Here is a 57,671-nt window from a genome sequence, read left to right as displayed (position 1 = left end):
ACGTCAAGATCGACAGCCAGGTGCAGATCGCGCATAACGTGCAGATCGGCGATCATAGCGCGCTGGCAGGCTGTGTGGGGATCGCCGGCTCGACCAGGGTGGGTCGCCATTGCATGCTCGGCGGCGGCGTGGGGCTTGCCGGGCACCTTACCCTGTGCGATGGCGTGCAGGTGACCGGCATGAGCCTGGTGACCAACTCCATCACCCAGCCGGGCGTCTATTCGTCCGGCACCGGAGCCATGAACAACGCGCTGTGGCGCAAGAATGCCGTGCGCTTCAAGCAGCTCGACGACATCGCCAAGCGGGTGGCACGACTCGAGCGCGACAATCGGAGCTAGTAAATGGCTGTCAGATATCACACATGACGCTATAATCCACCGCCGACCCCGGCCGGCAGAAGCCTGCCACTCGATGCCTACCCTGCGCGGGTAGGCATTACGCACTTTCAGAGGTTGCACCGATGGTAATGGACATCAACGAGATTCGTGAGTATCTGCCCCACCGCTATCCATTCCTGCTGGTGGATCGTGTGGTGGAGCTCGGGGTGGGCGAATTCATCGTCGCGTACAAGAACGTCAGCATCAACGAGCCGTTCTTCAATGGCCACTTTCCTCACCATCCGATCATGCCGGGGGTATTGATCATCGAGGCCCTGGCACAGGCGTGTGGCATTCTCGGGTTCAAGACCGTCAACAAGCTGCCTGCCGACGGCTATGTCTACTACCTGGTCGGCAGCGACAACGCACGTTTCAAGCGCCCCGTCATGCCCGGCGACCAGCTTCGCCTGGAGGCCCGGGTGATTCGTGGCAAGCGTGGTATCTGGAAGTTTGCCTGCCGTGCTACCGTCGATGGTGAACTGGCTTGCGAGGCCGACATCATCTGTGCCGAGAGGAAGGTAGCTTGATTCATCCCACCGCCATCGTCGATCCTGCCGCTCTTCTGGCCGATGACGTCGAGGTCGGCCCGTTCAGTGTCATCGGTCCGGATGTCGAGATCGGTGCAGGGAGTCGCATCGGGCCTCACGTCGTCATCCAGGGGCCGACGCGCCTGGGCCGTCGCACCCGTGTCTTCCAGTTCGCGTCGGTCGGCGAGGAGTGCCAGGACAAGAAGTATGCCGGCGAACCCACCCGCCTGGAGATGGGCGACGACAACATCATTCGCGAAGGCGTGACCCTGCACCGCGGCACCGTCCAGGATCGTGGCGTGACCACCATCGGCAGCCGCAACCTGCTGATGGCCTATGCCCACGTCGGCCACGATTGCGTGATCGGTGACGACTGCATCCTCGCCAACCAGGTGACCCTCGGCGGCCATGTCACGGTGGGCGATCACGTCATCCTGGGCGGGCTGGTCGCCGTTCACCAGTTCTGCCATATCGGGGTCCACGCCATGTGTGGCGGGGGGTCCATCGTCACCAAGGACGTTCCTGCCTACCTGATGATCAACGGCCACCCGGCCCAGGCCCACGGCCTGAACCTGGTGGGATTGAAACGCCGGGGCTTCTCCCGGGAAGCGCTGCACGCCCTGACCGACGCCTATCGCATCGTCTATCGCCAGGGGCTGACCCTGGAGCAGGCGCTGGAGCGGCTCGAGGCCCAGGACTCCAGGCCTGCGGAAGTGGATACCTTCATGGCTTCCCTGCGGGCCTCCACCCGGGGCATCACGCGCTAGCGATGCGGGTGTTCCTGGTCGCGGGCGAACTTTCCGGCGATATCCTCGGGGCCGGATTGATGCAGGCCCTCAAGACGCGCCACCCGGACGTCGAGTTTCGCGGCATCGGCGGGCCACGCATGATCGGCGAAGGGCTCGAAAGTCTCTACCCGCTGGAAACCCTGTCGGTGATGGGCCTGGTCGAAGTGCTCAAGCATCTACCCGAACTGCTGAAGGTGCGCCGTGCGCTCCGGCGCGAGGCCCTGGCCTGGCGACCGGACGTGATGGTCGGCATCGATGCGCCGGACTTCAATCTGGGGCTCGAGAAGCAGCTGCGTGCGGCGGGCATTCCCACCGCTCATTACGTCAGCCCCTCGGTATGGGCCTGGCGCCAGGGCCGGGTCAGGAAGATCGCCCGGGCCGTGGACGCCATCCTGACCTTCCTGCCCTTCGAGGCAGCGTTCTACGAGCGTCACCGGGTGCCGGTCGCCTTTGTCGGCCACCCCCTGGCCGACGACATGCCCCTGGTCAACGATCGTGATGCCGCTCGCCAGGCGCTGGGCCTGAAGGCAGATGTCCCCTTGCTGGCCCTGCTGCCCGGGTCCCGGGCCAACGAGATCCGCTTTCTGGGTGCCACCTTCCTCGAGGCCGCCGAGCGCCTTTGCGAGCGCATCCCGGACCTGGAACTGGTGGTCCCCGCCGCTTCGGCCCTGCGCCATCAGGAGCTGGAGGCGCTGCTCGTGAACCATCCGACATTGACGGAACGCGTGCATCTGTTGGATGGACGCTCAAGAGAAGCCATGACCGCCAGCGATGCCGTGCTTCTGGCCTCGGGTACCGCGGCCCTGGAGGCCATGCTGTGCCATCGGCCGATGGTGGTCGCCTACAGGATGGCACCGACGACCCACTGGCTGGCGCGCCATCTGGTCAAGACCGATTGGATATCGCTACCCAACCTGATCGCCAGGGAGACCCTGGTGCCGGAACTGATACAGCACGCGGCGACTCCCGAGGCGATCGCCGAGCAGCTGGCGGTCTGGTTCGCCGATCCCGGGGCGCGTCAGGACATGGAGCGACGTTTCACGACGCTGCATGCGGCCCTGCAACGCGGTGCCAGCCAGCGGGCCGCCGAGGCGGTGACGGCGGTCGCCGAGAGGCGTCCGCTGCCGGCCCGGGTGCTGCCCGAGAAGATCGAGGAAGTCTCATGATCGCCAGGACACGCCAGATCGCCAACGGCACGTCGGCCGAAGGCACGGACGACTGCGCCGAGGGCTTTCCTCCCCTGGTCGTCGACTATACCGGGGAGTGCCTGGCCGGCGTCGACGAGGTCGGTCGCGGGCCCCTGGTCGGGGCGGTGGTGGCCGCGGCGGTGATTCTCGATCCGTGCCGCCCCATTCCGGGGCTTGGCGATTCCAAGGTGCTTACCGAGAAACGTCGTCAGGCCCTGGCCGTCGAGATTCGCAGCCAGGCCCTGGCCTGGGCGGTGGCCGAGGCGTCACCCGCCGAAATCGATGAACTCAACATCCATCATGCGACGCACCTGGCCATGCGCCGGGCCATCGATGCGCTGACGGTGGCCGCCGAGTTCCTGCTGGTGGACGGCAACTGCCTGCCCGGGCATCATGTCCCGGGGCAGGCGGTGGTCAAGGGCGATGCTCGCCATCCGGCGATCGGTGCTGCCTCGATTCTGGCCAAGGTGGCCCGGGATGCGCAGATGGTGGCGCTCGACGAACGCTTCCCCGGCTACGGATTCGCGCGCCACAAGGGCTATTCGACGCCCGAGCATCTCGAGGCCCTGGCGCGACTCGGCCCGCTGCCCGAACATCGCCGCTCCTTTGCACCGGTGAGGAAGCTGCTCACGCCTTGTCAGGCGTTCTAGGTGCTGCCCCGGCCCGTGCCTATTCATCTCAGTGTTCAACGAGCCCGATCATGACTACGCCCTTCGTTCACCTTCGTGTGCACAGCGAATACTCCCTCGTCGATGGCCTGGTGCGCCTGAAACCCCTGGTCAAGGCCACCGCGGCGGCCGGCATGCCGGCGATCGCCGTGACCGACGAGGCCAACCTGTTCGGACTGGTCAAGGTCTACAAGGCGGCCCAGGGCGAGGGGCTCAAGCCGATCATCGGGGCCGATCTGTGGCTCGAGAACCCTCACGATGCGTCGCACCCCTATCGCCTGACCCTGCTGGCGATGAATGGCGATGGCTATCGCAACCTGACCGAGCTGATCTCCCGCGGCTGGGTCGAGGGACAGCATCAGGGCCTGGCGATTCTCAGAAAGGCGTGGGTATTCGACCAGAGCGAGGGGCTGATCGCGCTCTCCGGTGCCCGGGAGGGGGAGATCGGCCGTTTCCTGCTGGCCGGTCACGAGCGCGACGCCGAAGCGCTGCTCGGCGAATGGCAGTACCATTTCCCGGATCGCTTCTACCTCGAGCTGCAGCGTACCGGCCGTCGTTACGACGAGGAGTGCGTGCATCACTCGGTGGCGCTGGCGGCCCGTACCGGCACGCCCGTGGTCGCCACCAACGACGTGCGCTTCATCGCCCGGGAAGAGTACTGGGCCCATGAGACCCGGGTCGCCATCGGCGAGGGCAAGGCCCTGGACGATCCGCGGCGCGAGCAGCGCTACAGCGAGGAGCAGTACCTCAAGAGCCCCGAGGAAATGGCGGAACTGTTCGCCGACATTCCCGAGGCACTGGAAAACAGCGTGATGATCGCCGCACGCTGCAACGTCGACGTGCGTCTCGGCGAGATCTTCCTTCCGGAGTTTCCCATCCCGGAAGGCATGTCCCTGGAGGAGTATTTCCGCCAGGTGTCCCACGACGGCCTCACCGAGCGCCTCGACCAGCTCTTCGACGGCCCCGATGCGATCTACGCCGGACGCGACCGCACCGAGCACGAACCGGCCTATCGCCAGCGCCTGGATTTCGAGCTGGACATCATCATCAAGATGGGCTTCCCGGGCTACTTCCTGATCGTCATGGACTTCATCCAGTGGGCCAAGGACAACGACGTGCCGGTGGGGCCCGGACGAGGCTCCGGGGCCGGGTCGCTGGTGGCCTACGCCCAGAAGATCACCGATCTCGACCCTCTGGAGTACGACCTGCTGTTCGAGCGTTTCCTCAACCCGGAACGTGTCTCGATGCCCGACTTCGACGTCGACTTCTGCATGGAGAAGCGCGACAGCGTCATCGAGTACGTGGCCAGCCGTTACGGGCGCGATGCGGTCTCCCAGATCGTCACCTTCGGCACCATGGCCGCCAAGGCGGTGGTGCGCGACGTGGCGCGTGCCCAGGGCAAGCCCTACTCCCTGGGGGACAAGCTCTCCAAGCTGATCCCCTTCGAGGTCGGCATGACCCTGGCCAAGGCCCACGAGCAGGAAGAGGCCTTGCGCGACTATCTGGCCGGCGACGAGGAAGCCCAGGAAATCTGGGACATGGCGCTCAAGCTCGAGGGCATCACCCGGGGCACGGGCAAGCACGCCGGCGGGGTGGTGATCGCGCCGACCAGGCTCACCGACTTCTCGCCGCTCTTGTGCGACGAGGAGGGCAACGGCCTGGTGGTGCAGTTCGACAAGAACGACGTCGAGGAGGCGGGGCTGGTCAAGTTCGACTTCCTTGGCCTGCGCACCCTGACCATCATCGACTGGGCCCTGGAGATGGTCGACGAGATGCGGTCCCGGGACGGTCTCGGTCCCCTGGACATCGCCAGCATCCCGCTGGATGACGGACCGACCTTCGAGATGCTCAAGAAGGCCGAGACGACGGCGGTCTTCCAGCTCGAGTCCCGCGGCATGAAGGAGCTGATCAAGCGACTGCTGCCGGATTCCCTGGAGGACATGATCGCCCTGGTGGCGCTGTTCCGCCCCGGCCCCCTGCAGTCGGGCATGGTCGACGACTTCATCAACCGCAAGCACGGTCGCGCCGAGCTCTCCTATCCGCACCCGGACTACCAGCACGACTGGCTCAAGCCGGTGCTCGAGCCGACCTACGGCGTCATCCTCTACCAGGAGCAGGTGATGCAGATCGCCCAGGTGCTGGCCGGCTACAGCCTGGGCCAGGCCGACATGCTGCGCCGGGCGATGGGCAAGAAGAAGCCCGAGGAGATGGCCAAGCAGCGCGCCGGCTTCCTCGAAGGCTGTGCCGCCAACGGCATCGAGGAGGATCTTGCCGGCAACATCTTCGATCTGGTGGAAAAGTTCGCCGGTTACGGCTTCAACAAGTCGCATTCGGCAGCCTACGGCCTGGTCTCCTACCAGACCGCCTGGCTCAAGACCCACTATCCGGGGCCGTTCATGGCCGCGGTGCTCTCCACCGAGATGGACAACCTCGACAAGGTGGTGCCGCTGATCGAGGAGTGTCGCAATCTCGGCCTGACGGTGACCCCGCCGGACGTCAATGTCGGGGGCTACAAGTTCACCGTCGACAGCGAGGGACGGGTAGTCTACGGCCTGGGAGCGATTCGCGGGGTCGGCGAGGGGCCGATCGGCGCGATCGTCGAGGCCCGGGGCACGGGCGGCGAGTTCCTCGACCTGTTCGATTTCTGCCGGCGTGTCGATGCCCGGCGCCTGAACAAGCGCACCCTGGAAGCGCTGATTCGCTCCGGCGCACTGGACAACCTGGGGCCATCCCGGGCGGTGCTGAGTGCGGCCCTGGAGGATGCCCTCAAGGCGGCCGCCCAGAGCTCCACCAACGCCAGCCTGGGGATGATCGACATGTTCGGCGAGGCCTTCGCCGAACCCGAGGCCGGCGACGCCTACCGGGACTACCGAAACGTGCGCGACTGGAGCGACAAGCAGCGCCTGGCCGGCGAGAAGGAGACCCTGGGGCTCTATCTGACCGGCCATCCCATCGACGAATACGAGAAGGAGCTCTCGCGCTTCGTCTCGACCCGCATCGTCGACCTCAAGCCCTCTCGGGAGCCGCAGCGGGTCGCCGGGCTGGTGGTGGCGATGCGCACCATGAAGTCCAAGCGTGGCGACACCATGGCCTTCGTCACCCTGGATGACCGTACCGGGCGCATCGAGGCCTCGCTGTTCGGCGAGCTGTTCGATCAGGTTCGCCATTCCCTGGCCCCGGATCAGGTGCTGATCGTCGAGGGCGAGGTGCAAAGCGACGATTTCTCCGGCGGACTGCGCCTGAGAGGCAAGGAGCTCACCCTGATGGTCGATGCGCGCACCCGCTACGGCGAAGCGCTGGAACTGTCGGTGGACGGGCGTCGCCTCAACGGGCGCTTCGTCTCCAGCCTGCGGGAGAGTCTCGACCCCTGGCGCGACGCTTCCGGGCTGCCGGTGCGCGTCAAGTATCGCAATGCCGAGGCCAGTGGCTGGCTGGAACTGGGCAGCGACTGGCGGGTGTCGCCCGCCGACGATCTGATCGTCGCCCTGCGTGAGGTCGAGGGCCAGGACGGGGTGCGCCTGAAGTATCGCGGTTGATGCCCGTCTCTTTCCCGCGTCTTGCGTGAGCGAGTCAAGGTGCGATAATGCGCTGCAGATCAGGAGCAGGTTCTTAGGGCCGACAGCTTCAAGCTGCCTATTTCAACAAGCAGATACGCCATGAATCCCAATTATCTCGATTTCGAACAGCCGATCGCCGAGTTGCAGGCAAAGATAGAGGAACTGCGGCTGGTCGGTAACGACAGCAAGATCAACATCAGTGACGAAATCGACAGGCTCGAGGAGAAGAGCAAGAAGCTCACCGAGTCGATCTTTCGTGACTTGACGGCCTGGCAGGTGTCGCAGCTGTCGCGCCACCCCCAGCGCCCCTACACCCTCGACTATCTGGAAACCATCTTCAACGACTTCGACGAGTTGCACGGTGACCGTCATTTCGCCGACGATGCCGCCATCGTCGGCGGCGTCGCCCGTCTGGACGACCGGCCGGTGATGGTCATCGGCCACCAGAAGGGGCGCGACGTCCGCGACAAGGTGCGGCGCAACTTCGGCATGCCGCGCCCCGAAGGGTATCGCAAGGCCTGTCGCCTCATGGAGATGGCCGAGCGTTTCAAGATGCCGGTGCTCACCTTCATCGATACCCCCGGGGCCTATCCCGGGATCGACGCCGAGGAACGCGGCCAGTCCGAGGCTATCGCCTACAATCTTGCGGTCATGTCGCGGCTGAAGACCCCCATCGTTTCCACCGTGGTCGGCGAGGGCGGTTCCGGCGGGGCGCTCGCCATCGGCGTGTGCGACGAGCTGATGATGCTGCAGTACTCGACCTATTCGGTGATCTCGCCGGAAGGCTGCGCCTCGATCCTCTGGAAGAGCGCCGAGAAGGCCTCCGAGGCGGCTCATGCCATGGGTATCACCGCCGAGCGCCTCAAGGAGCTGGGCTTCGTCGATACCCTTGTCGAGGAGCCGCTGGGCGGCGCCCATCGTTTCCCGCAGATCACCGCCGATCGAATCAAGGAAGGGCTCCTGGCGAGTCTGGAGCGGTTGCAGGGAATGGCGACCGAGGAACTGCTTGAACGGCGTTACGAACGTCTGATGAGCTATGGCGCGCCAGCCTGATCGTATGGCGCCTGCTGCGATCGCCAAATCCAGCGTTGAAAAAGACCTCTAGATGCTCATTTATGCGCATATAAACTCCGCTCTGTCGGTCTTTTTCGCCTTGTCTTGGCCGCGCTCGCGACGCCGCTATTTCGATCAGGCCATTTGCTCGGGGATCCGATAGCTCAGGAGAGCCCAGCCATGTCGCTCCAGACGCTGATCGATGATGCCTTGGCAACGAAGCCCCCTGATAGGCCCGTATGGATCGCTCTATCCGGCGGGCTGGATTCCTGCCTGCTGCTGACCCTGGCGGTGTGTGCCGCTCGCCGGCGTGCCCGCCCCCTCTATGCCCTTCACGTGAATCATGCCTTGCAACCCGCCGCCGCGGATTTCGAGAATCACTGTCGTGTCCTCTGTTCGCGACTCGGGGTGCCGTTCTACGTCGAGCAGGTACGGGTCGAGCCTAGGGGGCAGGGACTCGAGGCGGCGGCCCGGGAGGCGCGCTACGCGGCGTTCCTGCGGCGGGTGAGGCGCGGCGAGACGCTCTGGCTGGCACAGCATGCCGACGACCAGGCCGAGACACTGCTGCTGGCGGGCTTGCGGGGCAGCGGCGTGCGCGGGCTGGCGGGCATGCCGCCGCGCCGGGAGTGGCGAGGCAGGCATCTGGTGCGCCCACTGCTTGCCTGCACACGTCGCGATCTCGAGCATGAGGCTAGCAGACAGGGTGTCGACTGGATCGAGGATCCGAGCAATGCGGATACCGCGCTCGACCGCAACTTCCTGCGCCAGGAGGTCATGCCGCTGCTGGCCGAACGCTGGCCCGAGGCTGCACGCTCGCTTGCCCGAAGCGCCCGTCTCGCCGGAGAGGCCGACCAGTTGCTCGACGAGCTGGCGGCCCTCGATCTCGTGGCGGCAGGGGGGGAGCCGGGCCGTCTGCGCCTGGTCTCGCTCCGGCAGCTCTGCGAATCCCGTCAACGGCTGCTGATTCGCCATGCCTGCCAGTGTCTGGGGTTGCCACCGCCACCGCTGGCGCGCCTGCAGGCCCTGCTATCGCAGCTCGACGCCCGGGGCGATGCCCGGGTGGCGGTCGTCTGGTCCGGCGCCGAGGCGCGGTGCTGGCGCGGCGGGCTGTATCTGCAATCGCCGGAGGTCGAGCCACCGACGGAGTGGCAATGCGAATGGGACGGCCGGCCTGGCCTGATGACGCCGGCGGGGCGCATCGAACACGGCCTGATGCCCGGCGACGGCAGGAGCGGGATCGCCTTGCGGCTGACCCTGCGTCGCGGCGGCGAGCGGATGCACGTGGCCGGACGCGGGCGCCGGGACGTCAAGCGACTGCTTCAGGAAGCGGGAATCCCGCCCTGGCGGCGTTCCCGGCAACTGCTGGCCTGGCAGGAAAACGAGCTCGTGGCGGTGCTGGGCGTCGCCGTGGCCCCGGGGTGGGTACAGAGCGATCAGGTCTCGGCCATGGCCTGATCGACACGCAGGGTGAACCCCGCAGCCTGCTGGTAGCGGCTCTCCTGCCGGAGGTCGTTGAGCAGCAGCGCCCGCTCCGCCAGCGTATCGGAAAGCACGAGGTCCAATGTGTCCCCCTCGGCGCTCAGGGTGAAATCCTGGATGGGCCCTTCAGGCCGTGAATGGTTGAGGATCACGGCCAGGCGCAGCAGTCGTGCCAGCCGGCCGTAGCGCAGTCTCGCCCCACGCGGCTGCGCCTCGAGGGCTGCCAGGGGAAACTTGCGCCGGTGGGCCAGCACCAAAAAGGCCAGCGCCTGCTGCTCGGGACGCGAGAAGCCCGGCAGGTCGGAGTTCTCCAGCAGGTAGGCGCCGTGGCGATGAAACTTGCTGTGCGAGACGGCCAGCCCCAGTTCATGGAGCTTGGCGGCCCAGATCAGGAACTGGCGCTGTTCGCTGCCAAGCTGCCAGGCCTCGCGTACCTGGTCGAAGGCGGCCGCGGCGCTGCCGGCAACGTTGTCGGCCTGGCGCATCTCGATGCCGTAGCGACGGCACAGGCCGTTCAAGGTCTTCAGGCGAGAGTCCTCGGCGGTATTGCGCCCCGCCAGGTCGTAGAGGACCCCCTCGCGCAGGGCGCCATCCGAGTAGCGCATGTGCGTCAGGTCGAAGGCCTCGAAGACCGCACAGAGGATCGCGAGCCCGGCCGGGAAGACCTTGGCGCGATCCTCCTTCAGCCCCTCCATGGCCACCTTGTCGAGCCGCTTGAAGCCGATGACCCGGTCGCGCAGGGCGTGCAACCCTTCCAGTCGAATCAGCCCTTCGGGGCCGTCGCCGCTGGCGGCAAGGATCGATGCGACCGCCTTGATGGTGCCGCTCGAGCCGACCGGGTCGGCCCAGCCCAGCTCCCGATAAGGACGGCGAATGTTGGCCAGTTCGGAAAGGGCGGCCAGTTCGGCCCGACGAAAGCGCTTTTCCGAGAGTTCGCCGTCGGCGAAGAAGCGCCTCGTGTAGGCGACACAGCCCATGTGCAGGCTTTCCAGGGCCAGGGGTTCGAAACGCTCGCCGATGATGAACTCCGTCGAGCCGCCGCCGATATCCACGATCAGGCGCTTGCCGTGCACGTCGGCCAGGGCGTGGGCCGCTCCCAGATAGATGAGGCGCGCCTCTTCGCGGCCGGCAATGATCTCGATCTCGTGGCCCAGCAGCGCCTCGGCCCGCTCGATCAGTTCACGGCTATTGCAGGCGTCGCGCAGGGCGTTGGTACCCACGATGCGCAGATGGGGCGAGGGTATGCCCTCGATGAAGGAGGCGAATTGCGCGAGGCAAGCCAGGGCCCGCTGCATGGCAGCTTCGTTCAGGACGCCATCGTCATCGAGGCCGGCGGCCAATTGCACCTTCTCGCCGAGCTTGGCGACCACCTGCAGCTGGTCATGCTGATAGTTGGCGACCAGCAGATGAAAGCTGTTGGAGCCCAGGTCGATGGCCGCGAGGCGGCGGGGTTCCGGTGCATCGGCATGCGGCATCCTGCTCATGCGCTGTCCCTGTGTTGATGATGCTGCAAGGGTGCTGGGCCCCGCAGAGCTTGTCAATCGCGCCCGGGCATCGTCCAATGGACGCTGCAATGGATGTGTCAAGCCGAGGAAGACGATGGCCGAAAAAGCCGTGAAATGGCTCTCCGATACCGCCCTGGAAGAGGTGCTCGCACTGCCCGGTGCTGTCCTGGTGGTCTTCACCGCCGCCTGGTGCGTGCCCTGCCAGACGTTGATGTCACGCCTGGAGCGGGTTCTGGAACGCCCCGGGATGCAGTGTCGTGGTTATCTCGTCGATACCGACCGCTATCCCGAGGCGGCCTTGAAATACAACGTACGCGGCATGCCCACGCTGCTGCTGTTCGTCGACGGGGACCTCGAAGCCTCGCGGGTCGGCGCCATCGACGAGGTGCAGCTCGAGACCTTCCTCCTCGCTGCCCCCTGATCCACCCTGCAATTCGAGTCATGTCGCGTTGACGACAGGGCTTGCGTTTGACGGCGGGCTTCACTAACATCGAGTCGTTCGCCTGTTCCGAATACTTTCCGATCGTTACGCGATCAATTTCCAAGTCGTCAGTAGCCCACTGATTCACCCTGCGATCGATCGCCTCGATCGACAACGGTTGAATGACATCAGGCAACAAGAACAGCACCTCCCTCGATGCCGATAGCGATCATGGTCTCCGCTGGAGCCGCCATCAGATGAGCCTATCCGGCGAGCGGAAACCCTCGGGCCTCTGAACGCATTGCGCGGCGCATCGACACCGCCTCCTGTCCTATTCCGGCGCACGCCGCCACGCTGACAAGAGCAACTTCTGAACAAACCGATGAATCTTACCGAACTCAAGCAAAAGACCGTGCCGGAACTGCTGGAAATCACCCAGCAGATGGGTATCGACAATCTGGCCCGTTCCCGCAAGCAGGACATCATCTTTGCCATCTTGAAGAAGCATGCCAAGAGCGGCGAGGACATCTATGGCGATGGTGTGCTGGAAATCCTCCAGGATGGCTTCGGCTTCCTGCGCAGCGCCGACAGTTCCTATCTTGCGGGGCCAGACGATATCTATGTCTCGCCGTCGCAGATTCGTCGCTTCAACCTGCGCAAGGGCGATTCCATCTCCGGCAAGATTCGCCCGCCCAAGGAAGGGGAGCGCTACTTCGCGCTGTTGAAGGTCAACCAGATCAACTTCGACAAGCCCGAAAACGCCAAGCACAAGATCCTCTTCGAGAACCTCACCCCGCTGTTCCCCCAGGAACGTCTGGTCATGGAGATCGGCAACGGCTCCACCGAGGATCTCACCGCCCGCATCATCGATCTCACCGCCCCCATCGGCAAGGGCCAGCGTGGCCTGATCGTCTCGCCCCCCAAGGCGGGCAAGACGCTGATGCTGCAGAACATCGCCACCTCGATCACCCGCAACAACCCCGAGTGCCATCTGATCGTGCTGCTGATCGACGAGCGCCCCGAAGAGGTGACCGAGATGTCGCGCACCGTGCGCGGCGAGGTGGTGGCCTCGACCTTCGACGAGCCACCGGCCCGACACGTGCAGGTCGCCGAGATGGTGATCGAGAAGGCCAAGCGCCTGGTCGAGCACAAGAAGGACGTGGTCATCCTGCTCGACTCCATCACGCGCCTGGCGCGGGCCTACAATACCGTGGTGCCGTCCTCCGGGAAGGTGCTCACCGGGGGTGTCGATGCCCATGCCCTGGAGAAGCCCAAGCGCTTCTTCGGTGCCGCACGCAACATCGAGGAGGGCGGCAGCCTGACCATTCTCGCCACCGCGCTGGTCGACACCGGTTCGAAGATGGACGAGGTGATCTTCGAGGAGTTCAAGGGCACCGGCAACATGGAAGCCCACCTCGACCGCAAGCTGGCCGAGAAGCGCGTCTACCCGGCGCTCAACATCCGCCGTTCCGGCACTCGCCGCGAGGATCTGATCGCCTCGGAAGACGAGATGCAGCGCATGTGGATCCTGCGCAAGCTGCTTCACCCGATGGATGATACCGCGGCGACCGAGTTCCTGATCGATCGCCTCAAGGATACCAAGACCAACCTGGAATTCTTCGAGGCCATGAAGAGACGTTGATTCTGCCCTGCTGCGCTCGACGATACGGCGTTGGAAAACGGCTTAAGCTACTCATTTACTAAAGTAAACTCCGTGCTCGCGCCGTTTTCCGCCTTGTCTCGTCTTCGCTCGCAACGGCCAGCTCTCAACGTCTTCTCTGAAGAACTCCAGCGCGAGCGGCGCCGAGGCCAGGTCGGCGCGAAGGTCCTTTTCCATGGATGGAAAAGGTAGCGCCCAGGGAGGGGTTTACAGCGCCTTCGCAAAGACCTGGCCTCGGAAAAGCCGCGTAGCTATAGCACCAGGCCAGGCATTGAAAGAAGGGGCGGCATGCTATGCTGCCCCTTCTGTCGTTCGGGAGATGGTAATCGCATGAAATACAAGGATTTACGCGAATTCATCGCGGGGCTGGAAAAGAACGGCGAGCTCACGCGCGTGACCGCCGAGGTGGATCCCTACCTGGAAATCACCGAGATCTGCGATCGTACCCTGCGTGCCGGCGGTCCGGCGCTGCTGTTCGAGAACGTCAAGGGCCATGCCATGCCGGTGCTCGGCAACCTGTTCGGCACGCCGAAGCGGGTCGCGCTGGGCATGGGCCAGGAGTCGGTGACGGCCCTGCGCGAGGTGGGGGAGTTGCTGGCCTTCCTCAAGGAGCCGGAACCCCCCAAGGGCTTCCGTGACGCCCTCGACAAGTTGCCGGTCTTTCGCCAGGTGATGAGCATGGGGCCCAAGACGCTCAAACGTGCCCCGGTACAGGAGGTGGTGCTCGAGGGCGACGCGGTCGATCTCGATCGCATCCCCATCCAGCACTGCTGGCCCGGCGACGTGGCCCCGCTGGTGACCTGGGCCCTGGTGGTGACCAAGGGGCCCCACAAGGAGCGCCAGAACCTGGGGATCTACCGGCAGCAGAAGCTGACCAAGAATCGCCTGATCATGCGCTGGCTGTCGCATCGCGGTGGCGCGCTGGACTTCAAGGAGTGGGGCGAGGCCCATCCCGGCGAACCCTTCCCGGTGGCGGTGGCACTGGGCGCCGATCCGGCGACCATCCTCGGTGCGGTCACCCCGGTGCCGGACACCCTGTCGGAATACGCCTTTGCCGGGTTGCTGCGCGGGTCGCGCACCGAACTGGTCAAGTGCGGGCACGCGGACCTCGAGGTGCCGGCCTCCAGCGAGATCGTCCTCGAGGGCTTCATCCATCCCGACGACACCGCGCCAGAGGGGCCGTTTGGCGACCATACCGGCTACTACAATGAAGTCGAGACCTTCCCGGTATTCACCGTCGAGCGCATCACCCATCGGCGCGATCCGATCTATCATTCGACCTATACCGGCCGCCCGCCGGACGAGCCGGCCATCCTCGGGCTCGCACTCAACGAGGTCTTCGTGCCGATCCTGCGCAAGCAGTTTCCCGAGATCGTCGACTTCTACCTTCCCCCGGAGGGCTGCTCCTACCGCATGGCGGTGGTCACCATGAAGAAGCAGTACCCAGGCCATGCCAAGCGGGTGATGATGGGCGTATGGAGTTTCCTGCGCCAGTTCATGTACACCAAGTTCGTGATCGTGCTCGATGACGATGTCGATGCGCGCCACTGGGAGGATGTGATCTGGGCCATTACCACGCGCATGGACCCGGCACGGGATACGGTGATGGTGGAGAACACGCCGATCGATTATCTCGATTTCGCCTCGCCGGTGGCGGGGCTGGGCTCGAAGATGGGACTGGATGCCACCGCCAAGTGGCCTGGCGAGACCGATCGCGAATGGGGAGTGCCGATCGGCATGGATGCCGAGATCAAGGCACGCGTCGATGCGCGCTGGGAAGAGCTGGGCATCGTCCTGCCCGGCGCGATGGATCGATGAATCGCTTCGACAACACAATGAGGACAGCATGACGGCAAGGACTCTGACCTGTCACGTGAGCGCGGTGGAGGATCTGACACCCGATGTCTTTCGCGTGCATCTCGAGGGCCGCGCGGAAGCGATGGCCCATGCCCCCGGGCAGTACCTGGAACTCAAGCTCGAGGAGGATATCTGGGTGCCCTTTTCCATCGCCAACGCCCATCGTGGCGATGGGACCATCGAGCTGCACATCCAGCATTGGCCGGAGCACGAGAATTCCCAGCGGCTGCGGGAGCTGATTCTCGATTCTGGAGTACTGACGGTGCGCTTGCCCGGTGGCGAATGCCGTCTGGACCCCGACAGCTCGCGCCCGCTGCTGCTGATCGCCGCGGGCACGGGCTTCGCGCAGATGAAGGCCTTGCTGGAAGCCGCCCTCGCCGCTGACCAGGCGCTGCCCGTGTCGTTCTGGTGGGCGGTGCGCGAGCGCCGGGACTTCTATCTCGAGAGCCTTGCACGAACCTGGGCCGAGACCCATGCGAACTTCAGCTTCCATGCGGTGGCCGAGACGCCGCTCGAGCCGGGGTTCGACAGCGAGCGGGTGACAGGGCATCAGGGACGCATCGACGAGGTCCTGGCGGCGAATCTCGAGAACGTCTCGGCGTACGATGTCTATCTGTCCGGCTCCCCGGGCATGGTCTATGCCTGTATCGATACCCTGAAGCCCTTGGGGTTGAATCCCGAGCGGGTATTTTCCGATGTCTTCACCTACGCACCCCGGGAGTCGTCACCCCACCCGTGACGCGCTAAGATGAGTGTCCCCTGATTTGATTCGAAGGAGACGAATGCATGGCGGAATACGATCCCAACTTCAAGGATAAAAGCGGCTTCATGGCACTCTTCCTGGGACTGGTGGTAGTGGTGGGCATGAGCGCACTGCCCGCGACCATTGTCTGGGTACAATATTTCGAGTGACGGTTGCCAACGCACGCTGGCCGTGTAGGATAGTAGTCAACCAAGGAGACACCCATGCAGCCTGCCCTTCATAGCCGACCCGTATCCGACGCCCAGCATGCGCTGGCGATGGTGCGTGAGTGCTACCGGGGCGGCTACTGGCGCTGGTTTAGCCGTGGTGCGCCCGGCGGTTCGGCCCAGACGAACTGAACCGAGAGGCGCATCCTGAACCAGCAGGGTTGCCTCCGTCCCCAAGCATCAACCCCCCGGTGGCAACCCACCGGGGGGTTTTTGTTGAAGGCAAGCACCACGCGATCCATCAAGGAGACTGGACCATGACCACCGCACTCTTCGCCTGCCGAGCTGAAGCAACCGGCTATCGTGACGAGGGGTATTGGCGATTTAACAGCGCCCGGTCGGTACAGTCTGCCGCCTCTGGCCGGGAACACATCGGTGGCCCACGACATTCCCGATGTAGCCCGCTGGGCTCATGAATCTCGCCCAGGCGAGCCGGCCAGGAAACAGGATGATGAACGCACAAGTGCCCAAGGTTGAAGCCGCTATCGAATCACGTCACCCCTCGAGTCGCGAGCGGGTGCTGCCGACCCCCGCCGAGCTGCGTCAGCAGCTACCCCTCGATGCCGAACTTCGCGCCCGGATCACCGCTCAGCGCCAGGCGGTGCGCGCCATTCTCGACGGTCGTGACGACCGCCTGCTGGTGGTGTTGGGGCCCTGCTCGATACACGATCCCGAGGCGGCGCTCGAATACGCCGAACGTCTTGCCGGACTGGCCGAGCAGGTGGCCGACCGCGTCCAGCTCGTCATGCGGGTCTATGTCGAGAAGCCCCGCACCACCGTAGGCTGGAAGGGGCTGGCCTACGATCCGCACCTGGACGGCAGCGACGACATGGCCCATGGCCTGGCGTTGTCACGTCGACTGATGCGCGATATCGCCGCCCTGGGGCTACCGGTCGCTACCGAGCTGTTGCAGCCCATGGCGGCTCCCTATTTCGAGGATCTGCTGAGCTGGGCGGCCGTCGGCGCGCGCACCACCGAGTCCCAGGTGCATCGCGAACTGGCCAGCGGGCTCGAGGCGGCGGTAGGCTTCAAGAACGCCACCGATGGCGGGGTAGGGGTGGCCATCGACGCCATGCATGCCGCGGCCCATCCCCAGAGCCATTTTGCCATGGATGCCCAGGGCCGGCCGATCATGCGCGAGACCCAGGGCAACCCGCACACCCACCTGGTGCTGCGCGGTGGCCACGACCAACCCAATCACGACACCGTCAGCGTCGCGGCCTGTCGCCGGGCGATGCGGGAGGCAGGGCTCGAGCCGCGGATCATGGTCGACTGCAGCCATGCCAATTCGCGCAAGGACCATCGACGCCAGAGCGAGGTGCTGCTGGACGTGCTCGCCCAGCGCCTGCGTGGCGATACCAGCCTGGTAGGCGTGATGCTGGAGGGGCACCTGCATGAAGGCAGACAGCCCCTGCACCCGGGAGCGCTGCGTTACGGCGTCTCGATCACCGATGCCTGCCTGGGATGGGAGGCGACCGACGATCTGCTGCGGCGCGCGGCAGAGCGCTTGCGCAACGGGTCGAATGAGTGACGGCAGGCATGGGTTTTCGCTTCGAGCATCACGACCCCGGGCAGTTTCGTCGCAAGTCACGCCTCATGGCGGTCGTCGTGACCGGGCAATTCATCGTCCTGGGAGTGTTGTTTTCGCAGGTGCTGACCGCCCGGTTCGGTTCGAGCCTGGGCATGAATGCGCTGGGGGTCCTGCTGGGTTTGCTGACGACCAGCGTGGTGGTGGCGGTGCTTCGCGAACGGCCCTGGCTGGCGGACCAGCGTTATGCCTGGGAGCTCAAGCATCACCTGGCCCGGGTCAGTGCGCATCTGTCGACACTTCGAGACGCCGGCCTGGAGCGCCACGATCCCCGCGCCCTGGACCTGCTGGCGTTCTATCACCAAGGCATGCAGCAATTGGCCGAACTCAATGGGCGCACCCCGGACGACGACAGCGAGCGTCTTGCCGAGCGCCTGCGGGTACGTCGGGTTCGCGAATCGCTGAACATGCCGGTAGAGGTCGACGGCCTCGATCCCGGGACATTGAAGGCCTTTCGCGAGGCGTAACTAAGGCTTGGCGGCATAGGCGTACAACAGTGTCTCCTGGGCGCTGATCGGCGCGGCATCGCCGGCCTCCTGCTTCTGATAGCTGCCGTCCTCAAGCAGCAGCCAGCTCTGGCAGTTGTCCACCAGGTAGGTCTCCAGGTCCTTGCGTACCCGCTGGGCGAGTTTCTTGTCGAGGATCGGGAAGCAGGTCTCCACCCGGTGAAACATGTTGCGCTCCATGAAGTCCGCGCTGGAGGCCCACGCCTCCGGTTTGCCATCGTTGTGAAAATAGAACACCCGGGTATGTTCGAGGAAGCGGCCAATGATCGAGCGCACGGTAATGTTGTCCGAGATGCCGGGCACGCCCGGGCGCAGACAACACATGCCACGGATGATCAGGTCGCACTTCACGCCGACCCGGGAGGCACGGTAGAGGGCGCGAATCAGGCGAGGCTCGGTGAGGGAGTTGCACTTGATGATCAGGTGACTCTTCTTGCCTTTCTCGGCAAGTCTGGCTTCACGATTGATCATCTCGACCAGGCGCTCATGAAGCACGAAGGGCGCATGCAGGAGGGTGGCGATGTTGCGGGGCTTGCCCATGCCCGAGAGCTGCTGAAAGACCCTGTGGACATCCTCGCAGAGCGTCTCGTTGGCGGTGAGCAGGCTGTAGTCGGTATACAGCTTGGCCGTCTTGGAGTGGTAGTTCCCCGTGCCGAGGTGAACGTAGTAGCGCAGTTCGCCCTTCTCCCGGCGCACGATATGCACCATCTTGGCGTGGGTCTTGTAGGCCATGACACCATAGATGACGATGGCACCGGCTTCCTGCAGTCGCGAGGCCAGGGCCAGGTTGTCGGCTTCGTCGAAGCGTGCGCGAAGCTCGATGACCACCGTCACTTCCTTGCCGTTGCGTGCCGCATCGACCAGGGCGCCGACGATCGGCGAGTCGGCGCCGGTGCGGTACAGCGTCTGCTTGATCGCCAGCACGTCGCTGTCCCGAGCCGCTTCCCGGAGCAGATCCTCGATCGGGGCGAAAGACTGGAAGGGGTGATGGAGCAGGATGTCGCCCTGGCGAATGGTGTCGAACAGGCTGCCCTCGGCGCGGAGTTCCTTGGGGAGCCCGGCGGTGAAGGGGCGGTAGAGCAGGTCGGGGCGATCCATGCTGCCGATCAAGGCCATCATGCGTATCAGGTTGACCGGTCCGTTGACACGGTAGAGATCCTGTTCCTCGAGCTCGAACTGCTTGAGCAGGAAGGCCGCCAGGTCATCGGGGCAGTTGTCCGCCACTTCCAGCCGCACGCCATCGCCGTAGCGCCTGGCCAGCAGTTCGCCACGCAGCGCCGAGGCCAGGTCGGAGACCTCTTCGGGATCGACGGCCATGTCGGCGTTGCGAGTCAGGCGGAACTGGTAGCAGCCATGCACCTTCATGCCGGGGAAGACTTCCTGGGCATGGGCATGGATCATCGAGGAGAGGAACAGGTAGTCGGCATAGCCTTCCCCGGCCAGCGCCTCGGGCAGGCGAATCAGGCGAGGCAGCGAGCGTGGCGCGGGCAGGATCGCCAGGCCCCCTTCCCGGCCGAAGGCATCCTGGCCTTCCAGCTCGACGATGAAGTTGAGGCTCTTGTTGACCAGCCGGGGGAAGGGATGCGACGGATCGAGCCCGATGGGGCTGATCACCGGCATGACCTCTTCCTCGAAGTAGTCACGGACCCACTCGCGCTGGGCATCGGTCCACTGGTTACGGCGCCGGAAGCGAATCCTTTGCGCTTCCAGGGCGGGCAACAGCACCTCGTTGAGGATCTGGTACTGACGCTCGATCTGGTCGTGGGTGATGCGTGCGATTTCCTTCAGCACCTGTTTCGGCGTCAGGCCATCGGCGCCGGTGTCGTCGCGCCCCAGCTCCAGCTGATGCTTGAGGCCCGCGACCCGAATCTCGAAGAATTCGTCGAGGTTCGAGGAGAAGATCAGCAGGAACATCAGGCGGTTGAGCAGCGGATGAGAGGCGTCAAGGGCCTGCTCGAGGACCCGGATGTTGAACTGCAGGTGCGACAGCTCGCGATTGAAGTAGAGCTCGGGTTCATCCAGCTCCGCCTCCGGCGAGGGGGTCGGCTTGGCATGAATGCCGGTGCGGGTACGGTTGACCCTCAGCGGTGGCGGAGAGGCGCCGGACTGCATGGGCGAGGCTCCCTGCTCCTCTCCGGCGGATGACTTCCTGGGATCGCGCGACTCTTCCATCACATGACTTCCCGAGTTGGACGAGGAGTGCCGCGCCTCGACGGGTTATTGATCGAGCAACTGGGCGGCGCGTTTGGCGAAATAGGTCAGTATTCCGTCGGCGCCGGCCCGCTTGAAGCACATGAGCGATTCGAGAATCACGCTGTCGGCATCGAGCCAGCCCTTCTCGAAGGCGGCCATGTGCATGGCGTACTCGCCGCTGACCTGGTAGGCGAAGGTCGGCACCGCCAGTTCCTGCTTGATGCGCCGGACCACGTCCAGATAGGGCATGCCCGGCTTGACCATCACCATGTCGGCGCCCTCGGCCAGGTCCAGGGCCACTTCATGCACGGCCTCGTCGCTGTTGGCCGGGTCCATCTGATAGGTGGTCTTGTCGGCTTTGCCGAGATTGCCTGCCGAGCCCACCGCGTCGCGGAAGGGGCCATAGTAGCGCGAGGCATACTTGGCGGAGTAGGCCATGATGCGCGTGTTGTGCAGCTGCTCCTGCTCGAGGATCCGGCGAATGGCGCCGATGCGACCGTCCATCATGTCCGAGGGGGCCACCACGTCGGCACCGGCTTCGGCGTGAGAGAGCGCCTGCTTGAGCAGGGTCTCGACGGTGCGATCGTTCTGCACGTAGCCCTGGGCGTCGAGGATGCCGTCCTGGCCGTGCACGGTGTAGGGGTCCAGGGCCACGTCGGTGATCACACCCAGTTCCGGGAGGCTCTCCTTCAGGGCCCGCACGCTACGCTGCACGAGCCCGCCGGCATTGTAGGCCTCTTCGGCCAGTTCACTCTTGTGTTGGGCATCGATGACCGGGAACAGCGCCAGGGCGGGGATACCCAGGGCGGCTACTTCCCGCGCCTCCTCGATCAGGAGGTCCAGGGACAGTCGTTCGACACCGGGCATCGAGGCGACCGCCTCGCGTCGCTGCTCGCCCTCCAGCACGAACACCGGCAGGATCAGGTCGTCCGGGCTCAGCGACGATTCGCGCATCAGGCGTCGGGAAAAGTCGTCCTTGCGCATGCGCCGCAGACGGGTGGCGGGGTACTGGCGTGAGATCAGCAGGCTCAAGTTCGTGTCTCCGGTCCGAGGGTCGCCGTCGCAAGCCTTGCCACTCTGCTTGGAGAATGTGGCAGCGCGATGACAGCGACGAGATGGTATTGGCTAGTATATCAAGCATGAGAGTGGCGAAAACGCCGGTGCCTTGTCGCACCCCGAAAGACGCTCTAGAGTGAAATTTCCATCATGTGGGCCCCTCCGGGGCCCGATGCGAGGAGAAAGGCATGAGCAAACAGGTGGCGGTTGTCCTGTCCGGCTGCGGGTTTCGAGACGGTTCGGAGATCTACGAGACGACGCTCACCCTGCTGCGTCTCGACCAGCTGGGGATCGTCTATCGCTGTTTCGCGCCGGATCTGGCCCAGCCCCAGGTCATCGATCATGTCAGCGGCGAGGCCCGCGAGGATGAAACGCGCAACATGCTGGTCGAATCGGCGCGGCTGGCCCGGGGTGAGATCGAGCCCCTCGAGGCACTGGATGTCGGGGGCTTCGATGGCGTGATTCTGCCCGGGGGCCAGGGAGTGGCGAAGAACCTGTCGAATTTCGCCGAAGCCGGCGCCGACATGACGGTTCTGCCGCTGTTGCGCGACAAGGTCGTGGCCTTCTTCGAGGCCGGCAAGCCGATCGGCTTGATGTGCTACTCCTCGCTGTTGGCGCCGCGCCTTCTGGACGTCACCATCCCGGTGACGGTCGGTCACCATGCCCAGATCGCGGGGGCCATCAGCAGCATGGGCGGTCTGCACAAGAGCTGCCGTGCCGACGAGGTGGTGGTGGATCGCGAGCATCGCGTGGTGACGACCCCGGCCTTCATGACCGCCAAGGGCCTCGCCGAGGCGGCGACGGGCATCTTCAAGCTGGTCGACAAGCTCGATGAAATGATGAAGTGAGCGCCGGCCAGGCGCTCAGTCGGCGTCCTCTTCTTCCTGCTGTCTTCGGCGTCGTACGATGCGACCGAACAGGATGCCGATCTCGTAGAGCAGCCACATGGGCACGGCCAGCAGGCTCTGGGAGATGACGTCCGGCGGGGTCATCAGCATGCCCACCACGAAACAGCCCAGGATGATATACGGACGTTTCCTCGACAGGCTCTCGACGGTGGTCGCCCCGGTCCAGATCATCAGGAAGGTGGCGATGGGGATCTCGAAGGCGACCCCGAAGGCGAAGAACAGCTTGAGAACGAAGTTGAGGTACTGGTTGATGTCCGTCATCACCGCAACGTTTTCCGGCCCGGTGTGCACGAAGAAGTCGAACAGCAACGGGAACACCGCGTAGTAGGCGAAGGCTGCCCCCCCGTAGAAGAGCAGCACGCTCGATACCAGCAGGGGCACCGCGAGAACCTTCTCGTTCTCGTAGAGGCCCGGCGCGATGAAGGCCCAGAGCTGGTGCAGCACGAACGGCACGGCGACGAATACCGCGACCACCAGGGTCAGCTTGAAGGGGGCCAGGAAGGGGGAGGCGACCTCGGTGGCGATCATCTGCGAGCCTTCCGGCAGCAGGGCCATCAACGGGTCGGCGACGAAGGTGTAGATGTCGTTCGAAAACGCATAGAGGCCGAGGAAGATCACCAGCACCGCGACCACCGCCCGCATCAGGCGCGAGCGCAGCTCGATCAGGTGCTCGATCAACGGTGCCTGGGGGGGATCTTCCGGTGTCTTGTCGCGCGGGGAGGGGGCGTCACTCATCGCGGTGTGGCATCCTTGTCGTCGGCAGAGGGGGTGCCGGAGACCGAGGTCGAGGGGGTGACGGGCTCATGCTCGGCCGCCTCGGCACTGGCGCTAGAGGCGGCTTCGGCGTTTGGCTGCCGATCCGCCTGCGCCGGCGGGCTGGTGTCATCCCGCGCCTGAGGCGTCTTCTGGGGGTCGGCTTCGGCGCCCGAGGACTCGATATAGCTCTCGACGTTCTTGCGGGTCCTGTCGAGACCGCTGTTGATGCTTTTCTGGTGTTCCTCGAGCTTCTGGCGCAGCTCCTCCGCCTCCAGCTGGGCGTTGATTTCACGCTGCATGCCGGAAACGGTGCGCTTGATCTTGCCGATCCACAGTCCGGCGGTACGCGCCGCCTTGGGCAGCCGCTCGGGACCGAGCACCAGCAAGGCGACCACGCCGATGATCAGCAGTTCGAGAAAGCCGATGTCGAACATGCGGGATTATTTCCGCTCTTCCTTGTCTTCGACGCGCTCGCCGCTGCGTTGTTCGGGTTTGACGTCGTAGGTCTCGCCCTGCTCATCGTGGCGGACTTGGCGCTGGGTGGTGTCGTCCTTTTCCTTGTCGCCCTTGTCGTCTTCGCTCATGGCCTTCTTGAAGCCCTTCACGGCGCCTCCCAGATCGCCACCCACGTTGCGCAGCTTCTTGGTGCCGAAGATCAGGATAATGATGCCGAGCACGATCAGCAGTTGCCAGATACTGATACCACCTAACATGTAACGCTCTCCCAGGGGCGGGCCCCATTCATTCAGACGTGCGGGCGGCCTTTTCGTCCAACCCGGAAATACCGAAACGGCGTGCCAGCTCCTCGAGCACCGGTCGATGATCGATGCCGAGATGCGACAACATCACCAGGCTATGAAACCACAGGTCGGCGGTTTCGGCGACCACTGCCTGATGATTCTCGTCAAGGTCGGCGGCACTATCCTTCGCGGCGAGTATGGTTTCGGTCGCTTCCTCGCCGACCTTCTCGAGGATCTTGTTGAGCCCCTTGGCGTGCAGTGACGCCACGTAGGAGGAGTCGGGGTCGGCGTGGCGTCGCTGTTCGAGTACCTCGCCGAGTCGATCGAGTATATCGCTCACCTGCAAACGCTCCCGTGAGATCGAAAGTGTAGGACATGGGAGGCGCTGGATAAATCGACGTGCGGCACAAGCAAGAGGCGCAGGCCTTCATCCAGTGTTCCCTAGCGCGAGGCCAGCAGCAGTGCCCCCAGCCCGGCGGCGATCACTACCGGCCAGGGTTGCTGCACGGCCCATTGGACAAGCGGCTGCCAGGCGAGTGCCAGGGCCAGGAGCAACACCCCCAGGCGCAGGCGGCGATCGCGTCGCGCCTTGTGCGCCAGCTGGCGGCGCATGCCGACGATGGCCTCGGCCTGCAGGTGGCGCTGGCGCTGCTCGCGTTCCACGTGGGACAGCGCATGATGCGCCAGTACCGGCAGTTCCGGCAACTGGCGACTGAGTTCCGGCGCCTGCTTCTTCAGCGATTCCCACAATCCGCGGGGGCCGGCACGCTCCTTCATCCAGCGTTCCAGATAGGGTCGGGCGGTGCTCCACAGGTCCAGATCGGGATAGAGTTGCCGACCCAGGCCCTCGATGTTGAGCAGCGTCTTCTGCAATAGCACCAGTTGCGGCTGGACCTCCATGTTGAAGCGACGGGCCGTCTGGAAGAGCCCCAGCAGCACCTGACCGAAGGATATCTCCTTGAGGGGGCGTTCGAGGATCGGCTCGCAGACCGTGCGAATCGCCGCGGCGAACTCGTTGGCTCGGGTGCCCTCGCCGACCCAGCCCGACTCGATGTGCAACGCCGCGACCTCGTAGTAGTCCTGGTGGAAGAAGGCCAGCAGGTTGCGGGCCAGGTAGTCCTGGTCCTCCCGGGTCAGGCTGCCGACGATGCCGCAGTCGATGGCGATGTACTGCGGGTCCTCGGGATGATCGCAATTGACGAAGATGTTGCCCGGGTGCATGTCGGCGTGGAAGAAATTGTCGCGAAACACCTGGGTGAAGAAGATCTCCACGCCTCGCTCGGCGAGCCGGCGCAAGTCGGTGCCCTGGGCTTGCAGTGCCTGCATGTCGGCCACCGGGACACCATAGATGCGCTCCTGGACCATTACCCGCTGGCGGGTCAGGGGCCAGTGGATGCCCGGGACGTAGAGCAGGGGGGAGTGCTTGAAGTTGCGCTTGAGCTGGGAGGTGTTGGCGGCCTCCTTGCGCAGGTCGAGCTCGTCGAAGAGGGTGGACTCGTAGTCGGCCACCACCTCGACGGGGCGCAGCCGGCGTGCCTCGGGAACCCTCCTGAGGAGCCGGGCGAAGCTGTAGAGCAGGCCGATGTCCTTGCGCATCACGTGTTCGATACGCGGGCGAATCACCTTGACCACCACCTCTTCGCCGCTGTGCAGGCGTGCCGCATGCACCTGGGCGATCGAGGCCGAGGCCATGGGGTCGGTGTCGAACCGGGCGAAGTGGGTCTCGATCGTGCATTCGAGCTCCTCTTCGACGAGGGCGCGTGCCTGCCGGCCGGGGAAGGGAGGGACCTGGTCCTGCAGGCGCCTGAGTTCGTCGGCGATATCCGGTGGCAGCAGGTCGCGGCGGGTGGAGAGCATCTGGCCAAACTTGACGAAGACCGGCCCCAGGGCCTCCAGGGCCAGGCGCAGCCGCTTGCCTCGGGAATGCGGGCCGGTGGGTACGAGACGCAGGGGCGAGAAGCGAAAGACCAGGCGCAGGAAGAGGGGGAGGCGCTCCAGGGGCAGCAGGGTATCCAGACGAAAGCGGGTCACCACCCAGAAAATGCGTAGCAGTCGCAGATTCACGCGATGTCCTTCTGACGAGAGGCAAGCTTGCGCTGCAATCGGTTCACGCGGGCCTCGAGACGGTCGGTAGCGATTTCGAGCTCGGTCAGATAGTCGCGCAGTGCCTCGCGTTGCCCCTGGCCGGGGAGCAGGCGCGCCTCTTCGAAGACGAAGTCGGCGATGTCGGCACGCAGCTCGCGCTGACTGCGCAGGCCGAAGCGAGCAAAGCGCCGCATGCCCTCCGCCAGGCTGTGACCGGGCTGGTCGCCGAACCACTCCGCCAGCGCCCCTTCCCAGTCGAGGTCGATGTCCATCAACAGGGTGCGCGCGCCTTCCAGCAAGGCGATCTCGCCGCGCACCGCCAGGCGCCCGGAGAACATCAGATGTTCCAGTGATTCGCCGCCCAGCAGCGCGCTCAGGGCATCGCTGTCGATTTCGACGATGGCGTCGGCGTCGCTCTCCTCGGCCTGATCCGGACGCAACAGGGTCAGGCCGCGCTCGTCGAAGCCCATCAGCAGATCGAAGCGCGGTCTTTCCAGGCGCAGCAGCAGCCGCTTGCCGGCCAGCCGGCGCAGACGCGAGGGGGCGGCGGGGTCCCGGGCGAGCAGGGCGTTCAGCGTGCTTTCGGCGCAGCCGAGCAGTAGTGTGGACGTCAGCGACATCGGATCCTCACAGCTTGATGCCGCGGTGGAGGGCGACGATGCCTCCGGTCATGTTGGTGTACTCGACGCGCTCGAGCCCCGCGGCTTCCATCATCCCCTTGAGCGTTTCCTGATCAGGGTGCATGCGGATGGATTCGGCCAGATAGCGATAGCTGTCGGCATCGTTGGCGACCCATTCGCCCATCCTGGGCAGCACGTTGAAGGAGTAGTTGTCGTAGACCCTGGAGAGCAGGGCATTCGGCGGTTTGGAGAACTCCAGGATCAGCAGGCGGCCGGCGGGCTTGAGCACCCGGGTCATCGAGCGCAGCGCAGCCTCCTTGTCGGTGACGTTGCGCAGCCCGAAGGCGATGGTGATGCAGTCGAAGCTGTTGTCGGGAAACGGCAGGCGCTCGGCATTGGCCTGGACGTATTCGACATTGTCGCCGACCCCGTGATCGAGAAGCTTGTCACGGCCCACCTCGAGCATCGAGCGGTTGATGTCGGCCAGTACCACGCGACCCTTGGGGCCGACCAGGCGGGAGAACTTGAGGGTCAGATCGCCGGTGCCGCCGGCGATGTCGAGCACCTGGTGGCCGCGGCGAACCCCGGCCCGTTCCAGGGTCACGCGCTTCCACAGGCGGTGAATGCCCAGCGACATGAGGTCATTCATGACGTCGTAGCGGGCAGCCACCGAATGAAAGACATCCGCCACTCGGGCGGCCTTCTCTTCGACCGCTACCTCCTGGTAGCCGAAGTGGGTCGTGCGTTTGTCCATGTCGGTCCTTGCTGGGGCGCGAGCCAAAAAACGAAAGTGGCGATATTGTAGCCTCGCGTGAGCGTATTTGTCTTTCGTTCGCTCTCGTGGTGGCGAGAGACACTTCGTCACTTTCACAGCTGCTTGAGGGGGATGCCCAGCGGTTCCCGGGAGGCCTTGGCCTCTTCCAGGCGGCGCAGGTAGTCGGCCCAGTTGGCTTGCTGGTGGGTGGCCAGATCGTAGAGGTAGTCCCAGCTGTAGAGGCCCGTGTCGTGACCGTCGTCGAAGTGCAGCTTGAGGGCATAGCGGCCGGCCTGGGTGATGTTCTTCAGGCCGACGTATTTCATGCCCGTCTGCAGGGTCGCGGTATCGGGGCCGTGGCCGCGCACCTCGGCGGAAGGCGAGAAGACCCGCAGGTACTCGGCGCTCAAGCGGTAGTTCTCGCCGTTGGGGTAGCCCAGCTCGAGCTCGCGGGCCTGCTGGTGGTAGTGCACGCGGGTGGGGATGGGAGCGCTCATCTTGGTCTCCTGAAGGAGCGGCGAACAGACGATGCTCGCCGCACGATGCATCAGAGAATATACCGCGACAGGTCTTCGTCCATCGCCAGCTCGCCGAGCTGGGAGTTGACGTAGTCCGTGTCGATGACCAGCGGGCCGGTCATGTCGCCGCCCTGGAACGAGGCCTCCTCGAGCAGGCGCTCCATCACCGTGTGCAGGCGCCGGGCGCCGATGTTCTCGGTGCCTTCGTTGACCTGATAGGCGATCTCGGCGATGCGTTCGATGCCGTCGTCGGTGAACTCGATCGTCAGCCCCTCCGTGGCCATCAGCGCCTGATACTGCTTGGTCAGTGACGCGGAGGGTTCGGTGAGGATGCGCCGGAAGTCTTCCGGGGTCAGTGCCTCGAGCTCGACGCGAATCGGCAGGCGGCCCTGGAGCTCGGGAATCAGGTCCGACGGCTTGGAGAGGTGGAAGGCCCCCGAGGCGATGAACAGGATGTGGTCGGTCTTGATCATGCCGTGCTTGGTCGACACCGTCGAACCCTCGATCAGCGGCAGCAGGTCGCGCTGCACGCCTTCCCGGGAGACATCGGTGCCGCCGGATTCACCCCGCTTGGCGACCTTGTCGAGCTCGTCGAGGAAGACGATGCCGTTCTCTTCCACCGCTGCGATGGCGCGACGCTTGATCTCCTCGTCGTTGACCAGCTTGGCGGCTTCCTCGTCGCGCAAGAGCTGCCAGGCGTCCTTGACCGCCACTCGCTTGGTCTCGGTCTTCTGTCGCCCCAGGTTGGAGAACATGCTCTGCAGCTGGCTGGTCATCTCCTCCATGCCCGGCGGGGTCATGATATCGATGCCGGCGGACTGGGGGGTGATCTCGATGTCGATCTCCTTGTCGTCGAGCTGACCCTCGCGAAGCTTCTTGCGGAAGAGCTGACGGGTCGAGGAGTCGTCCCGGCCGCTGTCGTATTCGCTGCCCCTCGGGCGCGGCAGCAGGGCATCGAGGATACGATCCTCCGCGGCATCGTCGGCCTTGTGGCGTACCTCTTCCTTGGCCTGTTCGCGGACCATCTTGATCGCCATCTCCATCAGATCGCGCACGATGGACTCGACGTCGCGCCCCACGTAGCCGACCTCGGTGAACTTGGTGGCCTCGATCTTGATGAACGGTGCCCGGGCGAGCTTGGCCAGGCGGCGGGCGATCTCGGTCTTGCCCACCCCGGTGGGACCGATCATCAGGATGTTCTTGGGGGTCACCTCGGGGCGCAGGGTGTCGTCGAGCTGCATGCGCCGCCAGCGGTTGCGCAATGCGATGGCCACGGCGCGCTTGGCGTCGTGCTGGCCGATGATGTACTGGTCCAGCGCATGGACGATTTCACGGGGCGTCATCTGGGATTGGGACATGATGGGCCTAGAGCTCTTCGAGCGTGATGTGGTGATTGGTGTAGACACAGATGTCGGCGGCGATGTTCAGCGCCTTCTCGGTGATTTCCCGGGCGCCGATCTCGGTGTTCTCCAGCAGTGCCCGGGCCGCGGCCAGGGCGTAGTTGCCGCCGGAACCGATGGCGATGATGCCGCGCTCGGGCTCGACCACGTCGCCATTGCCGGTGATGATCAGCGAGGCATGCTTGTCGGCCACCACCAGCATCGCCTCGAGGCGGCGCAGGGCACGGTCGGTGCGCCAGTCCTTGGCCAGTTCGACGGCGGCCTTGACCAGGTGCCCCTGGTGCTTCTCCAGTTGAGCCTCGAAACGCTCGAACAGCGTGAAGGCGTCGGCGGTGCCGCCGGCGAAACCGGCCAGCACCTGGCCACGGTAGAGGCGGCGCACCTTGCTCGCATTGCCCTTCATCACCGTATCGCCGAGTGACACCTGGCCATCGCCGGCCAGGGCCACCTGATCGCCGCGGCGCACGGACACGATCGTCGTCATGTTTGGAAAACTCCCTCGAGGCGGGATCGCTCCCACCCGGTGACTTTGGGCGCCCGTTCGTGAAACACACGCCCGTTACGCAATCACCCTAGGAAGTGCGGGTGGCGGGCAGGAAAATCAAGCATTGCCAGGACTAAGGGGGCTAGAACTTCAGTCCTGCAACCTGATCATCAACGGCTCGATCCCCTGGGTCACCATCAGGTCCTGGGCACGGTTGAGCTCCCGGGTGTCCTGGTAGGGGCCGACCTGAACGCGATGCCAGGTCTGGTTGCCCTGGGCCTTGACCTCGGTGATCTTGGCCAGCAGGCCGAAGTCCTTGAGCCGACCTGCCAGACGCTTGGCATCGGCGGCGTTCTTGAACGAGGCCGCCTGCAGCATGTAGCTGCCACCTTGGTCCGCAGCGACCCTGGGCTCCTTGACGGCCGAGTCGCTTTCGACCACGTCGGCGACCGCCGCGGTCGCCGGGGTGCCCTGCACGTCGTCGACCTTGGGGGCGATGACCTCGGATTCCGGCAGCAGGGTGTAGAACTCGAAGGTCGGCATGCGAGCCTCTTCCTCGGCGGCCGCCCGGTCGTCGTCGGATGCGGCCTGTCGCGAGGCGCCCTGAGTGCTGGTGGGCTTGGGCACCACGGTGGCCATGGGCGGGGCGGTCTCCTGGAAGTACTGCGACAACGCAAAGCCGGCGATGAGCCCGCCGAGCCCCCACAACCAGCCGGGTATGCTCACGCCACCGCCCTGCTTCTTGCGTGGGGAGCGTCGCGTGGTCGCGCCCTTGGGACGTGGGCGCTGGCTCGACCTGCGGGTCGTCGTGCGGCTGGCCATGGCTTACATTTCCTCCGGGGCACCGACACCCAGCAGGTCCAGGCCGTTGCGGATCACCTGACGGGTCGCCAGGCCCAGCGCCAGGCGTGCATTGCGCAAGGCGTCGTCGTCGACCATGACCTTGACGGCGTTGTAGCAGGTATGGAAATCCGCAGCGAGCTCCTGCAGGTACTGGGCGATCTGCTGGGGTTCGCGACTGGCCGCGGCATGCGCCACCACCTCCGGAAAGCGGGCGAGGCGATTCATCAGTGCCTTTTCCTGCTCTTCCTCGAGCAGCGCCAGGTGCTGCCTGGCCAGTTCGAGGTCGAAGGGTCGTCCATCGACGTCTGCCTTGCGCATCACGCTGCACACCCGGGCATGGGCATACTGGATGTAGTAGACCGGGTTGTCGTTGGACCGGGAACGGGCCAGGTCGATGTCGAAGGTGAGCTGCGAGTCGGCACGTCGGGCGGCGAGGAAATAGCGGGTGGCATCGCGCCCTACCTCGTCGATCAAGTCGCGCAGGGTGACGTAGCTGCCGGCCCGCTTGGAAAGCTTCACCTCCACCCCCGAGCGGGTCACCAGCACCATCTGGTGCAGCACGTAGTCCGGCCATCCCTCGGGGATGCCGACCTCGAGGGCCTGCAGGCCGGCGCGCACCCGGGTCACCGTGGAGTGGTGGTCGGCGCCCTGTTCGTCGACCACCCGGGCGAAGCCGCGCTGCCACTTGTCGAGGTGGTAGGCCACGTCGGGAACGAAATAGGTATAGTCGCCGTCCCGCTTGCGCATGACGCGATCCTTGTCGTCGCCGAAGTCCGTGGTGCGCAGCCACAGGGCGCCATCCTCCTCGTAGGCATGGCCACGATCGACGAGCCGCTGCACCGTCTCTTCGACCTTGCCGTCGCGGTACAGCGAGGACTCCAGGAAGTAGACGTCGAACTCGACACCGAAGGCCTTGAGGTCGAGGTCCTGTTCGCGGCGCAGGTAGGCCACCGCGAAGCGGCGTATGGCCTCGCGATCCTCGGGATCGGCGGCCGCGGTGACGTGCTGGTCGTCGGCATCGACGGTGTCGCCGGCGAGATAACTCTCGGCGATGTCGCGGATGTAGTCGCCGCGATAGCCGTCCTCGGGCCAGGCGTCATCTTCCGGTGTCAGCCCCTTGATGCGAGCCTGCACCGACAGGGCCAGGTTGGTGATCTGGGCGCCGGCATCGTTGTAATAGAATTCCCGGGTCACCTCGAAGCCGGTCGCTTCCAGAAGGCGGCACAGACAATCGCCGATCGCCGCACCGCGGCCGTGGCCCACGTGCAGGGGGCCGGTGGGGTTGGCCGAGACGAATTCCACCTGCACCTTCTCGCCGGCACCCGCCAGGCTGCGCCCGAAGCTGTCGCCGGCATCGAGCACCGTCGGCACGATCTGGGCCACCGCGTCGGTGGCGGCAAAGAAGTTGATGAAGCCGGGACCGGCAATCTCGACCTTCTCCACGGCGGCGCTCGTCGGCAGGGCCTCGATCAGGGCTTCGGCGAGCTCACGTGGCTTCCTGCGCGACGGCTTGGCCAGCAGCATGGCCAGGTTGCTGGCGTAATCGCCGTGGGCCTTGTCCCGGGTCGCCTCGACCTTGAACGTCGGGTGGACATCGTCGGGCACGATTCCTTGCTGCTTGAGCGTGGCAAGTGCTTGGTCGAGCAGTGAAGTGATGGTGTCTTTCATGAGGATGCGTGCGGTGTCCTGTCGCCCTGGCGAATGGTCGACGATGCGCCGTGGGCGTCGATGCGGCAGCGAGGGATCGTCGTTCGTCAAACGTAGTCGGCCATTATCGACAATTGCCGACCGGCTTTAAACCTCTAAGGCCTTCCTGGGGCAAGTTCCTAGCTGAGGGTCTGTGGATCGATGTCGATCGACCAGCGCACGCGCCGCGCCTCGCGGGAGCGTTCGAGCCAGTCGGCCAGAAAGGCGCTGGCTTCGTGCAGCGAACTGCGCCTGGCCGCCGAGAGCATCAGCTGCACATGGTAGCGGTTCTGGCGACGCTCCATGGGGGCGGGCGCCGGCCCCAGGCAGTTCACGTCCAGGCTGCGTTGACCGAGCCAGGCGCGCAGGGCGGTGGCCGCGGAGCCGGCGAGGGCGGTGGCCTCGGCTTCCTGGGGGCTTTCGAAGCGTATCAGTGCCATGCGGCGATAGGGGGGGAGGGCGGCCAGCCGGCGCTCTTCCAGCAGCATCTCGGCCAGGGCGTCGTAGCCGCTCTCCGCCAGCAGGCGCAGGTGAGGGTCGTCGGGATGCAGGGTCTGCACCATCACCCGGCCCGGGCGTTCGGCGCGCCCGGCGCGTCCCGCCACCTGGGTCAGCAGCTGGGCGCTGTGTTCCAGGGCGCGGAAGTCGCTGGCATAGAGCCCGGCATCGGCATTGACCACGACCACCAGCGTGACGTGGGGCAGATGATGCCCCTTGGCCAGCATCTGCGTCCCGATCAGCAGACAGGGTTCACCGCGATGCACCTCGGCAAACATCTGTTCGAGGGCGTCCTTGCGGCGGGTGCTGTCGCGGTCGATACGATGCACCGGCACCTTCGGGAACAGGGCGGAGAGGGCTTCCTCGCTGCGTTCGGTACCTGTGCCCAGCGGGCGCAGGTCGGCGCTGGCGCAATCGGGACAGGCCTCGGGAAGCCTCGACTGACGTTCGCAATGGTGGCAGATCAGGCGAGGCGGCTGGCGATGCAGGGTCATGCGGGCATCGCAGTGACGACATTCGGCCAGCCAGCCGCAGGCATGACAGGCCAGTGTCGGTGCGAAGCCGCGCCGGTTGATGAACACCAGCACCTGGCTGCCGGCGTCGAGCGTGTTGCCGATGGCCTCGATGCAGGGCGGTATCAGGCCGCCCTGGGTCGGCCGGCCACGCAGATCGACGAGTTCGAGCCTGGCCGGGGCATGGTGGCTGGCGCGCCGGGTCAGGAAAAGATGACGGTAGTGACCGCTGCGTGCCTGCACCAGGCTTTCGAGGGATGGGGTGGCACTGCCCAGCACCACCGGGATGTCGTCACGCTGGGCACGCACGATGGCCAGGTCCCGGGCGTGGTAGCGCAGCCCGTCCTGCTGCTTGAAGGAGTTGTCGTGCTCCTCGTCGACCACGATGACCCCGGGCCGCGCCAAGGGGGTGAAGACGGCGGAACGCGTGCCGATGACGATGGGCGCGCGGCCCGCCCGGGCTGCTTCCCAGGCATCCAGGCGCTCCGCCTCGGTCAGTCCGGAGTGCAAGGCCACCACCGGGACGCGGAAGCGCCGGCGGAAGCGGGCCAGGGTCTGGGGGGTGAGCCCGATCTCGGGTACCAGCACCAGCGCCTGGCGACCCCTGGCGATGACCGCCTCGATCAGTTGCAGATAGACCTCGGTCTTGCCGCTGCCGGTCACGCCTTGCAGCAGGCAGGCATGAAAACGGTCGAGCTCCTGATGCAGCGCGGCCAGGGCGCCGGCCTGCTCACGATTGAGCACCAGGGCCGGCTCGGCCAGCAGGCCACCCCCCGAAGGCGCCGCGCTGGCGGTGAGCGGTTCTTCCCGGCACTCCGCCAGCCCCTTGTCGGCCAGCCCCTTCAACTGGGCACGGCCGAAGCCCTGGGCGCTGATCACCGAACCGATGACACCCCTCGGGTGCTGGCGCAGCAGTTCGAGCAGTTCTGCCTGGCGCCGCGCGCGTCCCAGGCGGCTAGTCTCGGCATCCCGACCGGCAGCGGTCACGCGCCAGCGCTCCCGGGTGCGGGCTTCCAGGGGGCGCCCCTGGCGCAACAGCACCGGCAGGGCCTGATGCAGGGTGTCTCCCAGCGGGTGTTGGTAATAACGCGCGGTGAAATGGCATAGCCAGAGCCAGTCGGCGGGCAGCGGATCGCTGTCCAGGCAGGCGCTGACGGGCTTGAGCGCACTGAACTCGAAGTCGCTGGTGTCGCGGCACTCGACGATGATGCCGATCACCTCGCGACGGCCCAGGGGCACGCGAACACGCAGCCCGGGTCGCCAGCCACCGGAGGGGCCGGAAGGGCAGGGGCGATAGTCGAACAGCCTGCGCAGGGGGGTGGGCACAGCGACGCCGAGCACCCTGGGAGCAAAGGATGGCGCTGACAATTTGTCTCCGGCAATAGCTCTGCTACAATGTGCACCCTTCGAGCGGCCGGGGCCGTTGCCATCGGGCGCTCAGGGGAAACCGGTTATCTCACAACCCGTGTGCGGTGCCTGGCCTGGACCAGGTGGCGGCATACAGCTCAATGAGGCTTCAGATGAAACAAGGTATCCATCCGGATTACAAGAAGGTCACCGCGACCTGCTCCTGCGGTGCCACTCACGAGATCGGCACCACCGCTGGCGAAGATTTCTTCGTGGATGTTTGCTCCAATTGCCACCCGTTCTACACTGGCAAACAGAAGCAGGCGACCACCGGCGGCCGTGTCGAGCGTTTCAACAAGCGTTTCGGCGCCGCCATGAAGCGTAACTGATCTGCGTTATGCTTGGACCGACGAGACCCGCCTGCCATGGCGGGTTTTTTCGTGCAGTGCATCGGCGAGCGAGCCTGACGCTGGCTCGGGTGGCAGAAAGTTGGCGTGTTTCTTGGAAATGGTTTCTGTATTTTGCGAATAATTTATAATAATCAGAAAGTTAAGCGTCGTTGTTATATGAGCTTTTTTTCTATACTCTGAACGAGAATTCCTCGCGGCCAACCGGACAGCACTCATGACAGACGCTAAGAAGCAAGCGGCGCTCGATTATCACTCCCAGCCGATACCGGGTAAATTGTCGATCGAAATCACCAAGCCGACCACCTCTGCCAAGCATCTGTCGATGGCGTACAGCCCGGGCGTTGCCGAACCCGTGCGGGAAATCGCCAGGGACCCCGAAAATGCCTACCTCTACACCGGCAAGGGGAACCTGGTGGCGGTCATCTCCGACGGCACGGCGATACTGGGACTCGGCAATCTCGGGGCTCTCGCCAGCAAGCCGGTCATGGAAGGCAAGGGGGTGCTGTTCAAGCGCTTTGCCGGCATCAATTCGGTGGATATCGAGATCAATGCCGAAAGCCCCCAGGCCTTCATCGATACCGTGGCACGCATCGCCGATACCTGGGGAGGCATCAACCTCGAGGACATCAAGGCCCCGGAATGCTTCGAGATCGAGCGCACCCTGATCGAGCGCTGCAGCATTCCGGTCTTCCACGACGACCAGCACGGCACGGCCATCGTCACGGCGGCGGGCATGCTCAACGCCCTGGACGTCGCCGGCAAGCGGATCGAGCAGGCACGCATCGTCTGCCTGGGCGCCGGCTCGGCGGCCATCGCCTGCATGAAACTGCTGGTGTCCTGCGGGGCCCGGGCCGAGAACATCTACATGATCGATCGCAAGGGCGTGATCCACAGCGGTCGCAGCGACCTCAATCAGTACAAGGCGATGTTCGCCACCCAGACGCCACTGCGGACCCTCGATGAAGCGATCGAGGGTGCCGATGTGTTCGTCGGCCTCTCGGGCCCCAATCTGCTGAGTCCCGAGCAGCTCTCGAAAATGGCCGCCAATCCGGTGGTCTTCGCCTGTTCCAATCCGGACCCGGAAATTCACCCCGATGTGGCCGACGAGACCCGCAGTGACGTGATCATGGCCACCGGGCGTTCCGACTATCCCAACCAGGTCAACAACGTGCTGGGGTTTCCGTTCATCTTCCGGGGCGCTCTGGATGTGCGTGCGACGCGCATCAACGAGGAGATGAAGATCGCCGCGGTGCACGCCATCAAGGACCTGGCGCGCGAGCCGGTGCCCCGGGAGGTGCTCGAGGCCTACGAGGTCGAGTCGCTGGAATTCGGGCCCGGCTACATCATTCCCACGCCCCTGGATGCGCGTCTGCTCGACCGGGTTTCCTCCGCCGTTGCCCAGGCCGCGGTGGATTCCGGGGTGGCGCGGCGCCCCTATCCCGCCCACTATCCCCTGACGAGCGTCGATGACGTCTACGGGAACTGATCGAACCCCGCCGGGAAGCGGGCAGGCAGCGGCCTCGTCCGCTCACCAATTGTAGAGCAGCGAGGCCGCCGTGGTCCTGTCCGTGTCCACCTCGGCGTCGTCCGGCGGGTCGGAATTGTTCTTGATCTCGTGAGAGATGCGCAGCGCCAGGCTGGCGTTGAGCTGGGTCGTGATGGCGGTGAAGGAGCGGGTCGTGACATTCTCCCGGGTGCCTTCCACGGACAGTTCCTGCTGAAAGTTCGTTCCCTCGGAAATCTCCCATTCATAATCCAGTGCGCCGTAGCCCACCGCCAGGTTCTTGACCTCGCCATTCTCCAGGGCATCACGCCGGTAGCCCGGGCCCGCCTCGACCGACAGGGTGTGCGTGGGGCCGGTGAGCAGTTGCCGCCCGTAGCCGCCGATCAGGGTCGTCTGATAGCGATAGCCGCTGAAGCGGTCCCTCTCCCAGCGCGCAAAGCCGAACAGGTAATGCGGCCCATCGAAGTCGTAGCGCTCGCGACCGGCCAGCAGGTACCGTTCGGCACTGGTCTCATCGTCTTCCTCGACCTTGCGGGTCTCGCCGCGCAGGCTGTGGGTGAGGCGACCTGTCAACCAGGTCAGACGGCCCTTGGCGATGAGGGTCTCGCTATCGGTGTTGCCCGAGAGATGGGTGTAGCCCAGCTCCGCCTGCCCACTGAAAACCGGCGCGTCGTCCTCGGGCGCGGGTGGGGCATAGAACGAGGCGGCATGCACTGAGGTGCTATGCAGCAAGGCGCTGATGAGTAGCGTCGCTGCCAGCCTGACGCGTGGCATGTCGAAAGCTCCTGGTTTCTCGTCGTCATGCTGGCGCTTTCGGGAAGCGCCAGGGGGAGGGGGAGGTGGCGAAGCCGGCAGGGCGACACGGCACCCTCACCAGCTTGCCGGGTGTCAGAAGATCGCTTCGTAGGTGCCGGTGCCCTGTGAACCGCTGCGATCTTCCAGTTCGCGCTGAATGCGTCTGGGCTCGAAGTCGGGCAGATTGCCTTCCCGGAACAGCTCCTCGATGCCACCCGGCTGATCGTCGTGCAGCAGGCGTCCGGTCTCCGGGTCGATGCGTTCGGTGACGATGCCTTCGGGGCGCTCGGGGATGCTCTCCGGCTTGCCCTCCAGCGCGTTGCGCATGAAATCCTTCCAGATCGGCAGCGCGGCCTGGGCACCGTACTCGCCGGTACTCTCGTTGCTGTCCTTGCCGACCCACACCGTGGCCACCAGGTCGCTGTTGAAGCCCGAGAACCAGGCATCGCGCTGCTCGTTGGTGGTGCCTGTCTTGCCGACGATATCGCTGCGGTTCAGGTCGAGGGCGGCGCGACCGGTGCCGCGCTCGATGACGTCGCGCATCATGTCGCGCAGGATATAGAGTACCTGCGGGTCGACGACTCGCTTGGCCAGCGGATAGGTCCTGTCGTCGATGCGGGTTTCGCCGGCGCCCTCGGGGCAGGAGGGGCAGGCGACCTGCGGCGTGGACTCGGCCAGCGGCGCTTCCTCGCCGACATGCAGGACCCGTTCGATGTACCAGGGGGTCACCTTGAAGCCTCCGTTGGCCAGCACGGCATAGGCGTTGGCCATCTCCAGCGGGGTCAGTGAAGCGCTACCCAGGGCCAGGGAGAGCCCCTGGGGCAGGCGTCCCTCGGCAAAGCCGAAGCGTTCGAGGAATTCTCGGGCATTTTCCAGTCCCAGGGCCTGCAGCACGCGAATGGTCACCAGATTGCGCGACCGGTAGAGACCGACGCGCAATCGGGTCGGCCCGCGGAACTCACCCTCGGAATTGCCCGGACGCCAATCGCCGCTCACGTCGCTCATCACCACCGGTGCATCGTTGACGACCGTGGCGGCGGTCATGTCACCTTCCTGCAGTGCGGCCAGGTAGATGAAAGGCTTGAAGATGGAGCCGGCCTGGCGGTTGGCCTGGGTGGCGCGATTGAACTTGCTCTGGGCGAAACTGAAGCCACCCTGCAGCGCCCGGATGGCTCCGGTTCGGGGGTCGAGCACGACGATCGCGCCCTCGATCCCGGGGCGCTGGGAAAGACGCCAGTCGCCCTCGTCGTCGCGCAGTATGCGTACCAGCGAACCCGGGCTGGCGATCTGTTCGGCGCTAGTGGGTTCCTCGCCGCGCCACTCGGGGCTACGGTATTCCCGCGCCCACTTCAGGGCCTCCCACTCCAGGGTGACCAGGTCGGCATCGCGGGTCAGTACCTGCATCTGCTGACCATCGGTGGATGCCACGATCGCGGGCTGCAACGGCCCCATGACCGGCGTGCGATCCAGCACCTTGAGCCAGTTGCTGACATCACCCTCGATACCGCTGACCTTTGCCTCGCTGCTCTGGGCGGCCTGACGTGCGGTCTCCATGATTTCCGGCGATGCGGAAAGCTCTTCCTCGAGACCCTCGCGCTGAGTCTGATCCTGGGCTTCGACCAGGCTCGGCGGGATGTCGGTCTGCTCGGCGCCGCGCCAGCCGTGCCGGGTGTCGTAGTCGATCAATCCCTTCACCAGTGCCTCGCGGGCCTGCTCCTGCAGTTGGCTGTCGAGGGTGGTATAGAGCCTGTAGCCGCCGGTATAGGCATCATCGGCGAAGCGCTCGACGGCAAACTGTCGCGCCATCTCGGCGATATAGGAGGCTTCGACCTCGACCTGGGCCGTGTAGCGACGTGCCGTCAGCGGTGCCTGGACCGCTTCCTCGTAGCTGGCCCTATCGATGTAGTCCAGTTCACGCATGCGGTAGAGGATCCAGTTGCGGCGGATCAGCGAGCGCTCGGGGTTGGCCAGGGGATTGAAGGTCGAGGGCGCCTTGGGAAGCCCCGCGATCATGGCCTTTTCGGCCAGGGTCAGCGCCTCCAGAGGCTTGTCGTAATAGGTCTCCGCGGCAGCGGCGATGCCGTAGGCGCGATGCCCCAGGAAGATCTTGTTGACGTAGAGTTCGAAGATTTCCTCCTTGCTGAGAATCTGCTCCATCTGCAGGGCCAGGAGGATCTCGCGAATCTTGCGGGTAAAGGTGCGATCCAGGGTCAGCAGGTAGTTGCGGGCCACCTGCATGGTGATGGTGCTGCCGCCGGACTGAATGTCACCGCCACTGGCGATCAACTCGAATGCCGCCCGAGCGAGGCCCTTGGGGTCGACACCGGGGTGGTCGAAATAGCTGGCATCTTCCGCCGCCAGGAACGCCTGGACCATGTCCCGGGGGATGGCCTCGTAGGTGACCGGGGTGCGCCGCTCCTCTCCGAATTCGCCGATCAGCTTCTCGTCCCGGGTGTAGATGCGCAGCGGCGTCTGCAGCTCGTAATCCTGCAACTGGCGCACATCCGGCAGGCCTGGGGCGAAGTACAACGCAGCCCCGATCACCGCCAGCACGCTAGCGGCGCCAAGGGAAAGCAAGAGCCACAGGGTCGAGGAAAGCAGGCGTCTGAAAAACTTCATGAAATGGCGATATCCGTGGTAATCGAATGGCGACCGAGCGGTGAAGCGGCGAACGACCCCCGTGCCGGGCAATCGTAAAGCGGGTATGTCCAGCCAGGTATTCTGAACTGCGCATTATATAGAAAGCTGGCGATGCGGAAACCAGTCTCGTCGACTCCTTGAGAGGAAGAAGTGTGAAAGTTCAGGCAGGGCAGGTGCCTATGTACATCGACAGCATTAATGATTTTTCTGCACGGGCCGATAAAGAGACAAACGAACAACCGCAACGTGCATAGGGGCCATACATTGCTAGGGCTAAATGCGTCCGCCAAGGGGCTCGTCGGTGTCGATATCACCTCGGCAACGGTCAAGCTGATCGAACTCAGGCGTCGTGGGCAGCACTACCACGTCGAAAGCTATGCCGTGCGCCCACTGCGCGAGGGGGCCGTGGTCGAGCGCCGCATCCGCAACATGGAGGAGGTGGTGGAGGCCATCGGTCGTGCCGTCGACCAGGCCCGCCCTCACAGTCGCCACGCCGTCGTGGCGATTCCTCCCAATGCGGCCATCACCAAGACGCTGATACTGCCGTCATCGTTGAGTGACGAGGAAATCGAGGCGCGGATTCAACTCGAGTCCGACCGGCACATTCCTTTCCCATTCAACGAAGTCGCCTTCGATTTTCAGCGTCTGGGGGCCAACGTCCGCTATCCCGATCAGCAGGATGTGCTGCTGGTCGCCTGTCGACAGCAGGAGGTGGGTCAGCTTACCGACGCCGTCCTTCAGGCGGGGCTCGAGCCGACGGCGGTGGAGATCGAGACCTTTGCCACGGAGCGGGTCTTCGGTGAACTGAGCCACCAGTTCGGGCTTTCCGGCGACGAGGATGAGTGTGTCGCCCTGGTCGACATCGGCGCCACGATGAACGCCTTCCATGTCCTGCAGCGGGGACGCACCATCTATAGCCGGGACACGGTCTTCGGCGGGCGCAAGCTGACCGAGGACATCCGGGAGCGTTATGGCCTGAGTCTGGAAGAGGCGGGGCTGTCCAAGAAGCGCGGCGGCCTGCCCGAGGATTACGAGGACCATGTGCTGACCCCCTTCATCGATACCCTGATCCAGCAGATCGGCAGGTCCCTGCAACTCTATTACACCGCCGGACGCAACCCCGAGGTCACGCGACTGATCCTCGCCGGCGGTTCCTGCCTGGTACCGGGACTCAGCGAGAAGCTCGCCGCCAGTAGCGGCATGAGCGTGGAGATCGCCGATCCCTTCGCACGCATGACGATCAATTCCCGGGTCAATGCCTCGACCCTGACCAATGATGCCCCGGCCATGCTGACGGCCTGTGGCCTGGCCATGAGGTCTCGCTCATGAGTATCGAAATCAACCTGCTGCCCTGGCGCGAGGCGCAGCGAGAAAAACGTCATCGCCGCTTCCTGGTCGGGGTGGGGCTGGCGGCCCTGATGGGGATCGCCGGAGGCTGGGGGCTGACGCAGTTCTATCAGCAGGCGCTGGACGTGCAGCGCGAGCGTAACCAGTTCATCGAGGCCCAGATGCAGATCCTCGACAAGGACATCGAAGAGATTCGCAAGTATCAGGAGTTGCGGGAGCGAATGCTGACCCAGATCAAGCTGATTCGCGAACTGCAGTTCAGTCGCCCCCAGACGGTGCGCGTGTTCAACCAGTTGGTCTACAGCCTGGGGGAGGGCGTGCATTACACCGAGTTGACGCGCCAGCAGAACCAGTTGCGCTTCATCGGCCGGGCCGACACCAACCGCCAGGTATCCGATCAATTGCGGGCCATCGAGGCCACCGAGGTGTTCGAGGTTCCCCTGCTCTCCGAGGTGCAGGCCGAAGAGTCCGGAACCACCCGGCGCTTCGGGATGAGCGTCATGGAGATATTGCCCGGATCCGTCGCTGGCCAGGCCAGCCAGACCAAGAAGGAGAGCACACCATGACACTCAAGGCGGAATTGCAGCGGTTACGCGATCTCGACTGGCGTGAACTGGATGTGCGGGAAGCCGGTACCTGGCCGATATCGCTGAAGGTGATCTGCCATCTGCTGGTGCTGGGGGGGCTCTTCTGGGCCATGAACTGGTACGTGGCAGCCCCCAGAGCCGAGCTGCTCGAACGCGCCCGGAGCGAAGAGCGCGAGCTGATCCAGCGCTACGAAAGCAAGGCCTATCAGGCCGCCAGCCTGCCTACGATGCGCAAGCAGATGGGAGAGCTCGAGGCGCGGATGGCCGTGCTGCTGGAAATGTTGCCCACCGGTGTGGAAGTCCCGGCATTGATCGACAACATCAGCGACACCGCGCACGACAACCAGTTGACCATCGATTTCATCCGGCTGCTCGAACCGAAGCCGCAGGAGTTCTACACCGAGCAGCCGTTCGACATCCAGGTCCAGGGCGACTATCACCGTATCGCTGCCTTCCTCTCGGGAGTGGCGGGGTTGCCGCGCATCGTCACCCTGCACGATTTCAAGCTCGTCCCGGCAGAGCAGACGGATACGTTGCGTCTGTCGATGCTGGCCAAGACTTACAACCACCGCTCGGAGAGCCAGCCATGAGAGAAAGACGTGTGCTTGGGTCGCTGTTGGCATTGATGCTGGTCGGCTGCAGCGACAGTGATCTGCCGACGCTCGAGCGTCAGCTTGCGGAATTGCGGGCTCGGCCCACCGGCCAGGTCGCCCCGCTTCCCGAGGCGCCGGAATACCGACCGGTGACCTACGACCAGGCGGCCGGGCGAAGCCCCTTCGTCCCGGAACGGCCCGAACCCGAACAGGCCACCGTCGACGACAGCTCCCTGACACCGGATTTCGAGCGCCGCAAGGAGCCTCTCGAAGCCTATGCCCTGGAGTCGCTGACCCTGTTGGGCACGCTGCGGATCGATGACCGGGCTTCGGTGCTGGTCCGCGACCCCGAGGGAGAAGTGCATCGTCTGCATCCCGGGGAGCATCTGGGTACCGATTTTGGACGCATCACCCGTATCGATGAGCGTTCCGTGCAACTCATGGAGATCGTGCCGAATGGCCAGGGTGGCTGGATCGAGCGCAGCCGCACCATTGCACTGAACGATGAAGATGAAGAAAAGCGCCAAGGCTGAGGCGACAGAACGCAGGTTACAGGGGAATGACATGAGACAATTCTTTCGCACGATGTTGGCGACGATGCTGCTTGGAGGCGCGGCGCCGGCCTTGGCCCAGTCGTCACTGGTGGGCATCGATTTCGACCAGCGCAGCGAGAACGAACTCGAGGTCTTGTTGCACTTCTCGGGAGGGCTGCCCGAAGTGCGCGGCTATCGCATCGATTCGCCGCCGCGCCTGACCGTCGACCTCCTGGAAACGGCGAGTGCGATCGACCGGCGACGCTTCGATCTGGACCTGGCCGGTGTCGACCACCTGGTGGCCGTGGAGTCCGGCAAGCGGACCCGTCTGGTGTTCGGGCTCGATGACACATTGTCTTACTCCATTCGCGAACAGGGCAACGTCCTGGTGCTCACCCTGGGCGGCGGCGTGACCGACCAGCAGGCGTCCCCGACACTCGTCGAGGCCAGGCCCGAGCCTGCCAGCGCGCAGCCTGTCGCCAACCCGCAGCCGGTCGCCACCCCGCGTTCGACAGCGTCGCTGGAGCCGCGCATCGAGGATATCGACTTCCGTCGGGGCGACAAGGGCGCCAGCCGGCTGACGGTGACCTTCGATCGAAGCGGTGTCGATGCCCGGGTCGAGGAGCGCGGCGACCGGCGCATCGTGGCAGACCTCGGCGATGCCAACCTGCCGGCCTCGCTCTTCCAGATCCTTGATGTCAGCGATTTCGGAACGCCGATGCAGCGCATCGTGCCGCAGCTGGAAGGCCCTGGCGTCCAGTTGCTGATCGAGACCCAGGGCGACTATGCCATGATCTCGACGCTCAACGGGCGCGAGCTGGTGGTCGAGGCCAAGCCCGTGCCTCGTGCCGAGCGCGAGGCCGAGGAGCGTGAGCGCTTCCCCTATACCGGCAAGCCCATCACCCTCAACTTCCAGGATATCGAGGTGCGCGAGGTGCTGGCGATCATCGCCGACTTCACCGGCCTCAACCTGGTGGCCCGGGACAGCGTCCAGGGCAGCGTGACGCTGAACCTGCAGGAAGTGCCCTGGGATCAGGCGCTGGACCTGGTGCTCAAGAGCCACGGCCTGGCCAGCCGGAAGACCGGCAACGTGCTGGTGGTGGCACCGGCGGAGGAGCTGGCGGCCATGGAACGCCTGGAGTTCGAGACCCAGGCCCAGAAGCAGGAGCTGGCGCCGCTCACCACCGAGTATCTCCAGGTGCGCTATGCCAAGGCCGATGAGCTCGCGGAACTGCTGCGCGGCGCCGAGGGGCTGGGCCTGCTCTCCGAGCGGGGCAAGGTGAGCGTCGATGCGCGCACCAATACCCTGCTGATCCAGGAGACCCCGGAACAGCTCGAGGCGATCAAGTTGACCCTCGACCGGCTGGACGTGCCGGTGCGCCAGGTCCAGATCGAGGCGCGCATCGTCATCGCTCGGGACAGCGCAGCCCGGGAACTGGGGGTCAACTGGGGGCTCTCCTCCACGGACGCGGTCAACGGCGTGCTGGGTGACGGCAGCAGCCTGGACCTGAGCGGGGCCTCGAATGGCCAGGCGCCCAACGGCGGGCTCTCGGTGGATCTGGGTGATGACCTCAGTCCTGGCAGCGTCTTCAGCTTCGGCTATCTCTCCGGCGATATCCTGCTCGATCTGGAGCTGCGCGCCCTGGAAAGCGAAGGCAAGAGCCAGACCATCTCCCAGCCCAAGGTGATCACCGCCAACCAGAAGAAGGCCGTGATCAAGCAGGGCCAGGAGGTCCCCTATCAGGAGGCCACGTCCAGCGGGGCCACCAACATCGAGTTCAAGGAGGCCGTGCTGTCCCTGGCGGTCACGCCCCAGATCACCCCGGATGATCGCATCATCATGGATCTGATCATCAACAAGGACAGTGTGGCCGATACCAGCTTCGCCGGCGCGCCGGCCATCGACACCAACGAGATCGAGACCCAGGTGCTGGTGCGCAATGGTGAAACCGTGGTGCTGGGGGGCATCCTGACCACCGAGCAGCTGAAGAACCTGTTCAAGACGCCCTTCCTGGGAGACATCCCGGTGCTGGGCCATCTATTCCGCTATACCGAACAGAGCAATCAGAAGGTAGAATTGCTAGTCTTCATCACTCCGAAGATCATCGAGGACAGACTGGCGATTCGCTGATGCAGGGTTTTCCCAATCTCTTTCTGGTCGGCCCCATGGGGGCCGGCAAAAGCACCATCGGCCGCCTTCTGGCGGCCGAGTTGCAGCGCGATTTCGTCGATAGCGACCACGAGATCCAGGGGCGCTGCGGCGCCGACATCCCCTGGATCTTCGATGTGGAGGGGGAAGAAGGCTTTCGTGAGCGTGAGAGACAGATCATCGAGGAACTGACCCAGCGACCAGAGATCGTGCTGGCCACCGGGGGCGGGGCGGTCATCAGCGAAGCCAACCGCCGGGCCCTGCGCGAGCGCGGCACGGTGATCTATCTGTATGCCACCGTCGAACAGCAGTTGCGGCGTACCGCCAAGGACCGCAACCGCCCCCTGCTGCGCCACAAGGACCCCGAGGCGGTACTGCGCGGGCTCTTCGAGGTGCGCGATCCGCTCTACCGGGCCACCGCCGACCTGGTGATACGCACCGACCGCCGCGGTCCCAAATCCGTGGTCAACGACATACTGCGTCGCGTGACGCGCCTCATCGACCCTCTGCAAACCAAGGCCTGAAGCCATGAATGCGCGCCAAGCCCCGCCGCGAACCCTGAACGTCGCTCTCGAGGAGCGCAGCTATCCCATCCACATCGGTTCGCAAGTGCTCGGCGACCCGGCGATGCTGCGGCCCTACCTGGCCGGGCGGCAGGTGTTGATCGTCACCAACGAGACGGTGGCACCCCTCTATCTGGCATCGCTCAAGCAAGGGCTAGGCGATGACCTCGAGGTACGCGAGCTGATCCTGCCGGATGGCGAACACACCAAGACCCTGGCCTCGGTGGAGCGAATCTGGGATGCCCTGCTCGAGGCCGGGTTCAATCGCCAATGCACCCTCGTCGCCCTGGGCGGTGGCGTGATCGGGGACATGACCGGCTACGCCGCGGCCTGCTATCAGCGGGGCGTGGCCTTCATCCAGGTGCCGACCACGCTGCTCTCCCAGGTCGACTCCTCGGTCGGCGGCAAGACCGGGGTGAACCACCCGCGTGGCAAGAACATGATCGGCGCGTTCTGGCAGCCGCGAGCGGTGGTGATCGACACCGCCACGCTCGCCACCCTGCCCGGTCGCGAACTGACCGCCGGGCTGGCCGAGGTGATCAAGTACGCCCTGATCCGCGATCTCGACTTTCTCGCCTGGCTGGAAACCCACATGGCTGCCCTGCGCGGGCTGGACGAGACGTCCCTCAGCGAGGCCATCCTGCGCAGTTGCGCCACCAAGGCCGAGATCGTCGCTGCGGACGAGACCGAGCAGGGGGTGCGCGCACTGCTGAACCTGGGCCATACCTTCGGCCACGCCATCGAGGCGCATCAAGGTTATGGCTACTGGCTGCATGGCGAGGCGGTGGGGGCCGGCATGCACATGGCGACCCTGCTTTCCCGGCAACTGGGCTGGCTGGCCGAGGTCGAGGTGGAGCGCGTGAGCGCCCTGCTGGCGTCGGCAGGCCTGCCCCTGGCCGCCCCGGCGAACATGGATGCCAAGGCGTTTCTCGAGCGCATGCGCCTGGACAAGAAGAATCGCGACAGCCGCATTCGCCTCGTGCTCTTGCGGGCACTCGGCGATGCCTGCCTGCACGACGATACGCCACCGGCACTGCTCGAATCCTTTCTGGAAGGCTATTCCCGAGCCTGACGGCTAGACTAGTCTCTTGCGGCGGCGCCAGGGCCCCACGGGCGTGAGGGCTTTTGCATTGGCGTGCCCAGTCGATGTAATCTTCCTCATCTTGTCTATCGCGCATGACGTATGCATGAATTGCATAATAAAAGATCGCAGCCGCCCATGCAGCGGCTCGGCTTACCGATACTTTCGAACGCTTGAGAGGCACGCCCATGAGAAAAGGTCTTCATCAGCCTGGCGAGTTTCGTGACAACTGCGGCTTCGGCCTGATCGCTCACATGCAAGGCGAGCCCAGTCACGACCTGCTGAAAACCGCCATCGAGTCCTTGACCTGCATGACCCACCGCGGCGGAATCGCGGCGGATGGCAAGACCGGCGACGGTTGCGGCCTGCTGTTCGCCATGCCCACCGGCTTCATGCGCGAGCTGGCCCGGGAGGGCCTGGGGGTCGAGCTGGGCGAGCGCTTTGCCGTCGGCGTGGTGTTCTTTCCGGATGACGATCAGCGGGAAGCCCGGGCCCGCGAGACACTCGAGGGCGAACTTGTCGAGCGCGGCCTGACGGTACACGGCTGGCGGGACGTGCCCACCGACCCCAGCGTCTGTGGCCCGATGGCGCTGGAGTGCCTACCGCGGATTCGCCAGATATTCGTCGAAGCGGATGACGACCGGGCGGCCCCGGCTTTCAATGTCGATCTGTTCATGGCCCGTCGTCTTGCCGAGCAGAAGCTCAAGAACGAAGAGGACTTCTATGTCTGCTCCCTGTCGTCCCGAGTCCTCTCCTACAAGGGCCTGATGATGCCCGTGGACCTGCCGACCTTCTATCACGACCTCGGCGATCCACGTCTCGAGACCTCGACCTGCGTCTTCCATCAGCGCTTCTCGACCAATACCGCGCCGCGCTGGCCCCTGGCCCAGCCGTTTCGCTTCCTGGCCCACAACGGCGAGATCAATACCATCGAGGCCAATCGCGGCTGGGCCAACTCGCGCAAGGAGAACTTCGTCAGCGAGTTGCTGCCCGACATCACCCAGCTCGAGGAGATCGTCAACACCCGGGGGTCCGACTCGTCGAGCATGGACAACATGCTCGAGGTGCTGCTGACCGGCGGCATGGACCTGTACAACGCCATTCGCATGATGGTGCCGCCGGCCTGGCAGAACGTCGAGACCATGGATGGGGACCTGCGTGCCTTCTACGAATACAACTCCATGCACATGGAGGCCTGGGACGGGCCGGCGGGCCTGGTGATGACCGACGGCCGCAATGCGGTGTGCATGCTCGATCGCAACGGCCTGCGCCCGGCACGCTGGGTGATCACCAGGAACGGCTACATCACCCTGGCCTCCGAGATCGGCACTTATGGTTACCAGCCCGAGGACGTGGTGGCCAAGGGGCGGGTCGGACCGGGTCAGATCCTCGGCGTGGATACCCATACCGGCGAGGTGCTGCACACCCAGGATATCGACAATCGGCTCAAGTCGGCCTACCCCTACAAGCGCTGGCTGAAGGACCGCGCCCACTACCTGGAGTCGGCGCTGACCGAACTGGCGCGTTTCCACCCGTTCGATGCCGATGAACTCGCCGTGTATCAGAAGATGTTCCAGGTGACCTTCGAGGAGCGTGACCAGCTGCTGCGTCCCCTGGCCGAAAGCGCCCAGGAAGCGGTCGGTTCCATGGGCGACGATACGCCCATGGCGGTGCTGTCCCGTCGGGGGCGCATGCTCACCGACTATTTCCGTCAGAAGTTCGCCCAGGTCACCAACCCGGCCATCGACCCGCTGCGCGAAGCGATCGTGATGTCGCTGGAGACCTGCTGCGGGGCCGAGCTCAATGTCTTCGAGACCACCCCGGATCACGCGCACCGTTTGATCCTCACCGCGCCGGTGCTGTCGCCGCGCAAGTTCACCGCCCTGGTCACCCAGGACGACGCGGCATTTCGCAGCCAGACCCTGAGCCTGAGTTACGACCCCGAGAAGAGCACCCTCAAGCAGGCCCTGCTCGAACTCTGCCAGGAAGCGGAGCGGGCAACGAAGGAAGGGGCGGTCATCCTGGTGCTTTCCGACGCCGATCTGCACAAAGGCTGGTTGCCGGTGCATGCCGTGCTCGCCACCGGGGCGATACACCACCATCTGGGCCGTCTGGCCCTGCGCCCCCGGGTCAACCTGATCGTGGAAACCGGCTATGCCCGGGATGCCCACCAGATGGCTGTGCTGTTCGGCGTGGGGGCCACGGCGATCTATCCCTACCTCGCCTATCAGGTGATGGCCGACATGCACCGCAGCGGCGAGCTGGTCGGCAACCCGGCGGATGCCCGGGAGAACTATCGCAAGGGATTGCAGAAGGGGCTCTACAAGATTCTCTCCAAGATGGGCATCTCGACCCTGGCATCCTATCGCGGCTCGCAGCTGTTCGAGGCGGTGGGGCTCTCCTCCGAGGTCATGGACCTGTGCTTCCCGGGCATGATGTCGCGCATCGAGGGCACCGGCTTCGCCGAACTGCAGCTGCAGCAGGAACTGCTCGCCCGGGATGCCTGGACACCACGCAAGACCCTGCGTCAGGGCGGCCTGCTCAAGTACGTGCACGATCACGAGTATCACGCCTACAACCCGGACGTGGTGATGACCCTGCAGCAGGCCGTGCAGCAGGGCGATTATGCCCAGTGGAAGAAGTTCGCCCGTCTGGTCAACGAGCGCCCCGTGGCGACCCTCCGCGACCTGCTCATGCTCAAGCCGGCTCCCGAGCCGCTGCCGCTTGACGAGGTGGAGCCGGTGGAGGAGCTGCTGCCGCGCTTCGACAGCGCCGGCATGTCTCTTGGGGCACTGTCTCCCGAGGCTCATGAAGCCCTGGCCCAGGCCATGAACGAGGCCGGCGGGCGCTCCAATTCCGGCGAAGGGGGCGAGGACCCGGCGCGTTACGGCACCATCAGAAGCTCCAAGATCAAGCAGATCGCCTCGGGACGCTTCGGCGTGACGCCGGCCTACCTGGTCAATGCCGAGGTGCTGCAGATCAAGATCGCCCAGGGCGCCAAGCCTGGCGAGGGCGGCCAGCTGCCCGGCGGCAAGGTCAACGAGCTGATTGCCCGGCTGCGTTACTCCGTTCCCGGCGTGACCCTGATCTCGCCCCCCCCGCATCACGACATCTACTCCATCGAGGATCTTGCCCAGCTGATCTTCGACCTGAAACAGGTCAATCCCACCGCCCAGGTCTCGGTCAAGCTGGTCTCGGAGCCCGGCATCGGCACCATCGCCACCGGGGTGGCCAAGGCCTACGCGGATCTGATCACCGTTTCCGGCTACGATGGCGGCACCGCGGCGAGCCCACTGACCTCGATCAAGCATGCCGGCAGCCCCTGGGAGCTGGGGCTTCCCGAGGTGCATCAGGCGCTGCGCATCAACGGCCTGCGCGACAAGATTCGCCTGCAGACCGATGGTGGCCTGAAGACCGGCCTCGACGTGGTCAAGGCGGCCATCCTGGGCGCCGAGAGCTTCGGCTTCGGCACCGCGCCGATGGTGGCGCTGGGCTGCAAGTACCTGCGCATCTGTCACCTCAACAACTGTGCCACCGGTGTCGCCACCCAGCACCAGTATCTGCGCGACGAACACTTCCGCGGCACCGTGGACATGGTCAAGCACTACTTCCGCTTCATCGCCGAGGAGGTGCGCGAGCTGATGGCCATGCTGGGGGTGCGCAAGCTCACCGACCTGATCGGACGCACCGACCTGCTCGAGGTGCTCGAGGGCGAGACCGCGTCCCAGCGCAAGCTCGATCTGACGCCACTGCTGACCAACGATTTCGTGCCGGAGGAGGCGCCGCAGTTCTGTCAGGTCAGCCGCAACGAACCCCACGATCTGGGAGCCAAGAACCAGGAGGTGCTCGAGGCGTTGATGACGGCCATCGAGGGGAAGGCCGGCGGCGAGTTCGAATTCACCATCACCAACTGCGACCGCTCGGTGGGGGCACGGGCCTCCGGTGAGATCGCCAAGCGCTATGGCGAGGCAGGCCTCGAGGAGGCGCCGATCGTCGCCCGTTTCACTGGTGTCGCCGGCCAGAGCTTCGGCGTCTGGAACGCCCGGGGGCTGCATCTGTATCTCGAGGGCGATGCCAACGATTACGTCGGCAAGGGCATGAACGGCGGCAAGGTGGTCATCGTGCCGCCGAAGAACAGCCAGTTCGCGAGCCACAGGACGGCGATCATCGGCAATACCTGCCTCTACGGCGCCACCGGCGGCAAGCTGTTTGCCGCGGGTACCGCCGGTGAACGCTTCGGCGTGCGCAACTCCGGGGTGCACGCGGTCGTCGAGGGGGCCGGCGATCACTGCTGCGAATACATGACCGGCGGCATGATCTGCGTGCTCGGCGAGACCGGTGTCAACTTCGGTGCCGGCATGACCGGTGGCTTCGCCTACGTGATCGACGAGGATCGCACCTTCGTCGACAAGTACAACCATGAGCTGGTGGAGATCCATCGCATCAACACCGAGGCCATGGAGGCCTATCGGCGTCATCTGCGGGAAGTGGTCCAGGAATACGTTGCCGAGACCGGCTCGGCCCGAGGACGCGAGATTCTCGAGGACTTCTCCGACTTCATTCGCCACTTCTGGCTGGTGAAGCCCAAGGCAGCGAGCCTCAACGGCTTGCTGGCAGAATCCCGTCGGCGGCCTGAATAGAGGAACATGACCATGGCAAACCGTCTGAACAACGATTTCCAGTTCATCGATGTCGGCCGCCAGGACCCGCGCAAGAAGGACGCGCGGACCCGGGCCCGGGAATTCACCGAGATCTATGAACCCTACAAGCCCAGCGAGGCGGCCAGTCAGGCCCATCGCTGCCTGCATTGCGGCAATCCCTATTGCGAGTGGAAATGCCCGGTGCACAACTACATCCCCAACTGGCTGAAGCTGGTCAGCGAGGGCAACATCCTCGAGGCCGCCGAGCTGTCCCACCGCACCAACACCCTGCCCGAGGTGTGCGGACGGGTCTGTCCCCAGGACCGGCTCTGCGAGGGCGACTGCACGCTCAACGATGGCTTCGGTGCGGTGACCATCGGCTCGGTGGAGAAGTACATCACCGACACCGCCTTCGCCATGGGCTGGCGCCCGGACATGTCCAAGGTCACCTGGACCGACAAGCGCGTGGCGGTCATCGGTGCCGGCCCGGCGGGCCTGGGGTGCGCCGATATCCTGGTACGCAACGGCGTCAAGCCGGTGGTCTTCGATCGCTACCCGGAGATCGGCGGGCTTCTGACCTTCGGCATTCCCGAGTTCAAGCTCGAGAAGAACGTCATGGAGCGTCGTCGCGCGGTGTTCGAGGAGATGGGCGTCGAGTTCCGGCTCAATACCGAGATCGGCCGCGACGTGAGCATCGATGACCTGCTCGAGAAGTACGATGCCGTCTTCATGGGCATGGGCACCTACAAGTACATGGAGGGTGGCTTCCCGGGAGAAGACCTGCCCGGGGTGCACAAGGCGCTGGATTTCCTGGTCGCCAACGTCAACCATTGCCTGGGGTTCGAGAAGGACCCCGCGGATTACATCTCCCTGGAGGGGCAGCGGGTGGTGGTGCTGGGCGGGGGCGATACCGCCATGGACTGCAACCGCACCTCGATTCGCCAGGGGGCGACCAGCGTGACCTGCGCCTATCGCCGCGACGAGGGCAACATGCCGGGTTCCAAGCGCGAGGTGGCCAACGCCCGGGAAGAAGGGGTGGACTTCCTGTTCAATCGCCAGCCGGTGGCGGTGCTCGGCGAGGAGAAGGTCGAGGGCGTCAAGCTGGTGCGCACCCGACTGGGCGAGCCGGACGAGAACGGCCGCCAGCGCCCGGAAGTGGTGCCGGGCTCCGAGGAGGTGCTGGCGGCGGATGCGGTGATCATCGCCTTCGGCTTCCAGCCCAGCGAGATCGACTGGTTCGAGCCCCAGCGAATCGAGACCGACGAGCGGGGCCGGGTGACCGCGCCGGAGCATGGCACCTTCGCCTTCCAGACCAGCAATCCGAAGATCTTCGCCGGTGGCGACATGGTGCGCGGCTCGGACCTGGTGGTCACCGCGATCCATGAGGGTCGCCAGGCCGGCGAGGGGATTCTCGATTATCTGGAGGTGTAAGGCCGGTCGGCATCATTGGCTATCGCACCGTAGGAGCTCGATTTACCGAGCGATAAAGACCGCCTCATCGCCCGATGAATCGGGCTCCTGCGCTACCCAGCCATCGTCATGCCGAAATTGAGCCCCCACCCTGAATCTGCTATCCTGTCGACCCATCCTGGCGCGGCTTTCTGCCGGGCCTTTTGATCAGTTTCGACAGGTTCTCCATGACGCGATATATCTTCGTGACCGGCGGCGTTGTGTCCTCCCTCGGCAAGGGCATCGCCTCGGCCTCGCTGGCGGCGATTCTCGAGGCGCGCGGCCTCAAGGTCACCATGCTCAAGCTGGATCCGTACATCAACGTCGATCCGGGCACCATGAGCCCGTTCCAGCACGGCGAGGTATTCGTCACCGAGGATGGTGCGGAGACCGATCTCGACCTGGGGCATTACGAGCGTTTCATTCGTACCAAGATGACCCAGGCCAACAACTTCACCACCGGCCGTGTCTACGAGCATGTGCTGCGCAAGGAGCGGCGTGGCGATTATCTCGGCGGTACCGTGCAGGTGATTCCGCACATCACCGACGAGATCAAGCGGCGGGTCTACGAAGGGGGCGAGGGCTTCGATGTGGCGCTGGTGGAGATCGGCGGCACCGTGGGCGATATCGAGTCGCTGCCGTTCCTCGAATCGATTCGTCAGCTGCGCAGCGAAGTGGGGCCCAACCGTGCGCTGTTCATGCACCTGACCCTGGTCCCCTACATCAAGACTGCCGGGGAGACCAAGACCAAGCCGACCCAGCACAGCGTCAAGGAACTGCGCTCCATCGGCATCCAGCCGGATATCCTGATCTGTCGCAGCGAGGTCGAACTCGAGGAGACCGAGCGACGCAAGATCGCGCTGTTCACCAACGTCGAGGAGCGGGCCGTGGTGCCGCTGCAGGATGCCGATACCATCTATCGCATCCCGCTGATGCTCCACGAGTTCGGCCTCGACGAGATCGTCTGCGACAAGTTGCGCCTCGACGCTCCGGAGGCCGATCTCGGCGAATGGATCCATGTGCTCGATGCCAAGCTCAATCCCTTGAAGTCGATCAACATCGCCATGGTCGGCAAGTACATGGAACTGCTCGACGCCTACAAGTCGCTCAACGAAGCCCTGGTGCATGCCGGCATCCAGTCAAGGGTCAAGATCAACATCGATTATGTCGATTCGGAAATCATCGAGCGCCATGGCACCGAGCGCCTGGCCGGCAAGGACGCGATCCTGGTGCCCGGCGGCTTCGGCGAGCGGGGTGTCGAGGGCAAGATCATGGCGGCGCGCTACGCTCGCGAGCAGGGCGTTCCCTACCTGGGCATCTGCCTGGGCATGCAGGTCGCGGTGATCGAGTTCGCGCGGCACGTGGCCGGCTGGGAAGATGCCGATTCCACCGAATTCACCCGGGACACCCAGCACCCGGTGATCGGCCTGATCACCGAGTGGATCACGCCGGAAGGCCAGATCGAGCTGCGCGACGAGGCTTCCGACCTGGGCGGAACCATGCGCCTGGGCGGCCAGGTCTGCCAGCTCAAGCCCGGTTCCAGGGCGCATCAGGCCTATGGGCTTGAGGCCATCACCGAGCGTCATCGCCACCGCTACGAGGTCAACAACCAGTTCGTCGAGGCGCTGGAGCAGGCCGGGCTGGTCGTCTCCGGCAAGAGCGTCGACAATTCCCTGGTGGAGATGATCGAACTGCCCGACCACCCCTGGTACGTGGCCTGCCAGTTCCACCCGGAATTCACCTCCACGCCGCGGGATGGCCATCCGCTGTTCTCCGGCTTCGTCCAGGCGGCGCTGGAGCACAAGGCGCAGCGCACGCGCACCCAAGGGGCTGTAACGTGAGGGCCGAGAAATGACCGACAGGATCGTCGAATTCGCCGGCTTGAGGGCCGGCAATTCGTTGCCGCTGATGCTGTTCGGCGGCATGAACGTGCTGGAATCTCGGGACATGGCCCTGGATGTTGCCGCGGCTTACGTCGATGTCTGTGCTCGGCTGGGCATTCCCTATGTGTTCAAGGCCAGCTTCGACAAGGCCAACCGCAGCTCTATCCACTCCTATCGGGGGCCCGGGCTGGAGAAGGGGCTCGAGATACTGGCCGAGGTCAAGGCCCGCTTCGGCGTGCCGGTGATCACCGACGTGCACGAGCCCTGGCAGGCGCAACTCGTCGCCGAGGTGGCCGATGTCATCCAGTTGCCGGCCTTCCTGGCGCGCCAGACCGACCTGGTGGTGGCCATGGCCGAGACCGGTGCGGTGATCAATATCAAGAAGCCACAGTTCGTCGCCCCCCACGAAACGCGGCACATGCTCGCCAAGTGCCAGGAGGCGGGCAACGAGCGCCTGATCCTCTGCGAGCGCGGCTCGAGCTTCGGCTACAACAACCTGGTGGTCGACATGCTCGGCTTCGGCGAGATGAAGCAGACCGGCTTTCCGGTCATCTTCGACGTGACCCATTCGCTGCAGCGCCCCGGTGGCCGTTCCGACAGTGCCGACGGTCGTCGCGCCCAGGTCTTCGAGCTGGCCCGGGCCGGTGTCGCCGTGGGCCTGGCCGGCCTGTTCCTGGAGGCGCATCCCGACCCGGACAAGGCGCTGTGCGATGGGCCTTGCGCCTTGCCGCTGGACAAGCTCGAACCCTTCCTGAGCCAGCTCAAGCAACTCGACGAGCTGGTCAAGGGATTTCCCGACATCGAGGTTCGCTGAGTCCGCCTCGCATCCGTTCAACGACCCAGAAGGAAGATACGACCATGGCAGAGATCGCCGATATCCGTGCCCTCGAGGTGCTCGACTCCCGCGGCAACCCGACTGTGCAGGCCGAGGTCATTCTCGACAGCGGCAGGCGGGGCAGTGCCTGTGCCCCTTCCGGTGCTTCCACCGGCTCCCGGGAAGCTCTGGAGCTTCGCGATGGCGACAAGACGCGCTACCTGGGCAAGGGCGTGCTCAAGGCGGTCGAGGCAGTGAACGGCAGGATCCGCGAGCGTCTCCTGGGTATGGATGCCCGCGACCAGCGGGCGCTGGACAACGCCATGCTGGAACTCGACGGTACCGACAACAAGGGCAACCTCGGCGCCAACGCCATCCTGGCCGTGTCCCTGGCGGCCGCCAAGGCGGCGGCCGCCGAGCAGGGCATGCCGCTCTACGAGCATATCGCCACCCTCTACGGCCAGCCCGGCAAGTACAGCATGCCGGTGCCGATGATGAACATCGTCAACGGCGGTGAGCATGCCGACAACAACGTCGACATGCAGGAGTTCATGATCCAGCCGGTCGGCGCGCCGACCTTTCGCGAGGCGCTGCGCATGGGGGCGGAGGTCTTCCACGCCCTGAAGAAGGTGCTCTCCGGGCGAGGGCTCGCCACGGCGGTGGGCGACGAGGGTGGCTTTGCCCCCAACCTGGAATCCAATGCCGAGGCCCTGGCGGTGATCAAGCAGGCGGTGGCGAATGCCGGCTACACCCTGGGCAAGGACATCACCCTGGCCCTGGATTGCGCCTCCTCCGAGTTCTACGAGAATGGCCAGTACGATCTCGCCGGGGAAGACAAGCGTTACGATGCGGCCGGTTTCGTCGACTACCTGGCCGAACTGGTCGAGCAGTACCCGATCGTCTCCATCGAGGACGGCATGGACGAGTCCGACTGGGAGGGCTGGAAGCTCCTCACCGACAGGCTCGGCGACAGGGTGCAGCTGGTCGGCGACGACCTGTTCGTCACCAACACGCGGATCCTCAAGCGCGGCATCGACGAGTCCATCGGCAACTCGATACTGATCAAGTTCAACCAGATCGGCTCGCTTTCGGAAACCCTGGACGCCATCCGGATGGCCCAGGATGCCGGCTTCACCGTTGTCATCTCGCATCGCAGCGGCGAGACCGAGGACACCACCATCGCCGATCTGGCCGTGGCCACCAGCGCCGGCCAGATCAAGACCGGTTCGCTGAGTCGCAGTGATCGGGTCGCCAAGTACAACCGCCTGCTGGTGATCGAGCAGGAGCTGGGCGACAAGGCGTTCTACCCTGGCCTCAAGGCCATCAAGGGCCAGGGCTGACCCGTCGTTTCTGACGCCGGTGCGCTTGCACCGGTTCGTTCTAGAGCCTCTCCCCGGCGGTATCGGTTGATCCGATACCGCCGGATTGCGTTTGGGGGGATTCGACCGTGCTCGTTTGTCGTCAATGTCTCCAATTCTTGTAAGATATTTCCTACAATTTGGCGACGTCTTTATGGACAAAATAGGGCATATTAGTGCATTTTTTATGCATCATTTATTTTATATATTTGATTTTAAATGGAATTATTTTTTCTCAAGTTGACGAGGGTGTAGGCCGATAATAACCCGATCTGAGTACCCCCTTTGAGATAGGGCTTAAGGGATGTCAAGATACCTTCCAGGACATCGTTGGCAGGACGCCAACCGCAGGAGGCGATTGATGGCCCGTTCGGTACGACAGGGCGTCGAGACCGAACAGGGAGTGGGCCAAGGGAAGCGGGTACAGGGAGTGACCCTCAGGGAACGGCTAGGAGCGGGCGACCTTCGGGTCGCCTTTTTCATGCCTGGCCGCCGACGACGAGCATCAGGTACTGGGCGCGGACGGGCTGAAGGTCAACGCTCGAGGTGTTCGAGCTTGCCCGGCTTGCCATCCCACGCCTCGGCATCTTCCGGTGGGTCCTTCTTCTCGGTGATGTTCGGCCAGACCTCGGCGAGTTCGGCATTGATCTCGATGAAGCCCTGCTGGTCGCTGGGCAGTTCGTCTTCCGCGAAGATCGCCTCGGCAGGGCACTCCGGCTCGCACAACGCGCAGTCGATGCATTCGTCGGGGTGAATCACCAGGAAGTTGGGGCCTTCGTAGAA

The 57,671-nt window shown here is 64.8% G+C and carries 50 protein-coding genes (2 of these 50 only partly in view); 31 read left to right on the top strand and 19 right to left on the bottom strand.

Going from position 1 to position 57,671, the window contains the following annotated elements; genetic code table 11:
- The 8 genes from lpxD to tilS all read left to right on the top strand — a co-directional run.
- A protein-coding gene (gene lpxD / locus BUA41_RS04325) for a UDP-3-O-(3-hydroxymyristoyl)glucosamine N-acyltransferase (RefSeq protein WP_072820054.1) crosses the window boundary here: on the top strand, window positions 1–338 show its end. 706 nt of this gene lie to the left of the window's left edge; only the last 338 of its 1,044 coding nucleotides appear in the window; its start codon lies off the left edge, out of view; its stop codon occupies window positions 336–338.
- A 122-nt stretch (window positions 339–460) separates the two neighbouring features.
- A complete protein-coding gene (fabZ, locus tag BUA41_RS04320; protein WP_072820052.1) occupies window positions 461–904 on the top strand; it encodes a 3-hydroxyacyl-ACP dehydratase FabZ in 444 nt (147 codons plus the stop codon).
- Window positions 901–1,671, top strand: coding sequence for an acyl-ACP--UDP-N-acetylglucosamine O-acyltransferase (gene lpxA / locus BUA41_RS04315; RefSeq protein WP_072820050.1), 771 nt, complete (start codon window positions 901–903; stop codon window positions 1,669–1,671). The genes fabZ and lpxA overlap by 4 nt, the downstream gene beginning before the upstream one ends.
- Window positions 1,672–1,673: 2 nt before the next feature.
- The gene (gene lpxB, locus BUA41_RS04310) at window positions 1,674–2,858 is read left to right on the top strand and encodes a lipid-A-disaccharide synthase (protein WP_072820048.1); all 1,185 of its coding nucleotides are present in this window, start codon (window positions 1,674–1,676) and stop codon (window positions 2,856–2,858) included.
- On the top strand, window positions 2,855–3,529 hold the full coding sequence (gene rnhB / locus BUA41_RS04305) for a ribonuclease HII (protein WP_084671133.1): 675 nt from the start codon (window positions 2,855–2,857) through the stop codon (window positions 3,527–3,529). Before lpxB ends, rnhB begins: the two co-directional genes overlap by 4 nt.
- A 50-nt stretch (window positions 3,530–3,579) precedes the next feature.
- Window positions 3,580–7,083, top strand: a complete 3,504-nt coding sequence (gene dnaE, locus BUA41_RS04300) for a DNA polymerase III subunit alpha (protein ID WP_072820046.1) — start codon at window positions 3,580–3,582, stop codon at window positions 7,081–7,083.
- Between the two features lie 120 nt (window positions 7,084–7,203).
- The gene (gene accA, locus BUA41_RS04295; protein ID WP_072820044.1) at window positions 7,204–8,157 is read left to right on the top strand and encodes an acetyl-CoA carboxylase carboxyl transferase subunit alpha; all 954 of its coding nucleotides are present in this window, start codon (window positions 7,204–7,206) and stop codon (window positions 8,155–8,157) included.
- Window positions 8,158–8,337: 180 nt separating this feature from the next.
- Complete coding sequence (tilS, locus tag BUA41_RS04290; protein ID WP_072820042.1) at window positions 8,338–9,612, top strand: tRNA lysidine(34) synthetase TilS; 1,275 nt, start codon at window positions 8,338–8,340, stop codon at window positions 9,610–9,612.
- Here the strand turns inward: tilS and ppx are convergent.
- Window positions 9,591–11,120, bottom strand: a complete 1,530-nt coding sequence (gene ppx / locus BUA41_RS04285; protein ID WP_072820040.1) for an exopolyphosphatase — start codon at window positions 11,118–11,120, stop codon at window positions 9,591–9,593. The genes tilS and ppx overlap by 22 nt on opposite strands.
- Before the next feature lie 115 nt (window positions 11,121–11,235).
- On the opposite strand from ppx, the gene BUA41_RS04280 reads away from it, so the two are divergent.
- From BUA41_RS04280 to BUA41_RS04255, 8 genes are all read left to right on the top strand, one after another.
- Window positions 11,236–11,562 carry a thioredoxin family protein gene (locus BUA41_RS04280; RefSeq protein WP_072820037.1) on the top strand — a complete coding sequence of 109 codons (327 nt, stop codon included), beginning with the start codon at window positions 11,236–11,238 and terminating at the stop codon, window positions 11,560–11,562.
- Between the two features lie 382 nt (window positions 11,563–11,944).
- Window positions 11,945–13,204: a transcription termination factor Rho gene (rho, locus tag BUA41_RS04275; RefSeq protein WP_072820034.1), complete on the top strand. Its 1,260-nt coding sequence runs from the start codon at window positions 11,945–11,947 to the stop codon at window positions 13,202–13,204.
- A gap of 348 nt (window positions 13,205–13,552) precedes the next feature.
- On the top strand, window positions 13,553–15,040 hold the full coding sequence (gene ubiD, locus BUA41_RS04270) for a 4-hydroxy-3-polyprenylbenzoate decarboxylase (RefSeq protein WP_072820032.1): 1,488 nt from the start codon (window positions 13,553–13,555) through the stop codon (window positions 15,038–15,040).
- 28 nt (window positions 15,041–15,068) lie between these two features.
- Complete coding sequence (locus BUA41_RS04265; RefSeq protein ID WP_072820030.1) at window positions 15,069–15,818, top strand: NAD(P)H-flavin reductase; 750 nt, start codon at window positions 15,069–15,071, stop codon at window positions 15,816–15,818.
- A 47-nt stretch (window positions 15,819–15,865) separates the two neighbouring features.
- Window positions 15,866–15,991, top strand: coding sequence for a hypothetical protein (locus BUA41_RS19565; RefSeq protein ID WP_281247814.1), 126 nt, complete (start codon window positions 15,866–15,868; stop codon window positions 15,989–15,991).
- A 54-nt stretch (window positions 15,992–16,045) separates the two neighbouring features.
- The gene (locus BUA41_RS19560; RefSeq protein ID WP_281247813.1) at window positions 16,046–16,180 is read left to right on the top strand and encodes a hypothetical protein; all 135 of its coding nucleotides are present in this window, start codon (window positions 16,046–16,048) and stop codon (window positions 16,178–16,180) included.
- 319 nt (window positions 16,181–16,499) lie between these two features.
- Window positions 16,500–17,579: a 3-deoxy-7-phosphoheptulonate synthase gene (locus BUA41_RS04260; RefSeq protein ID WP_072820175.1), complete on the top strand. Its 1,080-nt coding sequence runs from the start codon at window positions 16,500–16,502 to the stop codon at window positions 17,577–17,579.
- 8 nt (window positions 17,580–17,587) lie between these two features.
- Window positions 17,588–18,103, top strand: a complete 516-nt coding sequence (locus BUA41_RS04255) for a DUF3087 family protein (RefSeq protein ID WP_072820028.1) — start codon at window positions 17,588–17,590, stop codon at window positions 18,101–18,103.
- Here BUA41_RS04255 and ppk1 read toward each other — a convergent pair whose 3' ends face one another.
- Window positions 18,104–20,254 (bottom strand): polyphosphate kinase 1, encoded by a 2,151-nt coding sequence (ppk1, locus tag BUA41_RS04250; protein WP_072820026.1) that lies wholly within the window; start codon window positions 20,252–20,254, stop codon window positions 18,104–18,106.
- Between the two features lie 105 nt (window positions 20,255–20,359).
- Complete coding sequence (hemB, locus tag BUA41_RS04245; RefSeq protein WP_072820024.1) at window positions 20,360–21,367, bottom strand: porphobilinogen synthase; 1,008 nt, start codon at window positions 21,365–21,367, stop codon at window positions 20,360–20,362.
- 212 nt (window positions 21,368–21,579) lie between these two features.
- Here hemB and elbB point away from each other — a divergent pair, with 212 nt between their 5' ends.
- Window positions 21,580–22,239: an isoprenoid biosynthesis glyoxalase ElbB gene (elbB, locus tag BUA41_RS04240; RefSeq protein ID WP_072820022.1), complete on the top strand. Its 660-nt coding sequence runs from the start codon at window positions 21,580–21,582 to the stop codon at window positions 22,237–22,239.
- 15 nt (window positions 22,240–22,254) lie between these two features.
- Here the strand turns inward: elbB and tatC are convergent, their stop codons facing one another.
- The 13 genes from tatC to BUA41_RS04175 all read right to left on the bottom strand — a co-directional run bounded on the left by tatC (window position 22,255) and on the right by BUA41_RS04175 (window position 34,563).
- On the bottom strand, window positions 22,255–23,034 hold the full coding sequence (tatC, locus tag BUA41_RS04235; protein WP_072820020.1) for a twin-arginine translocase subunit TatC: 780 nt from the start codon (window positions 23,032–23,034) through the stop codon (window positions 22,255–22,257).
- Complete coding sequence (gene tatB, locus BUA41_RS04230) at window positions 23,031–23,489, bottom strand: Sec-independent protein translocase protein TatB (RefSeq protein ID WP_072820019.1); 459 nt, start codon at window positions 23,487–23,489, stop codon at window positions 23,031–23,033. Before tatB ends, tatC begins: the two co-directional genes overlap by 4 nt.
- A gap of 6 nt (window positions 23,490–23,495) precedes the next feature.
- The gene (tatA, locus tag BUA41_RS04225; protein WP_072820018.1) at window positions 23,496–23,768 is read right to left on the bottom strand and encodes a Sec-independent protein translocase subunit TatA; all 273 of its coding nucleotides are present in this window, start codon (window positions 23,766–23,768) and stop codon (window positions 23,496–23,498) included.
- Window positions 23,769–23,796: 28 nt separating this feature from the next.
- Complete coding sequence (locus BUA41_RS04220; RefSeq protein ID WP_072820173.1) at window positions 23,797–24,135, bottom strand: phosphoribosyl-ATP diphosphatase; 339 nt, start codon at window positions 24,133–24,135, stop codon at window positions 23,797–23,799.
- Window positions 24,136–24,236: 101 nt separating this feature from the next.
- Window positions 24,237–25,859, bottom strand: a complete 1,623-nt coding sequence (ubiB, locus tag BUA41_RS04215; protein ID WP_072820017.1) for a ubiquinone biosynthesis regulatory protein kinase UbiB — start codon at window positions 25,857–25,859, stop codon at window positions 24,237–24,239.
- On the bottom strand, window positions 25,856–26,500 hold the full coding sequence (locus BUA41_RS04210; protein ID WP_072820016.1) for a ubiquinone biosynthesis accessory factor UbiJ: 645 nt from the start codon (window positions 26,498–26,500) through the stop codon (window positions 25,856–25,858). Before BUA41_RS04210 ends, ubiB begins: the two co-directional genes overlap by 4 nt.
- A 7-nt stretch (window positions 26,501–26,507) precedes the next feature.
- On the bottom strand, window positions 26,508–27,254 hold the full coding sequence (gene ubiE, locus BUA41_RS04205) for a bifunctional demethylmenaquinone methyltransferase/2-methoxy-6-polyprenyl-1,4-benzoquinol methylase UbiE (protein WP_072820015.1): 747 nt from the start codon (window positions 27,252–27,254) through the stop codon (window positions 26,508–26,510).
- Window positions 27,255–27,367: 113 nt separating this feature from the next.
- Window positions 27,368–27,751, bottom strand: a complete 384-nt coding sequence (locus BUA41_RS04200) for a gamma-butyrobetaine hydroxylase family protein (protein WP_072820171.1) — start codon at window positions 27,749–27,751, stop codon at window positions 27,368–27,370.
- 50 nt (window positions 27,752–27,801) lie between these two features.
- Window positions 27,802–29,130: an ATP-dependent protease ATPase subunit HslU gene (gene hslU, locus BUA41_RS04195; protein WP_072820014.1), complete on the bottom strand. Its 1,329-nt coding sequence runs from the start codon at window positions 29,128–29,130 to the stop codon at window positions 27,802–27,804.
- A gap of 7 nt (window positions 29,131–29,137) precedes the next feature.
- On the bottom strand, window positions 29,138–29,656 hold the full coding sequence (hslV, locus tag BUA41_RS04190) for an ATP-dependent protease subunit HslV (RefSeq protein WP_072820013.1): 519 nt from the start codon (window positions 29,654–29,656) through the stop codon (window positions 29,138–29,140).
- Between the two features lie 150 nt (window positions 29,657–29,806).
- Window positions 29,807–30,478: an SPOR domain-containing protein gene (locus BUA41_RS04185; RefSeq protein WP_072820012.1), complete on the bottom strand. Its 672-nt coding sequence runs from the start codon at window positions 30,476–30,478 to the stop codon at window positions 29,807–29,809.
- A 3-nt stretch (window positions 30,479–30,481) separates the two neighbouring features.
- Window positions 30,482–32,167 (bottom strand): arginine--tRNA ligase, encoded by a 1,686-nt coding sequence (gene argS / locus BUA41_RS04180; RefSeq protein WP_072820011.1) that lies wholly within the window; start codon window positions 32,165–32,167, stop codon window positions 30,482–30,484.
- Window positions 32,168–32,325: 158 nt separating this feature from the next.
- Window positions 32,326–34,563, bottom strand: a complete 2,238-nt coding sequence (locus tag BUA41_RS04175; RefSeq protein ID WP_072820009.1) for a primosomal protein N' — start codon at window positions 34,561–34,563, stop codon at window positions 32,326–32,328.
- Between the two features lie 152 nt (window positions 34,564–34,715).
- On the opposite strand from BUA41_RS04175, the gene rpmE reads away from it, so the two are divergent.
- Together rpmE and BUA41_RS04165 are read left to right on the top strand one after the other, a co-directional pair.
- Window positions 34,716–34,931: a 50S ribosomal protein L31 gene (rpmE, locus tag BUA41_RS04170; RefSeq protein WP_072820007.1), complete on the top strand. Its 216-nt coding sequence runs from the start codon at window positions 34,716–34,718 to the stop codon at window positions 34,929–34,931.
- A 235-nt stretch (window positions 34,932–35,166) separates the two neighbouring features.
- On the top strand, window positions 35,167–36,438 hold the full coding sequence (locus BUA41_RS04165; protein ID WP_072820005.1) for a malic enzyme-like NAD(P)-binding protein: 1,272 nt from the start codon (window positions 35,167–35,169) through the stop codon (window positions 36,436–36,438).
- 42 nt (window positions 36,439–36,480) lie between these two features.
- On the opposite strand, the gene BUA41_RS04160 is transcribed toward BUA41_RS04165, so the two are convergent.
- On the bottom strand, window positions 36,481–37,230 hold the full coding sequence (locus BUA41_RS04160) for a DUF481 domain-containing protein (RefSeq protein WP_072820003.1): 750 nt from the start codon (window positions 37,228–37,230) through the stop codon (window positions 36,481–36,483).
- A 114-nt stretch (window positions 37,231–37,344) separates the two neighbouring features.
- The gene (locus BUA41_RS04155) at window positions 37,345–39,870 is read right to left on the bottom strand and encodes a penicillin-binding protein 1A (protein ID WP_072820001.1); all 2,526 of its coding nucleotides are present in this window, start codon (window positions 39,868–39,870) and stop codon (window positions 37,345–37,347) included.
- A gap of 285 nt (window positions 39,871–40,155) precedes the next feature.
- On the opposite strand from BUA41_RS04155, the gene pilM reads away from it, so the two are divergent.
- From pilM to eno, 12 genes are all read left to right on the top strand, one after another.
- The gene (gene pilM, locus BUA41_RS04150) at window positions 40,156–41,220 is read left to right on the top strand and encodes a type IV pilus assembly protein PilM (protein ID WP_072819999.1); all 1,065 of its coding nucleotides are present in this window, start codon (window positions 40,156–40,158) and stop codon (window positions 41,218–41,220) included.
- Entirely contained in the window at window positions 41,217–41,804 is a 588-nt protein-coding gene (locus tag BUA41_RS04145) for a PilN domain-containing protein (RefSeq protein WP_072819997.1), read from the top strand. The genes pilM and BUA41_RS04145 overlap by 4 nt, the downstream gene beginning before the upstream one ends.
- On the top strand, window positions 41,801–42,415 hold the full coding sequence (locus BUA41_RS04140) for a type IV pilus inner membrane component PilO (RefSeq protein WP_072819995.1): 615 nt from the start codon (window positions 41,801–41,803) through the stop codon (window positions 42,413–42,415). Before BUA41_RS04145 ends, BUA41_RS04140 begins: the two co-directional genes overlap by 4 nt.
- Entirely contained in the window at window positions 42,412–42,951 is a 540-nt protein-coding gene (locus tag BUA41_RS04135) for a pilus assembly protein PilP (RefSeq protein ID WP_072819981.1), read from the top strand. The genes BUA41_RS04140 and BUA41_RS04135 overlap by 4 nt, the downstream gene beginning before the upstream one ends.
- 31 nt (window positions 42,952–42,982) lie before the next feature.
- On the top strand, window positions 42,983–45,082 hold the full coding sequence (locus BUA41_RS04130; RefSeq protein WP_084671122.1) for a type IV pilus secretin PilQ: 2,100 nt from the start codon (window positions 42,983–42,985) through the stop codon (window positions 45,080–45,082).
- Window positions 45,082–45,624, top strand: a complete 543-nt coding sequence (gene aroK, locus BUA41_RS04125) for a shikimate kinase AroK (RefSeq protein ID WP_072819977.1) — start codon at window positions 45,082–45,084, stop codon at window positions 45,622–45,624. Before BUA41_RS04130 ends, aroK begins: the two co-directional genes overlap by 1 nt.
- Window positions 45,625–45,628: 4 nt before the next feature.
- Window positions 45,629–46,735, top strand: a complete 1,107-nt coding sequence (gene aroB / locus BUA41_RS04120; protein WP_072819975.1) for a 3-dehydroquinate synthase — start codon at window positions 45,629–45,631, stop codon at window positions 46,733–46,735.
- Between the two features lie 197 nt (window positions 46,736–46,932).
- Window positions 46,933–51,384, top strand: a complete 4,452-nt coding sequence (gene gltB / locus BUA41_RS04115; RefSeq protein WP_072819973.1) for a glutamate synthase large subunit — start codon at window positions 46,933–46,935, stop codon at window positions 51,382–51,384.
- A 12-nt stretch (window positions 51,385–51,396) separates the two neighbouring features.
- Complete coding sequence (locus tag BUA41_RS04110) at window positions 51,397–52,815, top strand: glutamate synthase small subunit GltD family protein (RefSeq protein WP_072819971.1); 1,419 nt, start codon at window positions 51,397–51,399, stop codon at window positions 52,813–52,815.
- 206 nt (window positions 52,816–53,021) lie between these two features.
- The gene (gene pyrG, locus BUA41_RS04105; RefSeq protein WP_072819969.1) at window positions 53,022–54,674 is read left to right on the top strand and encodes a CTP synthase; all 1,653 of its coding nucleotides are present in this window, start codon (window positions 53,022–53,024) and stop codon (window positions 54,672–54,674) included.
- A 10-nt stretch (window positions 54,675–54,684) separates the two neighbouring features.
- Complete coding sequence (gene kdsA, locus BUA41_RS04100) at window positions 54,685–55,530, top strand: 3-deoxy-8-phosphooctulonate synthase (protein WP_072819967.1); 846 nt, start codon at window positions 54,685–54,687, stop codon at window positions 55,528–55,530.
- Window positions 55,531–55,574: 44 nt separating this feature from the next.
- Window positions 55,575–56,870, top strand: coding sequence for a phosphopyruvate hydratase (eno, locus tag BUA41_RS04095; protein WP_072819965.1), 1,296 nt, complete (start codon window positions 55,575–55,577; stop codon window positions 56,868–56,870).
- Between the two features lie 552 nt (window positions 56,871–57,422).
- Here eno and fdxA read toward each other — a convergent pair.
- Window positions 57,423–57,671, bottom strand: partial view of a ferredoxin FdxA gene (gene fdxA / locus BUA41_RS04090; RefSeq protein WP_072819963.1) — the 3' portion only. It continues 75 nt past the right edge of the window; the window shows 249 of its 324 coding nt (coding positions 76–324); the start codon falls outside the window, past its right edge — the gene reads right to left on this strand; the stop codon is at window positions 57,423–57,425.

The sequence above is a fragment of the Modicisalibacter ilicicola DSM 19980 genome (genome assembly GCF_900128925.1).
Taxonomy (GTDB): Bacteria; Pseudomonadota; Gammaproteobacteria; order Pseudomonadales; family Halomonadaceae; genus Modicisalibacter; species Modicisalibacter ilicicola.
Note: the sequence above shows the minus strand (reverse complement) of the source record. Positions and strands in the feature narration are given on the sequence as shown.

Coding starts and splice junctions, on each gene's coding strand:
- fabZ (WP_072820052.1), top strand. CDS start 461: ATGGTAATGGACATCAACGAGATTCGTGAGTATCTGCCCCACCGCTAT.
- lpxB (WP_072820048.1), top strand. CDS start 1,674: ATGCGGGTGTTCCTGGTCGCGGGCGAACTTTCCGGCGATATCCTCGGG.
- rnhB (WP_084671133.1), top strand. CDS start 2,855: ATGATCGCCAGGACACGCCAGATCGCCAACGGCACGTCGGCCGAAGGC.
- dnaE (WP_072820046.1), top strand. CDS start 3,580: ATGACTACGCCCTTCGTTCACCTTCGTGTGCACAGCGAATACTCCCTC.
- accA (WP_072820044.1), top strand. CDS start 7,204: ATGAATCCCAATTATCTCGATTTCGAACAGCCGATCGCCGAGTTGCAG.
- tilS (WP_072820042.1), top strand. CDS start 8,338: ATGTCGCTCCAGACGCTGATCGATGATGCCTTGGCAACGAAGCCCCCT.
- ppx (WP_072820040.1), bottom strand. CDS start 11,120: ATGAGCAGGATGCCGCATGCCGATGCACCGGAACCCCGCCGCCTCGCG.
- BUA41_RS04280 (WP_072820037.1), top strand. CDS start 11,236: ATGGCCGAAAAAGCCGTGAAATGGCTCTCCGATACCGCCCTGGAAGAG.
- rho (WP_072820034.1), top strand. CDS start 11,945: ATGAATCTTACCGAACTCAAGCAAAAGACCGTGCCGGAACTGCTGGAA.
- ubiD (WP_072820032.1), top strand. CDS start 13,553: ATGAAATACAAGGATTTACGCGAATTCATCGCGGGGCTGGAAAAGAAC.
- BUA41_RS04265 (WP_072820030.1), top strand. CDS start 15,069: ATGACGGCAAGGACTCTGACCTGTCACGTGAGCGCGGTGGAGGATCTG.
- BUA41_RS19565 (WP_281247814.1), top strand. CDS start 15,866: ATGGCGGAATACGATCCCAACTTCAAGGATAAAAGCGGCTTCATGGCA.
- BUA41_RS19560 (WP_281247813.1), top strand. CDS start 16,046: ATGCAGCCTGCCCTTCATAGCCGACCCGTATCCGACGCCCAGCATGCG.
- BUA41_RS04260 (WP_072820175.1), top strand. CDS start 16,500: ATGAACGCACAAGTGCCCAAGGTTGAAGCCGCTATCGAATCACGTCAC.
- BUA41_RS04255 (WP_072820028.1), top strand. CDS start 17,588: ATGGGTTTTCGCTTCGAGCATCACGACCCCGGGCAGTTTCGTCGCAAG.
- ppk1 (WP_072820026.1), bottom strand. CDS start 20,254: ATGCAGTCCGGCGCCTCTCCGCCACCGCTGAGGGTCAACCGTACCCGC.
- elbB (WP_072820022.1), top strand. CDS start 21,580: ATGAGCAAACAGGTGGCGGTTGTCCTGTCCGGCTGCGGGTTTCGAGAC.
- tatC (WP_072820020.1), bottom strand. CDS start 23,034: ATGAGTGACGCCCCCTCCCCGCGCGACAAGACACCGGAAGATCCCCCC.
- tatB (WP_072820019.1), bottom strand. CDS start 23,489: ATGTTCGACATCGGCTTTCTCGAACTGCTGATCATCGGCGTGGTCGCC.
- tatA (WP_072820018.1), bottom strand. CDS start 23,768: ATGTTAGGTGGTATCAGTATCTGGCAACTGCTGATCGTGCTCGGCATC.
- BUA41_RS04210 (WP_072820016.1), bottom strand. CDS start 26,500: ATGTCGCTGACGTCCACACTACTGCTCGGCTGCGCCGAAAGCACGCTG.
- ubiE (WP_072820015.1), bottom strand. CDS start 27,254: ATGGACAAACGCACGACCCACTTCGGCTACCAGGAGGTAGCGGTCGAA.
- BUA41_RS04200 (WP_072820171.1), bottom strand. CDS start 27,751: ATGAGCGCTCCCATCCCCACCCGCGTGCACTACCACCAGCAGGCCCGC.
- hslU (WP_072820014.1), bottom strand. CDS start 29,130: ATGTCCCAATCCCAGATGACGCCCCGTGAAATCGTCCATGCGCTGGAC.
- hslV (WP_072820013.1), bottom strand. CDS start 29,656: ATGACGACGATCGTGTCCGTGCGCCGCGGCGATCAGGTGGCCCTGGCC.
- BUA41_RS04185 (WP_072820012.1), bottom strand. CDS start 30,478: ATGGCCAGCCGCACGACGACCCGCAGGTCGAGCCAGCGCCCACGTCCC.
- argS (WP_072820011.1), bottom strand. CDS start 32,167: ATGAAAGACACCATCACTTCACTGCTCGACCAAGCACTTGCCACGCTC.
- rpmE (WP_072820007.1), top strand. CDS start 34,716: ATGAAACAAGGTATCCATCCGGATTACAAGAAGGTCACCGCGACCTGC.
- BUA41_RS04165 (WP_072820005.1), top strand. CDS start 35,167: ATGACAGACGCTAAGAAGCAAGCGGCGCTCGATTATCACTCCCAGCCG.
- BUA41_RS04160 (WP_072820003.1), bottom strand. CDS start 37,230: ATGCCACGCGTCAGGCTGGCAGCGACGCTACTCATCAGCGCCTTGCTG.
- BUA41_RS04155 (WP_072820001.1), bottom strand. CDS start 39,870: ATGAAGTTTTTCAGACGCCTGCTTTCCTCGACCCTGTGGCTCTTGCTT.
- BUA41_RS04145 (WP_072819997.1), top strand. CDS start 41,217: ATGAGTATCGAAATCAACCTGCTGCCCTGGCGCGAGGCGCAGCGAGAA.
- BUA41_RS04140 (WP_072819995.1), top strand. CDS start 41,801: ATGACACTCAAGGCGGAATTGCAGCGGTTACGCGATCTCGACTGGCGT.
- BUA41_RS04135 (WP_072819981.1), top strand. CDS start 42,412: ATGAGAGAAAGACGTGTGCTTGGGTCGCTGTTGGCATTGATGCTGGTC.
- BUA41_RS04130 (WP_084671122.1), top strand. CDS start 42,983: ATGAGACAATTCTTTCGCACGATGTTGGCGACGATGCTGCTTGGAGGC.
- aroK (WP_072819977.1), top strand. CDS start 45,082: ATGCAGGGTTTTCCCAATCTCTTTCTGGTCGGCCCCATGGGGGCCGGC.
- aroB (WP_072819975.1), top strand. CDS start 45,629: ATGAATGCGCGCCAAGCCCCGCCGCGAACCCTGAACGTCGCTCTCGAG.
- gltB (WP_072819973.1), top strand. CDS start 46,933: ATGAGAAAAGGTCTTCATCAGCCTGGCGAGTTTCGTGACAACTGCGGC.
- BUA41_RS04110 (WP_072819971.1), top strand. CDS start 51,397: ATGGCAAACCGTCTGAACAACGATTTCCAGTTCATCGATGTCGGCCGC.
- pyrG (WP_072819969.1), top strand. CDS start 53,022: ATGACGCGATATATCTTCGTGACCGGCGGCGTTGTGTCCTCCCTCGGC.
- kdsA (WP_072819967.1), top strand. CDS start 54,685: ATGACCGACAGGATCGTCGAATTCGCCGGCTTGAGGGCCGGCAATTCG.
- eno (WP_072819965.1), top strand. CDS start 55,575: ATGGCAGAGATCGCCGATATCCGTGCCCTCGAGGTGCTCGACTCCCGC.